Origin of the sequence: Mesorhizobium sp. BH1-1-4, from assembly GCF_020165665.1 — a bacterium.
In the GTDB taxonomy this organism is placed as follows: domain Bacteria; phylum Pseudomonadota; class Alphaproteobacteria; order Rhizobiales; family Rhizobiaceae; genus Mesorhizobium.
The window spans coordinates 57672-115342 of the sequence record NZ_JAIUIN010000004.1; the positions used below are offsets into that span (position 1 = coordinate 57672).

Sequence of the window (57671 nt, forward strand, 5' to 3'; positions counted from 1 at the left end):
CGAGTCTGTTTTCCTGGACCCGGAATTTGCGGCCAGCTTCGGCTATTCGCTGTTAATCGCAGTTTTAACGATTATCTTTGGCACGATCCTCGTTGTCCCGATGGCCTATTATGTCCGGTTACGCCTCAAATGGCTGCGGCCGGCGGTGGAAATCTTCGTGATGCTGCCTATGATCGTGCCGCCCATCGTACTTGTCTTTGGCTATTTGCGGCTGTTTTCGTCATCGTCGGTGCTGCCGCTGGTCAATAGTAGCGCTGGTGCGAGCATCCTGCTTGTTTGCGGCTGCATCGTATTGTCTCTGCCGTACCTGTACCGCTCCATTGATACCGGCTTGCAGACGATCGACGTTCAGACGCTGACGGAAGCCGCTCACATCCTCGGAGCGCGGCCTTTCGCGACCATCAGACTGGTGATCTTCCCGAACATCTTAGCCTCCGTCATGTCAGGCGCGTTCCTGACCTTTGCTGTCGTGATGACGGAATTCGTGATTGCTAGCCTTTTGACGCGCCCGGCTTTCGGCACCTACATTCAGAAGATCGGCGTGAGCAAAGCCTATGAGCCTGCGGCCCTGACCATCCTGTCTTTTTCCATCACTTGGGGCGCACTGGCTATGATGAACGTCATGACGCGGTTTTCGCGGCGGGCGGAGTACGGCACTTCCTCCATTCTTCTGGTATGAACGGCATCGTGTTGCAGGCATCGCCGCCGCTCCGTTCGCTTGGCCGCCTGGCATCTCGCACCTGCCGGGTGCCAGCCTTGGAGCTGAGGCTGGGAGCTTCAACCCTGTTCGGACTTGCGAGCAGCGGCTGCCAGCATCGCCTGACCGACGCCCAGGTTGCCATGGGCGACAAGAACTTCGCCGACGTTGCGAATATCGCGCGGCTCTTTGGTCTGGCTCAACTTGGCCTTGCCGATCAGGCGCGTAATCTCGATCTCCAGTCCCACGATGTCCTTGACCAGCGTGTCAATGAATTCTCTCGGCGCATCCCCCATCTTCCATGGGACGGGCTGGGATGACTCATGCCGATGGGTCAGTTTGGCCACGTTGCGACGAACAAAGCGCTCATCGTCATGAACGGTGAGGCGTCCGTGTGCATGTGCGACCAGGTAGTTCCAGGTCGGCACCTGCTTGTGGAACTCGTGCTTGCTCGGATACCACTGCGGAGAAATGTAGGCGTCGGCGGCCCGGAACACGACGAGCACCTCATCGCCGCTCGACACGCCCTGCCAGACCGGGTTGCTGCGCGCGACGTGACATCGAAGCGTGCCCAGTGCTCCTGCCAGGCTGTCGAGTTCGAAGGGGATGTGATTGGCGTCGAGCCCGCTTGAGCCATGGGTGATGAGCACCCCAAGGACGTTGTTCTGGATCAGATCGAAAAGAACCTCGCGGCTGGGCTCTTCATTGTGCCGAGGCACATACATGGGTTTGTTCCTTTCAAGGATTTGGAAGTTGGCTGCTCACCAACCGGTATCTGTTCGCAGACATGCCAGTGCGTCAGCGACTTGTTGCTTCGCCGCGATGGTAAGCGGCATGATTGGAAGCGGGGGTGCGGCCCGGCAGATGTCGAGGGCTTCAGCGAGTGCATAGACCACGCGAAGGCTCGAATACGCCTTGAAGAGTTCCCAAAACGGGACCAGCGTGGCATCGATGCGACGTGCTTGCACATGGTCGCCCTGTTGAGCGGCCCTGACGATTCCCATGCAAGGCTCGGGCAAGATGCCACCCAGCACACTGTACCAGGTATCGGCGCCGGCAATCATGGCCGGGGTGGCATTCCAGTCGCCGCTGTAGCCGATCGAGAATTCTTTCGGCACGATTTGTCTCTGATCGGCCAGATGGCCTTGGATCGCATCGCCCCGGTCGGTCGGGTTCTTGACGGCCACGATCCCAGGCACCCGCGCCAGACGTGCGACGAGCGCGGGCGTAAAGCGAAAATGCGTCGTCCCAGGATTGTCGTAGATGACGATCGGCAGTCCGCTTCTGCGCGCGACCGAGGAGAAATGCTCGAACACCTCGTCATCGGTGAGCGGAGCATAAGAGACGGCTGCGAGCAAGCCTGCGGCCGCGCCGAGGGCCTTTGCGTCTCTCGCGTGTTTTATCGCCTCCTCGGTGCGCAATGCGCCGACGCCCACGATGACGGGGATACCTCCGCCGGTCTCGTCCAGCGTCTCGGAAATGGCCCGGCGTCGTTGCTGTCGCGACAGATACATGTACGTGCCGGTGCTGCCAAGAAGTCCGATGGAATCCACCTTCGCCGTGCAAAGCCGTGCAATCAGCTGGCGCAGCGCCAAGGTATCGACCCGTCCGTCACTGTCGGCAGGCGTGATTGGGAAGGCGCAAAGGCCGCTCAAGAAGGCCATGTTCAAGCTGCCATCGTCTGATTGGTTGCGGCGCCCGACATCAGACCGCGTCCAGCCCCTGGCGCAGATCCGCAATCAGGTCGGCGGCGTCTTCGAGCCCCACCGATAGGCGCATCAGGTCTTCACCGACACCATCGGCCAGATGCGCATCCTGGCGGATCGCCTTGCGCGCGCCAGTCAGGCTCGCAGGATGATAGATGAGGCTCTCGGCGTCGCCCAGGCTGACAGCACGAGTGATCAGCTTGAGCCGGTTCATCATCTGGCGAGCGCCATCGAAGCCAGAGTGGAGGCCGAAGGCCAGCATGCCTGAACCCTGCGACATCTGTCTGCGCGCGATCTCCCGATCGGGATGAGAGTCGAGAAACGGATAGCTTACCCAGGCCACGGCCGGATGCACTTCGAGTGAATGTGCAACCGCAAGGGCGGAGGCGCTGTGACGATCCATACGCACGGTGAGCGTTTTCAGCCCGCGCAAGATCAGGAACGCTGACATCGGCGAGAGCGCTGCGCCGGTAATATAGCGCAGGCCGGTTTCGTGAAGGGTGTGAAGTGTTTTCGCGTCGCCAAGAATTGCCCCGCCCAGAGCATCTCCGTGGCCGTTGATGTACTTGGTCAGCGAGTGGATCACGATGTCGGCTCCGTGTTCCAAAGGACGCTGTAGCGCAGGCGAGGCAAACGTGCTGTCGACCGCGACCTTCACGCCGCGCGCATGGGCGTGCCGGGCAATGAGCGCGATGTCGAGGATGCGGCTCAGCGGGTTGACCGGCGTCTCGAAGAAGACGAGCCGCGTGCTGTCAGTGATGGCGCCATCGAGATTGCTGGGGACGGACAGATCGACCGCGACGACCTTGATGCCAAACCGCGGCACCGCCTGTTCGACCATGGCGAGCGTGTTGGCATAAAGCGTCTTGTGGACGATGAGTTCGTCGCCCTGCGACAGCAGCGACAGGATCATCGTGCCGAAAGCCGCCATCCCAGAGGAAACGACCAGCCCGGCTTCGGCTCCTTCGAGATTGGCGAGCCGCCTTTCGAGAATCTCGGTCGTCGGGTTGTATTCGCGTGCGTAAAGCCTTCCGCCAAGCGCTGCAGCGGCCTCGTTTGCTTCCACACTTTCGAACCCGTAGGTCGAAGTCAGAAAAACCGGCGGCTGAACGGCATTGGAAAAGCCCGCCGGATCATAGCCATGACGGATGGCCCGGGTGGCGAATGCGAGATTGGCATCGTGAAGGGACGAGGCCGGCGCGCCGGTTCCAAATTGGTCTGTGGTGCGGGGCATCTGTGTTTTGAAATCCTTTTGGTTCTTAAAAGATTGCCAGCAAACTGGCCTATATGTAACGTCCAGTTGGTGATGAAACAGATGGTCCAGTCTATTCGTGCCGTGTCTGCAGGTCATTCGCAGGGGCTTGGCGCACGCCAGATCTACGAAGCGCTGCGCGAGCAGATCCTGAGCGGTGTCTATGAAACCGGCAGTCAGCTGCCGTCGTCTCGCGGCCTCGCAAATGACCTCGGCGTTTCGCGAACGACGGTCACCGTCGCCTACGAGCAGCTGGTCGCAGAAGGCTTCATTGAGGTCAACCAAGGCGCGCGGCCTCGCGTTGCTGCTTGCCTGGTCGGTCGCCAGGCCAGCAGCGCGGCCCAAAAACGGACTGGCCCGGCCCATCTTTCCAGCTACGGCGAGCGACTGCGTGGCAGCCCGCCATGGCCCGATTATCTGCCCAACCGGTTGAAGGTCGATTTCCGGTATGGCGACCTTGCGCCATCTGATTTTCCGGCGCTGACCTGGAAGCGGGCAATGAACGCGGCGATGTCACAGCGACCAGGAAGGCTGGCCTATGACGATCCACGCGGGTCGCTTCGCTTGCGCAAGGCTCTTCAGGGATATCTGTGGCGCGCTCGAACGCTAAGCTGCGAGGTGGAGCAGATCCTCGTGGTAAGCGGCTCGCAGCAGGGCCTCGATATGTGCGCGCGTTTGCTGCTTGACCATTCAGACAGCTTCGTTATCGAAGACCCGTGCTACAGAATGGCGCGCCAGGTGTTTGCCAGTACAGGAGCGAGGCCTGTCTCTGTCGCCGTCGATAGCGACGGCATGAAGACTGAACTGCTTGAGGGGATCACGGCGCGGCTTGCCTATGTGACGCCGTCGCATCAATTCCCGCTCGGCGGCGTCCTGCCGATCTCGCGGCGGTATCAGCTGCTCGAATGGTCCCGGCGCAATGACGCCTATGTGATCGAAGACGACTACGATGGCGAGTACCGCTACGACATTCGTCCGGTTCCCCCTCTGCACAAGCTGGAAGACCGAAGTTCCGTCATCTATCTGGGCACGATCTCCAAGACGCTGTCGCCGATGCTTCGCATCGGCTACCTGGTGGTTCCGCCGGAATTGCAAAACGTCTTCGCGACGGCCAAGCAGCTTTTGGACAGGCATTGCCCGGTTGCGGAGCAGGAGGCGCTGGCCTCGCTCATCGAGAGCGGCGGCTACGAAAGCCATGTGCGTCGCGTTCGCCGTCTGAACGGCGAGCGACGAGGAGCCTTGCTCGCCGCCCTTCGACGCGCGTTCGCCGACCGCATCGTCATCGAGGGCGCCGACGCCGGGCTGCATGTCGTCGTCTGGTTCAAGGATCTGTCTAGCTCATTGGAAGACGTCTTGGTTGAAGAGGCGCGGCGGGCCGGCGTGGGCGTCCATCCGATATCGCCGCTCTATGCTCACGAAGCCGACGAACGCCGTTGCGACCGCATCGGATTGGTGATGGGTTATTGCGCCTTGACCATGCGGCAGATCGAGAACGGCGTCCGCCTCCTGGCCGGCGTTGTCCAACGGGTAAGCAAGGGCTTGCCCCGTCAGTTGAGCAACAAGCTCGGCACGGACAGCGACAGCGCCTGACCGGCGCTGCCGCCGAGCCAACAGGATATTCGTCGACTGGATTAGCAAGACTCGGCAAAACTGGCTCTGTCTGTCGGCCCAGCGTCCGGGCACAGCGTGATGCCGGCAACGCTGTCCCTGGAGCGTGGAAGCAAACATGGCAAACGCACATCTCGATGAGACCCTCGCATCCTGCTGGAAGCTGAGCGCTGCGATGGCGGTCTTGGAGGGCGCAGCATGACGTGGACTGGGACGCTGCTCCACATCCACGTCGCGTCGGCGGCCTCCTACGAGATGGAGGAGTTGACCCAGGCACAGCTTGTCCCAAGTCGCGGCATCGTGGGAGATCGATATTTTCTGGGAACGGGAACTTACTCCCCGAAACTCGACGTTCGCGAGGTGACGCTGATCGAGGTCGAAGTCCTGGAAGCGATCGCCGCAGGTGAGCCAAAGATCCCGGGCTTCAAAGCCAGGCTCGAGCCGGAAGACCATCGACGCAACTTGACCACCCGGGGCGTGCCGCTCGGCCACCTCGTCGGCAAGCGTTTCCGCGTTGGCGAGACCGTGCTGCGGGCCGCGCGGATGAACTTCCCCTGCAAGTACATCGAAGAGCTGCTTGGCATTCCCGGCCTCTACGAGGGTCTGCTAAACCGTTCCGGTCTGAATTGTGCAATCGAGATCGGCGGCGTGATCCGCCCGGGCGATCCGATCCTTCCAATGGATGAGTGAACCTGCATGGCCGCGCCTCGTATCATCATGAAGTTGACCGTAACCGGCATCCGCAAGGAGCCCGGCGACGTTCTCGTCATCGATTTGAAGCACCCTCGCAAACCGTTGCTGCCGCCGTTCGAACCTGGTTCTCATGTGGATGTCCATTTGGCTGACGGGAAGGTGCGCCAGTATTCGCTTTGCGGCGACCCGAGCGATTTGAGCCGCTACACGATTGCGGTGAAGTTCGAGCAGGAAGGGCGCGGCGGATCAAGCCGGATCCACAAGACGGTTTGCCAGGGATTCACACTGCCGGTCTCCGCTCCGCGCAATCATTTCCCCCTCGGCGAAAGCCGCGCGCCGGTCCTGCTTCTGGCCGGAGGTATCGGGATCACGCCGATCCTGGCAATGGCGCGGGTGCTGGAGCGGCGGGGCAGACCTTACGAACTGCACTACTTCACGCGCGCCAGTGCGCTTACGGCGCTCTTGTCGGAAATTCAGAGCGCCCTCGACCCAGCCAATGTGCGGCTGCATTTCGACGATGAGCCCGAAACACGGCTGGATCTTCAAGCCTTGCTGTCGACGCTTTCCTCAGACCCACAGCTCTACTTTTGCGGGCCACCTGGTTTCATGGCTGCCGTCGACCAGGCAAGCGCCCACTGGCCGGCAGGCACGGTGCATTTCGAGGCTTTTCAGCCGCTCGAGCACGACGATGCCCCACCTGAACCGTTCACGATCATATTGCGCGACGGCGCATTGGTCCCTGTCGCGGCCGACACGACCGCGCTCGCGGCACTGCGGCGGGCGGGCGTACTGCTCATGGCTTCATGCGAGAACGGCGTTTGCGGGGCCTGCGAATGCGGAATGCTGGAAGGTCAGCCGATCCACCGCGATGCTTTCCTGTCAAGGCAGGCTCGCGACAGCCGGTTTATCCCATGCGTGTCTCGCGCCAGAGGTGTGCTTAAGCTCGATCGTTGAAGGTTGCGGTCGCGCCAAGCGAAAACCGGGTGGGGTCGATCCTCCAGCGCCAAATTCGAGAGGCCAACTGTTCAAGGTCGAACTTTCTGCAAGGCAGCTCGTGCTGCTTTCTCCGTCTCACCAGACTTGTGACGCCACCCGGAGCATGTTGCCGCCCATGATGGCGCTGAATTCCAACGAGGAGTAGCCACGCTCGGCTAGGCCTTCAGCAAATTCTCTCAGTTGTTCTGGCAAAACGAAGGTCATAGCCGCCATGTCACTATCACTGTAATTGGGCCAAGCTGCGGGGTATTTGGCTGCAAGCCGCGGCATCTCGGTCGGGTCCACGACGGTATCGAGCCCAATGCCGACATGATCGGCGCCGACAAGACCAACAATGTAATCGACGTGGTCGATCATTGCCGAAATAGCAGAAGAGGCGCCATTCCTGAAGGTGCTCACCCCGTTGATGCACACCACACCTCCCGTCATCGCACATGCCACAATTTGATCGTCCCGGATATTGCGAGGGTGTGCGTAAATTCCCAAAGCGTTCGAATGCGAAAAAATAACCGGTTTGGTGGACAACGCCATGATGTCCATCGACGTCTTGTATCCGGTGTGGGTGCAGTCGACCATAATCCCGACGCGGTTCATCTCAGCGATCGTGCGTCTGCCGAGATCCGTAAGCGCGATATCTTCATCGTGACATCCACCACCGAAAGCGTTGTTCGTATTATAGGCGAGGTTCATTTGACGGACACCAAGCTGATGGTAAACGCCGATCATATCAACGCCTTCGTTAAGCGCATTGGCGCCTTCTAGGTCGAATGTGACAGCGAGCTTCCCTTCGTTTTTTGCCAGTCGAAGGTCTTCGAAGCGCTCGACAAGATAGAAGTCACTTGAATGCTCGGAAAGCCACCGGCGATAATGCGCGACACAGGCTAGGGTCTCGTCCCATCGCATCACGTCGTAGCCCACGTTGATTGAAACGTGGCCGACGCCTGCATCCTTCCAACGTTTGAGGAAATGCAAATCCAAATCGACAAACGGGGAAAATCCGGCATGGGCGTCCCAGATGTACGAATTTTGGTACGCACTCTCGACGGTAAACGAGGAACTCATGGCATCTCCAATCGAGTTCGTCTGGCCTGGTGTCGTCTAGGGGCCTTGGGTCAAGGCAAATGAATAATTAGATGGGCTCGATCCAAGGTGCAGTGGATGAAACGCCTGCGAGTTGTGTGGTCTCGCCGGCGATTTTTTGCGCAAGCAACTCGCCGCATCCCAACGCCATGGTCCAGCCAAGCTGGCCGTGTCCGGCAGTGAGCCAAAGATTCTCACATGATCGTGCTTTTCCCAGGAACGGCGGGCCGGAGGGGGTCGTCGGTCGAAGCCCAGACCAAAACACTGCACTGTCAAGATCGACAGCTTTTCCGAACGCTCGTCTCACATAATTGCTCAATCGGTCAGCTTGCTGAACAGATACAGCGCGATCGTAGCCGGCGAACTCGGCAACCGCCGTGACCCTTAACTTGTCACCATAACTTGCAACAGCTAACAGTTCGGTTTCATCGACATATGGGAGCTTCGGCACCAGTGCCCGATCGAGGATTCGCCAAGTCCCAGAGTACCCCTTGACAGGATAAATATTTGGCACGAATCCGAGCGCCCGGGTAATGCGACCAGTCTCGACGCCGGTGGCCAGGATAACTGATGAACATGGTAGATCGCCTCGATTGGTCTTAAGCGCAACCACGTTGTTCGCGGCAATTTTCAACCCGTCAATCCTGGTGTTGAAATGAATGCGCACGTTCTCCTGCCGCTGGAGATATGAAGTCGTTCGCTCACAAAACAGCTTGCAATCACCAACCGCGTCGGTTGGACTGAAAACCCCTCCGGCGAGCAAATGGGACATTGCCTTGAGCCCTGGCTCACGATTGACCAATTCATCGCATTCCAAAATTTCTACGACGTCGCCGCCATGATTCGAAATCGAGGTGGTGTACCGTGTGAATTGTCCCTTGTCCTGGAAAAGGTATAATCCACCGTCGCGCCGAATGTCACGCGGAAGCGCCATCTCGTTTTCCGCAGCACGGATGAGTTCACAGCTATAACGGCTGAGTCGCTGCAGCGCAGCGGTGTTCGTCGAATGAGCCTCTTGCGTACAATTCCGAAGAAATTCTGCTCCCCAGCGCCAGAGTGCAGGGTCGAGATACTTGCCGACAACAATTGAGCGGTCCAAGCCCAGAAATGCCTTCACGATGGAATTAATGGCACCAGGTCCAGCCCATGCCTTAGCGTGCCCGACAGCCAAGATCCCCGCGTTTGCGTGGCTGCACATTTGCGCTGGGCCAGATAGAGCGTCGATAAGTGACACTTCGAACCCACGCGTCGCAAATGCATAAGCAGTCATTACGCCGGCAACTCCGGCGCCGACGACGGCAACGCTACGTCCCTGGCCTGCGGAGCCGCGCAATGAATTGCTCTTATTTTCTAAAGGCACTTCTCGCTCGCGTTGAATAGTTCGATTGGCTCAAATCGGCTGCTGCTCAGGCCGCGACAGGACACCATGGACGCGCGTCGCGACCCAAAGTATCGTCGCGTCTTCCTCACCGACCGAGATCAATGCATGCCCCATGTTTGAATCGAAATACCCGCTATCGCCGGGCGACAAGAGGATCGGTTCGTAATGCTCGGTGTGGAGCGCGACCTGGCCAGACAGAACGAAGAAAAACTCTTCGCCCATGTGCCCCTGTAACTCAGGAAATTCCTGGATCGAGCGGGCACGGATCTTCGTAAGGAGCGGTGTGAACTCCTTCTTGGAAAGTCCAGCTCCAAGCATCTCGTACTCATAATGCGGCGTCTTTAGAGCAATGCCAGTCCCCTTTCGAGTAATGGCGATTCGTCCGGCTGAAGATGGCCGCGTAGGGCTGCCACCGAAAAGCTCGGTGACGTCTACGTTCAAGCCGACAGCAAGCCTCATGATTGTCTCATACGTCGGGGAAACCTGGCCGTTCTCAATCTTGGAAACCGCAGATATCGATAATCCGGACTTCTGCGCCAGATCGTTAAGAGTCATCTTTTGCCGTTTCCGCAATCGTTGGACTGTTACGCCTATCGGCGGGTAATTTTCATCGTTCACAGCATCCACGTTCGTCATCTTTCGCATTACCTATCGCTTTTTCTTCTCATTCTTGGGCGCGTCAATGCAGGGTTATGAAACGCATTTAGCAGAGCCACCGTCATTGCTGTAGGCCCGGAGCTTAACCCCGCTACTGGATCACATGCACAAATAGGAGGGGTGTTCACGCATTGCTTCGCGCGCCGCTGTATCTGTTCTTAGGTCAGGTATCCCGGCACCAGGAGCAACGGACAGCGTCGACTTCAGTAAAAGTTGGGTATAGGGATGACGAGGACGCGCGAATAAATCCTCCGAGAGATTCAACTCGACTATTTTACCGAGGTACATCACTGCGACGTTTGTACTCATATGCTGGATAACGCTCATGTTGTGGCTGATTATAACCATGGTCAGGTCAAAATCTTCTCTTAGTTTCAATAAAAGGTTTAGCACCTGCGATTGAACGGAGACATCCAGGGCGGATGTCGGTTCATCGCATATCAATAGCTTTGGATTCGAGATCAACGCGCGTGCAATCGCTGCTCGCTGGCGCTGCCCCCCTGACATCTGGTTTGGGTAAGCGTCAAGAAATCGAGAAGGCAATCCCACAACCTCCAGGATTTCTCTAGCGCGCTCCTTTCGCTCCCTCGATGAACCTTCCCCTCTAAGATAGAGGGGATATGAGACTGTATAACCTACGGTGTGACGCGGATTGAGGGATGAGTATGGATCTTGGAAGATAAAGCTAACCTGCTTTGATACTTGCTTCCGGGTCATTTCGCCGCGCCGCAGGCCGCTTAAAGAGACGTCGCCTATGTCCGGTTTTAGAAGTCCGAGCATGATTTTCGCAAGCGTGCTCTTTCCCGAGCCAGACTCGCCGACCAGGCCGAGAACGTCGCCTTTCTTCACGACGAGCGACACCTGGTCGACAGCGCGTACGCTTTGGCGGGTAGCAAACAGCCCTCTTCTTCCGGGAAACTCGTAGGATACATTGCGAAGTTCAAGAACGGGATCGCCACTCATTTTATCACCATCAATGGCGCGGAGATCTCATCGACCGCAATGCAACGAGACTGGTGCTGTTCGGAAACGCTCCTCAGGTGGATCCGTTGCCGGCACTCTTTGAAGGCGAAGGAACAGCGATCGTAAAAGTGACAACCTTCCATGGGCGTGAGCAAAGAAGGAACATTGCCGGGAATTGAGGGCAACGGCTGCAGCCTGGGATGTGAGGCGTCTGGGACCGAACCAAGCAATGCCTTCGTGTAAGGGTGAGCAGGGTTGTTGAAGAGCTCCTGCGCTGTGGCTGACTCGACAACCTGGCCAGCATACATGACCAGCACACGGTCGGCGATACGCGAGACAAGCCCGAGATCGTGGGTGATCATGATAATGCCCATTCCGAACCGTTTCTGCAGATCTTTAAGGAGCCGCAACAACTCGGCTTGAATGGTGACGTCCAGGGCCGTGGTAGGTTCATCAGCAATCACCAAATCCGGCTCACACATCAAAGCCATTGCAATCACGATGCGCTGACGCAATCCTCCGGAGAGTTCGTGCGGATATTGCCGCAGTCGCTGAGCCGCGTTGGAGATTCCTACTTCTTGCAACAAATGGACGGCTCGAGCTTCCGCTTCCTTAGGCGTCGCTCGGCGATGAGCGCGGTAGACATCCGAAAGCTGCCGTCCGACTGTATGAAGTGGATTGAGCGACGTCATAGGCTCTTGGAAGATCATCGATATGCGATTGCCTCGCAAGGCGCGCAGGTTTCCCGGAGTAATCTTTTGGAGGTCGATGCCATCGAAGGACAACTCGTCGGCGGATGATTTGGCCGCTTTCGGCAGCAAGCCCATAAGAGACAAGGCGGTTATAGACTTGCCACACCCTGACTCGCCGACGATACAAAGAGTCTCGCCTTTGGAAATGTCAAAACTAACCTCTTCGACCGCCCTGTGTTTGCCTGCGGACGTCACGATATCGACGCTAAGATTATTGACATTCATCAGCATTTCGAGACCTCAGTTCCTACCGTCTGGCGACAGAATATCACGGAGGCCATCACCCAAAAGGTTTGTTCCCAGAACCAGGCCGAAGAGAAAAATCCCAGGTATCGTGATGAGCCACGGCTCGAAGAGGATCGATGACTTACCTTCAGAGATCATCAAACCCCATGAAGGCAAGGGGGCAGGCACCCCAAGGCCAAGGAAGGAGAGCGCTGCTTCCAGAACGATGGCCTGTGCAATCTCAAGAGTTGCCACTACGATCAGGTTGTTGACAAGGTTCGGCAAAATTTCATGGACGATAATTTGAGCAACCGACGCACCTTGAAGTTCCGCAGCCGTTACGAAGTCGGAATTTCGGATTTGCATGGCGGTAGCCCGCCCGACCAAGGCGAAACGGTCCCAGAGCAAAAGCCCAAGAGTCAACGTGACGATGGTCAAGGATGCACCCGCCAGTGCGACAACGGCAAGCGCCACCAGTATGACCGGCATCGCCAGTCGTGCAGTGATGATAAACATGATGACACTATCGATCTTACCGCCAAAGTAGCCGGCAGTGACACCAAGGGAGGTGCCGATCATGCCTGAGATGATCGCGGTGCCGATGCCAATCATCAGCGATATCTGCGCGCCGTAAAGGATTCTTGAAAGGTAATCGCGCCCCAGTTGATCAGTCCCGAGCGGGTGTGACCACCCACCACCAGTCATCCAAAGAGGCGGAGTAAATCGACCCGCTAGGGACTGGGCGTAAGGGCTGTAGGGTGCGAGTATAGGCGCGAGTACCGCCATTGCAACGACAATAAGAACGAGAACGCCTCCTAGTGTAAAACTACCATGAGACAAATAGCGTCTTAAGCTAGTTCCTTTCGGCGCCAGTGAATGTGCCCGACCTGTTCCAATCTCTACATCTGTCATCTGTTTCTCATCCTTGGGTCCAGCATGGCGTTGAGGAAGTCTGCCAACAAAGTCAGAAGGACGTAGAACAAAGACAAGAAAAGAATAAGCGCTTGAATTGTAGGCAAGTCTGAGCGGGCAATACTTTGCCAGGCAAGCGCCCCAGCACCGTTGATTGCGAAGACGTTCTCAACCACAACCGAACCGGCAAGCATGAAGCCAAACTGCGCAGACGCCAGGCTGACAACAGGAAGTGCAGCATTACGAAGGGCGTAGTCGAATAGGATTCTTGTTTCGGACAGACCCATTGCACGGGCAGTGCGGATGTAATCTGCCTGAAGGGCTTCGATCATCCCTGACCGCGTCAAGCGCATGATTGCAGGCATTGAGAAGTACCCCAGCACGATCGTCGGCAGTATATAGCCTTGCCAAGTCGAAACGCCTGATGCCGGCAGGACTGGCCATTGGATCGCAAACGCTATGATAAGAAGCAATGCGAACCAGAAGCTTGGCATTGCCTGCCCAACAACAGCGATCAGTGTGGCGACGCGATCGATAATGCTGTTTGGCCACCGACCTGCCACTACACCGAGCGGAACCGCAGTAATCAGGGCAAACATCAGTCCCAGGAAGCCTATCCGGGCGGTCATGGCGAACCGATCAAACAACAATATCGAAACCGGCTGTCCGAAGTACAGGCTTGTGCCGAGATCACCCCGCAGAACCTTCGTCAGCCAATCTATGTATTGAACAATAATTGGTCGATCAAACCCGTACAGGTGGCGAATCCGTTCTGCGTCCGCCGCGGTGGAGGCAGATCCAGCAATCGCAGCAGCAGGATCGCCCGCAGCAAAGATCAGCGAGTATGCCACAAACGAAACGAAAAGCGTGAGGAGGCACGCCATGACCAGCCTGCGGATGAGGTAGTTGAGCATAGAGGTCCTCTCACGAGTGAAACCGTCCAGCCCTAGGGCTGGACGGCGTCAATCACTTCCACTTAGCGGCGTAGAATGGGATAAATTCATCCGGAGTGATGCTGAGCTCCAAGTCGCGGGTCATAGCAGTATTCATGCTCCAGCCCCACATCGGCACCCAATAGGCCTTGTCTGCGATCACCTTAAGAGCCTTTGAATAGAGCTCCTTTCGGCGGGCGGGATCGAGGATCTTCGCGGCCTCCGTGACGGGGCCATAGACATCAGGATCATTGACGACATCGTCGCCCGTGTTCGCAAACAGCGCACCAGTGCTCAGTGCTACATCGCCAATGCCGTACGAACCCCAGTCCGCAAACTGAAGGTCCTGTTTGTGGCCGCGCCACTGCTCGACCGCTGCCGAATATTGCAAGGTGCTCAGGGTCAAATTGATCCCAACAGACGCCAGATTGTCCTTGATCGCCTGTCCCACTGCAACGCCGTCGGGGGAAACGATCATGCTCAGGTTCACGCCCTTTTCGAAGCCAGCGTCCTTGAGCAGCTGCTTGGCCTTCTCCGGATCATAGCCGTAGTCCTTCACATCTGTCTCGCAGCCAAACTGAACGGGATTGCAAGCCGACTTGATAAGAGGTGCTCCCTCACCCTTGAAAGCATCGCGAATGTCTTTACGATTTATCGCATAATTTATTGCTTGCCGGACGCGGATGTCGGCTACCGGTGTGTTGGGAACGTGAATGTCCATCGCAATGTAGTCAAACCGCGTAACGGGCTTGCTTTCAATCTTGATATTTGGCTGTGAAGCGAGACGAGGGGCGTCGTCCTTCAACACTTTCCAGATCCAGTCCACGGTCCCGTTCATAAGCTCAGCATATTGCGTGTTTACCTCGGGAAGAACCTTAAAGGTTAGTTTGCCAATACTCGCAGCCCCTCTTTGCCCGCCCTTGTAATATTCATTAAAACGTTCGAGCTTGACCTCGACGCCTGGATCAAGACTAATCACCTTGTATGGTCCGGTTCCGATCGGCTTCACAGCCATACCCGCGGCGCCGACCTTCTCGTAATAGGCTTTAGGGTAGATTGGAAGGTTTCCGGCCAACATCTCCAGTGCCAAGGGATATGGCGCCTTCATCGTGAGCCGGACAGTGTCGTCATCCACTTTTTCGGCCTTGTCGATCCAATTGACTGCAATTGCATATTTTGCAGGGTAATCGGGGCGGGAGACCATGTTTAGTGTAAAGACCACGTCGTCTGCGGTGAGGGGATCGCCATTGTGGAATTTTACGCCCTTGCGAATCTTGAATTCGATCTGGGTGTCAGAAAGAATTTTGTAGGACTCGGCCAACTCCGGCACAAACTTGCCCGTTTTGAAGTCTTTTGAAACGAGGCCGTCATAGACCATTCGGCCGATCGAGAGAGCTTCGCGCGCGGTCGAACTATAATAGTCAAGCGTGTCAATCTCGTTGGTGAACGCGACATTCAGCGTGTCGTCCGCTTTGCCGGCAAATGCCGGCTGAGCAAGCGCAGTGAACGAAAGTAGAGCGACAGCAGCGCCGATGCGAAGGCATTTTTTCATTTTATTTCCCCTGTTCTTGATGGATTTATGAGCTTGTTTGTTAGTGCCGGAAGGGTTTGTAGATGCCCTATTCTCCCCAAACATTTCTGTAGATACGAAGCAGATTTTCTCCGTAAACCTTACGGATATCGTTCGGCTGGAAGCCCCGACGGAGCATGGCCCTAGTAAGTTCGAGCATTGTCCTGGGCGTTTCGATTCCAGCCGGATAATGGTGTGGGGGTGCTGGGTAGGCAGCAGGGCTCCACATGCCGCACGCCACCAAGCTTTCATACATCTCCTGTGCGTCAGCTTCAGTCGCATAAGGAGATTGGCCATCGTAATAATCGATGCCCAACGTAACATGTTCGACACCCACCAAATCAGCGATGTGTACGATATGGTCTATGAATTGATCGATTGTTGGACGTTTGTCAGCTGACACAAATGCCGGGAAGCCGACGACACCGATAGTGCCCCCGTTGGCCGCGATCGCCTTGATCAGCTCGTCGGGCACATTCCGCGGAGAGGGATGTACAGCTTTGGCGTTAGCATGAGAGATGATTACAGGAGCTGTCGAATACTCTATCGCATCCATCGTCGTTTGAACGCCGGTATGCGAGCAATCTACGATCATCCCGACCGTATTCATGCGCTCGACAATCTGCAAGCCAAACCGGCTCAAGCCGGCATCGGTGCGCTCCTCACACCCATCGCCCAACCTGTTTTTCAAATTATAAGCAAGCTGCATTATGTTGATGCCCAGCGCTTTATAGGCATCCACAAGATCAACACTGTCTTCAACAGGGCCGGGCCCTTGGAAATGAAAGATGATCCCAGTTTTGCCCTGCTGCTTCGCACGTCGAATGTCAGACGCGGTTCTCACAAGGATGAGGTCATCCCGTTCTCTGAGCAGCCTATGCCAATGGCCGATCTTTCTTAGTGTAACGGCGGCTCCTTCTAAGGTGGCCAGCGTCGGCGCAACGATATCGACTCCCCCGGCTACATATTCGGCAACGCGGCTTGGATCGTCCAGCAAAGGACAGACCGCGTCGATAAGGATCGCCTCTCTGTGCAGATCTTCGGCAACGACAAACGCTTCAGTCACAGGACCACTTCCTCCCTTTCAGGGCGAGCAGCAAGTTCACTCCAGCCCTAAAATTATCTTATAAGAAAATTTTAGTCGTGCAATCAAATTCTAGCGCAAAAGAAGGATTTGACGGTGACGGGTCGCTATATGACGACCCCGTTCAGCACCCAATTTACTTTGCGCGTTTCGTTGGTGTTGCCCGAAGGTAGGATCGGCAAAGTGTTCTACCTCATACCCCATGCGTACGATCAAACCCATTGGTCGGCGGCGCCTTCCACCCATGCGGCGGCTTCGCCGCTTTGTACACCTCCACGACCAAAGGATGGCAGGTTGCAGCGTCGGAGGAGTGCTCCGACGAGCAATCACCACCTGGGCAGGCCGACATGCATCCGAGAAGATCGATCTCGGCGAAGAACTCAAGGTAATCGCCGGGACGAACAGGGCTCGCTTTCATGAAGTATTGGCCGGTGTCGCGGGTGAATCCCGTGCACATGAAAACATTGAGGACATCATGAACGTGCTGCTCTGCTTCGTGCAGGGAGAGCCCCGTTTTCTTGGCCAAAGCCCGCGTCAGGTTAGAATGGCAGCAGTAATGGTACTGTGCGCCATGACTTAAGAGGTTGTGCGTGTAGGGATCGCAGCGTGTGCCGATCACGTCATGGACCGAGCCGCCGAACTCGTCGAACCCGTACCAATCGAGCGTATCGTGGGTGATGGTGGCGATAGGGCGCAGGTATGGGAAATTTGAGAACAGTTGATCGCCCGACCCGACGTGAGTGCCGTTTAGGGCCCGGGTCTTGCCGCTGTAGAACCGCTCGCTAAGATTGTGAAGGTGGAAGAGGTTCAAGTCGCCGACTTGCGAGCCCTCGGAGCAGACCAGGCGGCAGAAGTGGCCGGCCGGAACTTCCCAGGTCGCGGCATCTCGTGGCGGAATAACCAGCGTCTCGACCAGTTCCAGGCTATCTCGAAGTGCTCTATAGGTCTCGAGATCAGGACGAGGCAAGGTATCGGTCGGATAACAGATAACCGGTTTGACCGCTTTCCGTGCGGCAGCGTCCGGCGGCTCTAGGGTAAACGGGCTTCGCTTCATTGAGTTCTCCGTCTCGTCGTGCCCGCCATGGGCGGCGATTGCCATTGTTTGTCAGGCGATTGTTGCCAACTCGGCGCCGAGCGCGATCGTTGTTCCGGGCTCGCAGGTAATGTTAATGCGACCGGCCTTCGAAGCGATCACTTGTGTCTCCATCTTCATGGCTTCGATCAGGGCGACAGCTTGTCCCGTGGTAACCTCAACACCATCCCCGACCAGCCACTTCTGCAACGTTCCTGGCATCGGTGCGGTGACCGCATTGGGATTTGCTGGGCTGGCGGATGCTGCTGTGATCTGCGGGGCCGCAATCCCCGAGAAGAGAGCCGCTGGCAGTCCGATCGCGTGTCGCTTCCCGTCGATCTCGATGAAGCTGCGAATGAAGCCACTTTCAACCGGATCGACACGTGGCGCAGGCTCGATGCCGCGGAAGGCGGTCTCGATCCAGTTGGTATAGACCTTGAAGCCGTTTTCGCCGGTAAAATCCTGTTCTTCGAGTACTGCCCGATGGAAAGGGAGAACCGAGGCGACGCCTTCAATCTGGAATTCCGCAAGCGCGCGGCGAGCGCGAACCAGTGCCTCCCGGCGCGTCGCGCCAGTAACAATCAGCTTAGCCATCATAGAGTCGTAGAGGCCGGGGATCTCTGAACCCGTCTGTACGCCGGCATCGAGACGAATGCCGGGACCAGCCGGCACTCGAAAGCGCGTTATCAGGCCCGGCGTCGGTAGGAACCCGCGACCCGGATCCTCGGCATTGATCCGAAACTCAATGGCATGTCCCCGTGGAACTGGGGTTTCGGTTAGGGAGAGCGGCAAACCGTCTGCAACGCGCAACTGCTCGATGACGATGTCAACGCCAGTCGTCTCCTCGGTGACAGTGTGCTCGACCTGCAGGCGCGTATTGACCTCGAGGAAGGAGATGACGCCGTTGTCAGAGAGCAGGAACTCGACTGTGCCCGCTCCCGAATAGCCGGCCTCGGCACAGATCGCGCGCGCAGCATCATGAATCCTCGCACGCTGATCCTCGGTGATGAACGGAGCAGGCGCTTCTTCGACGAGTTTCTGGTTACGACGCTGAAGCGAGCAGTCGCGCGTGCCAAGAACAACCGTGTTGCCGTGGCTGTCGGCAATCACCTGTGCTTCAATGTGCCGGGGTTTGTCGAGGAACTGCTCCGCATAGCATTTGCCTCGACCGAAGGCTTCAGTAGCCTCACGCACGGCTGAATCGAAGAGTTCGCCGACCTCATCGAGCTTCCACGCTACCTTCATGCCGCGCCCGCCACCGCCGAAGGCGGCCTTGATCGCAAGTGGCATCCCGACCAGTTTTGCAAAGGCGACTGCTTCAGCAGCAGAGTTGAGGGGCCCGTCTGAGCCTCTGACGAGAGGAGCGCCGACCTTGGCTGCAATCCTCCGAGCCTGGACCTTGTCACCAAGCGCTGTGATCACATGCGGCGGTGGTCCGACCCACGTCAGGCCGCCATCAATCACTGCCTGCGCAAAATCCGCACGCTCCGACAGGAAGCCATAACCAGGATGGACTGCATCAGCCCCGGCCCTGCGAGCGACATCGAGGATCTTCTCGATGTTTAGATAGGTGTCGGCGGGGCGACCCGAGCCGAGGCCGAAGGCTTCATCGGCCAGCTCGACATGCAGCGAGTTGGCATCTGCGTCGGAATAAATAGCAACCGAGGCAATGCCATAATCACGGGCGGCGCGGGCGATGCGAATTGCGATCTCACCGCGATTGGCGATCAGGAGTTTTTTCATCGCTGGGGTTCTCTGAGGACCGGGTCAAAGGCGGCAAGGGCATTGAAGCGGATCTTTCCGCCAATCGGGATTTGGCCGGCGAGATCGAGGTGATAGCCCGCAATCACACCGATGACCGGATAGCCGCCGGTCAGCGGATGGTCGGCGAGAAAGAGGACGGGCTGGCCGCTATACGGAACCTGGATGGCGCCGACAGGGGTCCCTTCGGAGTCGAGCTCGGCGCTATCGGTCCTCTCCAAAGCCACTGCCCCGGCAAGGCGCACACCGACCCTGCTGGATTCTGCCGTGACGTGCCACTCCTGGGCGAGCAGTGTGGTTAGCCCGTTGTCTGTGAACCACTCAGTGCGGGGGCCGAGGATGACATCCAGCGTGACCGTGTCGCCGGCTCTCGGTAGCTTCCCTGGCACGGGCCGGTCCGGATCAACGGCCGAGACCGGTTCAATCGCTGGCACGAGAACATCGCCAGCCACTACCGGATTGGGGCCAACCTTCGCCAAGGTGTCGGTTGCGGCGGACCCCAGAACCATTTCGACAGCAAAGCCACCGCGGATCGACAAGTAGCTGCGCGTGCCCTCCGTCGGAAATTCGAGCGTAAGCTCGTCGCCTGCGTCAAGGGCAAATGGCTGGCCAGTCCGTACGCTCAGGCTTCGCCCGTCGGTCGTGCGGATCGTCGGTTTAGTCGTAGCCCCCGTGACGGCCAACGTCACTGGCCGGTCCGCCTTGATTGCGAAGCCGCCATAGGCGATCTCAAGGGCCGCCGAGCCGCGTGGATTGCCCACACAGAGATTGGCCTCGATCAGGCTTCGCCGATCGAGTGCTCCGGACCCGGATAGGCCTTGGCCCGCATGACCCGGTCGACCAAGATCCTGGAAGAGGGCAGAGCGGTCCACGCGGGTGACTAGGAGCCCTTCGACATTGCTTGATGCCGGATTGCACGCGCGTGAAGCAGCGGGCACCGCAGAGACGGGCACGCTCGCCCCCTTTGCCATATCGCGGAAGCGAACGCGGTCTCCAGGCGCAAGGAAGGCTGCCCGTGAACGGTTCGTGTCCCACATCTTGAGTGGTGTTCGACCCAGAAGCTGCCAACCACCGGGGCTGTCGGTCGGATAGACACCGCCAAACCTGCCGCCGAGCGCCACCGAGCCTTCGGGAATGCGGACGCGCGGGCTCTTGCGCCGCGGGACATCGAAGGCCGCATCATCAGCAGTCATGTAGGCAAAGCCGGGCGCAAATCCTGTGAAGGCCACGGTATAGGTCGCTTCGGTGTGTCGTCGGACCAGCTCCTCCACATGCCAGCCAAGGAGTTCTGCGACATCGCTCAGATCCTCCCCCTCATAGGTGACGGGGATCTCGAAAGTCTCTCCCTGCCTTTTGCTGCGATGAGAGAGATCAATGCGTGAGATGGCATCAGCCAGAGCAATCCGGGTGGTGATGCGTGCATCGAAACGCACCAGCAGTGTGCGAGCCGCCGGCACGAGTTCCAAAACACCGCCCGGTCGATCAGCCTGCAAGGCATCGAGCAGCGTCATTGTCGTCTCGAGGCCGTCGAGTTCGACGAGCAGCCCGTCGGTGCCGGCGGGAAAAAACCGAAGGCGCTCAACCATTGACGAAGCTCTGGAGCTCAACGCCCTCGTTGATAAATGCATCGCGGACCGATCGAGCGATCAAGACAGCTGCCGGCGTATCACCGTGGACGCAAATGGATTGCGCTTCCAACTGGATCTCCGTCCCGTCTATCGCAGTTACGCATCCCTCTCTGACAAGGCGCAGCATTCGGGTCGCGACCCGTTCCGGATCGTGAATGACGGAACCAGGCTGTCGGCGGCTGACGAGGCGACCGTCGGCATGGTAGGCCCGGTCCGCAAAGGCTTCGCAAACCACCGTCAATCCAGCCAAGCGCGCCTGTTCGACGATCGGCGCGCCTGAGAGAGCCATCAACACTAGCGAGTGATCGACAGCCATGATCGCGGCGATGACGTCGGCCGCCTGGCGCGCGTCTTGCGCGATTGTGTTGTAAAGCGCCCCATGAGGCTTCACATAATGCACTTCCGTTCCAGCCGCTGTCGCAAGCCCCTGCAAGGCCCCGATCTGGTAGATCGTGTCACCGATCAGTTCCTCGCTCGATGGATCCATGTTGCGCCGGCCAAAGCCGACGAGATCGCGATAACCAACGTGGGCGCCAACCGACACACCAAGCCGCGCGGCCTCCTTCAAGACAGAGAGGATCCCTGCCGGATCACCGGCGTGGAAGCCGCAGGCGATGTTGGCGCTGGTGACGATCGAAAGCATCGACACATCGTCACCCATTGGCCAAGGCCCGAAACTTTCGCCAAGATCGCTATTGAGATCGATGCCAGTCATATCGTAGTTTGCCCATCTGAAGAACCACATTTGTTGAGTATCACGGTAGCGATTGTTCAACAATATGATTCTTTATGTATCGCGGTTTTGGCGGGCGAGGTGATTGAAAGAACATGGAAAAAAACGTCGACAAAGATGATGGATCCCTTGCGGAGTCTGTCGCCACTCGCGTCAGAAACCTGCTAATTGCCGGAGAGTTTGAGCCAAGTCAGAAGCTGTCAGAACATCAAGTCGCCGCGCAATTCGGCATTTCGCGCAACACGCTCCGAGAGGTGTTTCGGCTGCTAACAAGTCAGCGATTGTTGGAATACATTCCAAACCGCGGCGTATTTGTTGCCGCTCCGGATGAAGCCGCTGTCATTGATATCTATCGTGTACGGCTGGTGATCCAGCGAAGCGCGGTTCAAGGCGCAGTGAAGGGCCATCCTGCACTGGCCAAAATGCGCGACGAAGCAGAGAAGGGACAGGAACTGAGTTTTGAGCAAGATTGGCGTCAGGTGGGAACAACGAACATGGAATTCCATCGTGCGATGGTGGAACTCCATGACAGCGCCCGGCTTAGCGCAAGCTTCGATCTCGTTCTCGCCGAGCTCAGGCTTGTATTTGGACAACTCGAAGACAGTGCGCACTTGCACGAGCCTTACATCGAACGAAACTCTGCCCTGGTTCAGTTTTTGGAGAGCGGCGATATTGCCAGCGCAACATCCGGAATTGAGTCGTACCTGCTACAGTCGGAGCGAGCGGTGCTCGCCGCTCTTCAAAGAAAAAGAGCCGCATTCAAGAAATTGGCTGTCTAACCGGTTGTATCCATGAGGCAAACAACGGCCGCCAACCGCTATGTCGGCAGCATCCTATTTATTCACCCCAGACCTGCCTGAGGACACGCATCAGGTTTCTTCCGTAGAAGTCCAAGATTTCATTGGCACTCACCCCGCGCGCCAGCATTCGCTCCGTCAGCGCTGGCAGGCGATCAGGTGTTTCCACGCCCAGTGGGTAGACGTGAGGAGGTGGTGGGTGGGTTTCAGCGGTGAAGGGTCCCTCAGACATCATCCTTTGCCAAAATTTCATTGCCAGTTGGTCAGTCGCGTAGGGGCTCTGTCCAATGAAGTAGTCCATGGCGAGTGATACGTGCTCGTGACCGGCGATCGATGCAATGTGTATGACATGATCGATAAATTGGTCGAGCGTGGGCGGACGGCTGGATGCGACAAAGGGCGGATAGGCGGTTGTGCCAATCGTTCCTCCAGTTGCGGCAATAGCGCGTATGATATCGTCCGGAATGTTCCTGGGATGCCCATGGACACTCCGCGCGTTCCCATGGGAGATAATAACGGGTTTGCGAGATGCGTCGATCGCATCCAGCGTACATGTGTGGCCGGTGTGGGCGCAGTCGACCACTATTCGAACTTGATTCATGCGGTCGATTAGACGAAGACCGAAACGGCTCAACCCTGAATTGCCGCGTTCCTCGACCCCTTGGCCCACACAGGTGCGCGACGAATAGGAAAGTTGAATGATACCGACGCCAAGCGATTTGTAGGTATCTACGAGATCAAGGCTATTCTCTAAGGGATCAGCGCCCTGGAAATGTAGAAGGACACCTACTTTGTTCTCAGCCTTCGCGTTCAAAATGTCAGCAACGCTGCGTATCAACAATAGGTCCGGGCTTTTCGATATCAAATTGTGCCACCGCCCAATCGCTATCGTAGCTTCTCTTGCCCCTGCGGTGACGCCAATAGTCGGCGCAACGATTGTCGCGCCACCTTTTCTGTATTTCTCAATATAACTGGGTTCCTCTAACAGAGAACATACCGCATCGATAATTACCGCGCTCAAATGAAGCAGAGCACCATCTGTCATAACCCCCCTTAAGTCCTGGGGGCCGAGTAGGGATTTCTCATTTGGACGGCCATTTGATCTGACTAACATCAAGGTCGCTGGCGATCAGCCGCAAGAATATTTTTGTAGACCATTTTGGCTGCGGCGAGGTCGGCAAGCCCGGATCCGACCGCCTTGAAATATGTTATTTCCCCAGCGCTGCCACGCCCTTGGACGAGCCCTTTTGCCAGATCCGCGAGCGTTCCTTGGATATGATTTTCCGATATGACGCCGGTCTCGATAGGTTGGACAAGGTCACCGGCTTCATGAAGTGCTTCGCGGGTATCGACGTACGCTCTCGAAAGCGCGAGTGCAGCGTCATCGGCCTCACGCATCTTGCGGGTGAACCCACCGATCAAGTCAATGTGTGTCCCGCTCTTAATCCAATCGCCCTTTATGATAGGCTTAGTGGAGAGGGTTGCCGCACTGATTACATCGGCACGGCCAACAGCTTGCTCTAGGTCACTGACAATTTCCGCGCAGATCCCTCTATCGCTTAGCGCTTTCGCAAGCACGCGGGCATTGTCGATGTTGATGTCCCAAATTGCCACCTTCTCTATTGGGCGAACCGCCAGATATGCATCGGGAATAAGGCTCGCAACGCGGCCGGCGCCTATGACCAAAAGTGATCGAGCGTCTTCACGAGCGAGAAAACGCGCCGCCAGTGCGGATGTCGCAACGGTGCGCCTTGATGTGATGACGTTTCCATCCATCAGCGCCAATTGACGGCCGTCTACCGCGTTATACAGCATGTACGTGGAGGTTAAGCCCGGCATGCCGCGCACGCTGTTTCCTGGAACAACGGTGACAAGCTTTACCCCGAGATATTGGTCACCATCATCTGGGTTTGACCATGCGGGCATCAAGAGCAGGGTTGCGTCAGGCTCGCCGGTCTTCTCCATGTTGTGATGGTGGCGTACTGGCGCTACGCAGCCCTGACTGAAGGCGGATTGAAGCTCATCAACGAGGGGCCGGAACGGAAGACCCGCAATGGTCATTTCCGCATCTATGATTACGATTGGGGTGTCACTCATCGGTTCGTTCCTTATGGGGCTGATGTCTTTCTCTGCGCAGCCCTTTTCGAGTATCGCACTCCGCGCACGGATCGGCCGACGGCCGAACTAGTCAGCTGGCCGACGTTGTCATCACAGTCTGGAGGCGGCTCGCCCGCTGCCGGAGTTGTTGGAGCGGGGCTAGCGTCTTCCTAAGAATGGCGAGTTCGTCTTGCGATGTGAAGTACCAAAATTATCCTATAGGAAACTTTTTTGCTTTCAATCTCAGTTTCCCGGGTAGTGGCTTTTAGCGGTTGCCTCCTGCAGGTAGCGCGACGTCGACACCTAATTGCCTTGGAAGATCAAACAGCTGGTTACATTCTCAAGCCCACGTTGAGTTGTCCAAAGGGGGTTGCCTCGTTGCTTGTCCGATTCTTTAGATCAAATTATGTATTGCAAGACCAAATTTTTCCTTTAGGATAATTTGGCGAAAGGGCTTTTAGATGCTCGATGGCGTCCGGCAAGGGTCAAATCACCTGGACCGGGCGTAAGAACGAGGAACGATTGCGTGCGGCACGGCTAGGAGGGTGCCGTACGTCCGGACCATTCGCAGAAAACGTGGACAACTCATAATTCTAAGACGGAAGTGCTCTCTGCCGGGCAGGGAGCCTCTCAAAGTCTAAATAAGGGGATCCCGCCATGAGTGACTTCGAACGAAAGCTGAACCAAGCTGAAATGCTCGCGCAGAAAGGCACACTTTCGCGACGCGACTTCATGCAACTTGCCGCTGCAGTAGGCATCACCATTCCGATGGCCTCGACTGCATTCTCAAAGGCGCAGGCACAAGAGCAAGAGCCAAAGAAGGGAGGCAACTTGAAGCTCGGGATGGAGGGCGGCTCGCCGTCGGACTCTTGGGATCCTCGAACCTATTCCGACTCAATAATGATGATGGCTTCGCTGACAATCATGAACGGGTTGATCGAATTCAACGCCGATGGCAGTGCGACTGGCGAACTCTTGGAAAGCTGGGATGTCCAGCCAGGCGCGCGGGAGTGGGTTTTCAACGTTCGTAAGGACGTTACGTTCTCGAACGGCAAGAAACTCGACGCAGACGATATCATTTATTCGATCCAAATACATCGCGGCGAAACGAAGTCGCCGGCCAGAGGTCTCCTGCAGCAGATCTCGGAGATCAAGGCGCTGTCGCCGCATCAGGTCGGCATCACGCTTTCGTCAGGGAACGTCGACTTCCCAGCCATTCTCGGGGACAACCACATCGTTGTACTACCAAAAGACCATACGGATTGGCAAAACCCAATTGGAACCGGAGCTTACGTCCTTGAGAGTTTCGAGCCGGGTGTGCGCGTTGCTGTAAAGAACCGGGGTGAATATTGGAAGCCGAACCGAGGAAACTTCGATACCGTCGAGATCCTGTATATCCAGGATGCGGCAGCTCGCACGGCTGCGCTTCAATCCGGTGAAGTCCACGGTGTCAATCGCCTCGACCCGCGTACAGTGGACCTTCTGATGAAGGAGCCCAGCATCTCCGTCGTGCGGACCAAAGGAACGGGTAACCGATTCTGTTTTGTGGCGCGTGTCACCGATGATCCGTTTACGAGCAAGGATCTGCGGATGGCTTTGAAGTGGGGGATCGACCGCGAGAAGATTATCAAGCAGGTTCTAAACGGATACGCGATCCTTGGAAACGACCATATCCTTGACCCGCACGATCCCTTTTACAACTCCAGCCTGCCGCAGCGGAGCTACGATCCGGACAAGGCGGCATTTTATTTCAAAAAGGCAGGCGTCTCGTCGAGTGCCAAGGCAATCCTCCAAACGTCCGAGGGAGCATGGGGTTCGGCGGTGGACTGCGCTGAAATCTACCAGCAGTCCCTGAAGTCGGCCGGCATCGATCTTGATGTGAGCAAGGTGTCTGCCGATGGCTACTGGTCCAACGTCTGGCTCAAGGCACCTTTCTGTGCCTCATACTGGGGGCGCCGTCCTACCGCCGATCAGACACTTTCTCTTGTCTACAGCTCCAACTCCGACTGGAACGAAACGAATTGGAAAGTTCCTGAATTCGACAAGCTCCTTACAGAAGCGCGTGTTGAGTTTGACGAAGCCAAGCGCAAAGAAATGTACGGGAAGTGCCAAGAGATGATTTACGAGGATGGCGGGACGATTTGTTTTGCAATCTCCGATTATCTGGATGGCTATTCCACGAGCATTCACGGGGTCAAGCCCCACGCCCGTTATGACATGGATGACAACCGCGTTGCCGAGAAAGCTTGGTTCGCTTAATCAGAAGGGTGAGGCCGTTCGCTTGGCCTCATCATCCGTTCAATGAACGGGAAGTCACATGCTGTTGCGATCTCACGCTCTTGTCGAAAAAGTAAATCTCCAGAGCTAAGGGGGGAAACATGTTGCGTGTCCTATTGTCCCGGCTAGTTCTGGGCATACTGACGCTGTTTGCCGTGAGCGTTTTGATCTTCGTGTCAACCGAGATTCTTCCGGGTGATGTTGCCAGTGCGGTACTGGGCCAAGGCGCGACGCCGGCTACAGTCGCGGAGTTTCGTAAGGAACTTGGTCTCGATCGCCCCGGTTATGCCCGGTATGGCGAATGGCTAAACGGCGTGCTTCACGGCGATTTCGGCCAGGCGCTGACCAACAAGCGCGATGTTATGACCTCGCTGCGTCCACGGTTTCAAAACACGCTGTTCCTCGCCAGCTTCGCAGCCTGCTTTGCGGTACCGCTTGCTGTGGGACTAGGAATCCTTGCCGCAATCAATGAGGGAAGATGGATCGATAAAGCTGCAAACGTCATATCGCTTGCGGCGATTTCGATTCCCGAGTTTTTTATCGCCTATATTTTAATTTTGTTTTTTTCGGTGGAATTACGATGGTTCCCGTCCTTGGCAACCATCTATTCAGGCATGTCACTGAGCGGAAGGCTATACGCTGCAGCTCTCCCCGCAACGGCGCTTACGCTGCTTGTAACGGCCCACATGCTGCGCATGACCCGCTCATCGGTGTTGTCGATCATGTCGCAACCTTACATCGAAATGGCATTTCTGAAAGGTCTCTCGCGCCCCCGCGTGGTGGTAAAACATGCCCTCCCCAATGCTGCATCGCCCATCATCGCAGTGGTCGCGCTTAACTTAGCTTATCTGATCACCGGCGTAGTTGTGATTGAAGTAATATTCGTCTACCCGGGAATCGGCCAATTTATGGTCGATGGTGTTTCAAAGCGTGATCTGCCCGTCGTTCAGGCCTGCGGTCTCGTCTTCGCTGCTGCGTTCATCCTTCTGAATATATCGGCGGATGTCCTCAGCCTGCTCGTCAATCCCCGTCTACGCAAATCAACGATCGGAAACTGAAACGATGTTTCTTTACCGAAAACCAACACCATTAGCTTGGGTTGGTATTGGCATCGTAACGATGTTTATCGTCATCGCGATCTTCGCTCCGGTATTTGCTCCCTTCGGTGAGGCAGAGACCGTTGGCGATACCTGGGCCGCCATGTCTCGCCATCAGTTGTTAGGGACCGACAACATCGGCCGCGACATGCTGAGTCGGCTTATCTACGGCGCGAGAATGACGATTGGAGTGACGCTGGTCACAACGGTCCTTAGCTTCACCATCGGCACGCTGGCGGGCCTGTTCGCCTCAATCGGCGGTCCGGTGGTCGACCAGATCCTGTCGCGCTTCGTCGACGTCATGCTGTCAATCCCGCTCTTGGTCTTCGCATTGGTCGTGCTCTCCATGTTTGGCTCTTCAATTCCGACATTGATCCTGACCATCGCCGTATTGGATTCTACCCGAGTGTTCCGCATTTGCCGTGCTGTCGCTTTGAACATTGCCGTACTGGAATATGTCGAGGCTGCGCGGCTGCGCGGCGAGGGAACCTGGTGGATAATGCGCCGTGAGATACTACCTAACGCGCTGCCGCCGATGATTGCGGAATTTGGGATGCGCTTCTGCTTCAACCTTCTGTTCGTCGCCGGCCTGTCATTCCTCGGCCTCGGCATCCAGCCACCCTACGCCGACTGGGGCGGCATGGTTCGAGACAACAGCAAGGCGATTTCCTTTGGCCTGCCCGCACCACTTTGGCCCGCCGCCGCGATTGCGCTCATGACCATTGGCGTCAATCTCGTAGTCGATTGGTTCTTGTCCATCAATGCACGCCCATCTGGCGCGTCGGCGGAGATGTAATCGATGGCTCAACCTGTCTTGAAGATTACGGGCCTGCGGGTGGACGCAACGAATGGAGTTGCCCTCGTCGACAACGTCTCGCTTGAGTTGCGGCGCGGCGAAGTGATGGGCCTGATCGGCGAATCGGGCGCAGGAAAATCAACGATAGGCCTTGCCTCAATGGCATACGCTCGCGCTGGCTGCCACATCACCTCCGGCAGTATTGAGATCGAAGGCGTCTCAATCAGAGATTTATCGCCGGAGGCGCGACGCGATTTAAGAGGACAGCGCATTGCCTATATCGCTCAGTCGGCCGCAGCCTCTTTCAATCCGGCGCATACCATTTTGGATCAAGTCACGGAAATGCCTGTCCAGCATGGCCTGATGAAGAAGAATGAAGCGGAGGCGGCTGCCGTTGAGCTCTTCCGCTCACTTGGCTTGCCCAATCCCGAAGTGTTCGGCCATCGCTATCCGCACGAAGTTTCCGGGGGTCAGTTGCAACGCGCAATGATTGCGATGGCTGTTTCCTGCCGACCAGAGATCCTCGTGTTTGACGAACCAACCACAGCGCTGGATGTCACCACCCAGATCGAAGTATTGGCGCTCGTCACCATATTAATCAAAGAGCTCAACACCGCTGCTCTTTACATCAGCCATGACCTTGCCGTCGTTGCTCAGGTGGCCGACCGGATAATGGTGCTGCGCCACGGCAAGGTGATTGAGGTCGGCGACACGGAGCAGATACTGTTGCGACCGAACAATCCCTACACGGCCGCTCTAGTGTCCGAGCGAAAGGCTGCGGATCGCCTCTCTGACGACATTGGCGAGCCAGAGCGCGGCCCGACCGTTCTTGAGGTCGCCGATGTCGTGGGCCGCTACGGTGACTTTACAGCTCTAAACAAGGTCTCGTTGACTGTGTCACAGGGAGAAACCATGGCGGTTGTCGGGGAGTCCGGCTCCGGAAAAAGCTCGCTCGCCCGACTGATTGTCGGCCTTTTGGAGCGCACTTCGGGAGGGGTGACTTTTCGCGGAGGCACCTTGAGTTCTTCCTACACCGCTCGGAGCAAGGAAGACCTGCGCAAAATACAGCTAATCTACCAAACGCCGGACGTGGCGCTTAATCCGCGCCAGACGATCGGCGAGATCATAGGCCGTCCCTATAGCTTCTATTTCGACAAATCTGATCATGAGGTGAAGATGCGCGTCGCAGAACTCTTGCGACAGGTCGGACTCCCAGCCGACTACGCCAATCGCTTCCCAACAGCGCTCTCCGGCGGGCAAAAACAAAGAGTCTGCATCGCACGCGCGCTTGCCGCGAACCCTGAACTTATCATCTGCGACGAGCCGACCTCTGCCTTGGACCAACTCGTCGCCGAAGACATTTTAAAGCTTTTGAGAAAGCTCCAGGACGACCTAGGGCTCTCTTACCTTTTTATCACCCACGACCTGGGCATAGTGCGTCGGGTCGCTCATCGCACGGCGGTCATGCTGCGTGGTGAGATCGTGCAGGAAGGCCCCACGGCGAGAATCTTTTCGCCTCCCTTCCATCCGTACACCGCGAAGCTGATTTCGTCGGTTCCCGAGATGCGAACGGACTGGCTAACCCAGACCCTCTCCCATCGCGATACCGGTCGTGTCGTCAACAAGAGTGTCGGACGTTGAACTTCTGCACGCGACCAGATGGAGCCAGCATGATGCGTCCAAGAAACACGGACCAAGAAAAGATCTACTTGTCTGACAACTACCGCCCAATAGGTATCGCTGCGGTGAAGGCTGCCGTCCTCTCAAAAAACAATGTTCAGATTTCTATTAACAGTGCGATGAGGTTGGAACGGTTCCTGATCCCGGAATTTCAGCCAGAAACGTGATCTCTCGCGTTCCTTCCCTCACGCGCGGCAAGAGCACGACAGATCATCAGGGAGCAGCGACCGAGGAGCTTTCGTGTGAGCAGTACGCCTATTGTCTAAGCTTAAGCGATCATTAGCCGTTCACGATCTCCTGCGCGACAATGTCCTTAGCCTTATTGGACGGAGGACCATTGCTATGGAGGACTTCGCCAGATGAGGAGTGTTACGTCGAAGAATATCGGGCGGCGTGCGTTTCAGAACAAAGCTGCCGAACTGCTCGAAGGTGTTGCTCAGCGCCGAAATCGGACATCGCTGCTTGCGCTGATCTGCGCGCTTTCCCCAATCGCCTCTCGCTAAGCTTGTTAAATGAGGTATTACACGTGAACATCAACGCCCCACAGAGCACTCAGAACAACCAGGAACCTTCAGCTAGCTTTCTTGGAAGCGTCGATCAGAACTTCCGCCATGCGCTGTCTTTCCTCGATCTGCAGGATGGACTGGCGGAGCGCATCATCCAGTGCAACTCGACGTATACGGTTCGGTTTGGTGTCCGGCTGCGCGGTCGGATGTACAGCTTCATTGGCTGGCGGTCGGTGCATAGTGAGCACTGCGAGCCGGTAAAGGGCGGTATCCGATATGCGGCAAATTCTGATGCCGAGGAAGTCGAAGCGCTAGCCGCACTGATGACGCTGAAGTGCTCGCTCGTTGACGTGCCGTTCGGAGGCTCCAAGGGAGCGCTAAAAATCGATCCCCGGGAATGGTCGCCGCAGGAACTCGAGCGTATCACCCGTCGCTTCACCCAGGAGCTCAACAAGCGCGGTCTGATCGGCCCGGGCGTTAATGTTCCCGCCCCTGATATCGGAACCGGCGAGCGCGAGATGGCGTGGATGGTCGACGAGTTCCGCCGCGCAAATCCAACCGACGTCGTCAATGCCCGCGCCTGCGTCACCGGCAAGCCCCTGTCGAAGGGAGGGATTGCTGGGCGCACGGAAGCCACGGGCAGGGGCGTGCAGTTCGCGATACAGAGCTACTTGCGTGATCTACGCACGCCCGGCTTGAATGGGCGTCGCGACCTGACTGGCGCCACGTTGATCGTCCAAGGCTTTGGCAATGTCGGGTATCATGCTGCGAAGTTTCTATCGGAAGAGGATGGAGCCAAGGTCTATGTGGTAGCCGAACGCGATGGCTATATTGCCGATCTCGAGGGACTGCCGATCGAAGAACTCAAGCAGCACCAGCTCAAGACCGGCAGCATCCTCGGCTTCCCTGGTGCCACATCGTTTGCCGGTGACATGACAGGTATCGAGCGTGACTGTGACGTGCTCGTCCCGGCCGCAATGGAAAATGCCATCCATGCCGAAAACGCATCGAAGATCACGGCACAGCTGATCGTCGAGGCTGCAAATGGTCCTGTCACGTTCGAGGCGGACAAAATCCTGCGCTCGCGTGGTGTCACTATTCTCCCCGATCTCTACGTCAATGCCGGCGGTGTGGTTGTAAGCTACTTCGAGTGGGTCAAGAATCTTACCCACATTCCGTTCGGTCTGATGGAGCGGCGCCGCCGTGAGCGGCGCAACCACACGATAGCCGCAGCCCTTGAGCAGATGACAGGCAAGGAGTTCCCAGCCGACATTCGTGACGAGTTCCTTGAAGGGGGCGCTGAAATCGATCTCGTGCGCTCAGGGCTCGAGGACGTCATGCGCAGCACCTGGTCTCGCATCGGAGACCTTCTGGAGAGACAGCCCGAACTCGGTGACTACCGAACTGCAGCCTATGTCGCCTCCATCCGCCAGATCGCCGAGGCCTACGAGGCGATTGGGATTTAGGTGGAGGTATCCGGTATGCTGGCAAGAGAGATGGACGGTGCGACGAGAGCAGATTTCAACGCCGAGCTTCACGCACGGCCTTCGATCTATTTCTCCGGGCCTGCTCTTGTCGAGCATGTCTCACTCATGCCGTCGCAGTCGGCCGTCAGGCAGCCGGACGGCCCAATATCCTTCGGACCGCATGAATCGGATCGCATAAAGACTAGGGTGGAATTTCATACGGAGTTTGTCACCGTCACACGCGTGACGATGCTGGCCGAGGAAGCATGCCAATGGCCGGAACCGACACTTGCGGTTTGTGATATCATCGACATGCTGGGCCTGTCGTCAGCAAGCATCATTTGTCAAGTCAGCATACTGGTTATGGGGCCAGCACCTGATGATTTGGGAAGCACCCTGTCAAAGTTCGGACTCGCTGACACTGTTGCGTCGTCGATCGGGGCAGGCGCTGGCCAGGTTTGTTCTGACTTCAGGGTTGGTCCAAGCGGGTGGGGTCACACTCTGCTGTTCAACAAGAATCTGAACGCGTACCGGCTTGGCCGCATGGTCCGCAGAATTTATGAGATCGAAACCTATCGTTCGATGGCGCTGCTCGGCTTGCCGCTCGCGCGGCATCTCGCGCCACGGCTGGGTGAATTCGAGACGAGCCTTGGCGAATTGGCGGCCCGCAACCAATCGACACCGGCAGACCAGCACAAGAGACTTCTCAAAGAAATTTCGGAACTCTCCGCCGCCATTATCTCTGTTTCTGCTCAAACCCGTAGCCGCTTTGGCGCGACCGCGGCCTACGCAAAGATTGTCGAAGAGCGCATTGGCGAGTTGCGTGAAGCGCATGTGCCAGGCTTCCAGAGATTTGGCGTATTTGTCACCAGGCGCTTCAAACCGGCGATCCGCACCTGCGAGGCGGCATCCCTTCGGCTTGAGCAACTGTCCCACGCCACCATGCACCTCCTGAACCTGCTCCAGACCCGCATTCAGGTCGAGATCGAGTTCCAGAATGCAATGCAAATTCAGGCGATGGCGGAACGGGCAGCGACCCAGGTGAAGATCCAACGCGCGGTCGAAGGATTCTCGATCATCGCGATCAGCTATTACCTCATTGGCCTCATCAAGACGGCATTGGAGGCAACTCAACATGTCGGCTGGAACATCAGCCCGATGCTCATGCTCATCTCAATCCCCCTGGTTGTAGCCTCAGTGACAACCGCGGTACTTCGGACCAAACACGCGCTTTCGACTCGCGCCTAGAACACTGTCCACGATGAAAATCACACCCCGGAGTGTGCAACCCCAATGTTCAGGAGCCGCGAGCATCAGGGCTTCGGCGACGGAACTATGCCGAGTGACGCGACCTTCATGGGTGACGCTTCAGCTTGCCGTTCTCCCCTTCAGGGTCTTCAGCCGCTTTGCCTCCGATACGGCTATCGAGTTCGAAGGGATCTGATTGGCCTCGAGTCTGCTCGGTCTGTGGGTGACGAGCACCCCAAGTGCGGTGTTCTGGACCGGATCAATAAGAACCTATGGGCTGGGCTCTTCGTTTGGGCGGCGGGGGTGTTCAATGATCTCGAAGTTCGCGGCTGCCGCACCGGCATCTGATAGCAGACGTGCCAATGCGTCGGGTACCTGTTGGTTAGGCCGCGGTGGCGGCACGTTGGTCCTGTCGCGGCCGCTACGACCGCGCGCGCGGCACTGCGGCGGGCGGGCGTACTGCTCATGGCTTCATGCGAGAACGGCGTTTGCGGGCCTGCGAATGCGGAATGCTGGAAGGTCAGCCGATCCACCGCGATGCTTTCCTGTCCAGGCAGGCTCGCGACAGCCGGTTTATCCCATGCGTGTCTCGCGCCAGAGGTGTGCTCAAGCTCGATCTTTGAAGCCGACGAGGTTTCAGGCCAGCTTCAGTACAGAAAAGAGCGAATAGCGTAGAGCCAGCCGAGCCCTTCTGCCCTCAACGATCAGGTCAGGGGGCTGTCCTGCGTTAGAAATGCACAGCGCCCACCATCGACGCTCAAGCGGCGTAACCGGGCGGCCTTCACCGAAGAAGCACTGCCAGCCGACAGCGGCTTTCAACGCGTCATCAAAGGGAGGCGCGTGTCTCATTGCGTGCTTTGGTTCCAGAGATTATCAAAATTCGGAATAATTTTTATTGTTTTGTAAGAACGTATTAGACAGGTGAATAGCTTCATGCGCTAATTCCCACGCCAACGGCCATTCACTGCGTAAAAGAAAAGATCACTCACAAAAAACGATGAGGCTCAGCGGCGGCGAGCTATCTGCGCAATCTGAATCGAATGTCTCAATTTAATTCGTGTGAGACAAGCGTTGCATACACCGAAAAAGAGATTTATGAATGCAGTCAGGTCGTGGAGCCCGGTGAAGCAGAAGCGCACGAAGCGGCCAGATTTTTGAAGGAAAGGTGCCCGTTAGAGCTGCGTCTTCGATGTCTTCCCGAAGATGCAGTCAAAGTTGCGTATAGGACTTCCAACTAGAAAAGGGGAATGAACAATGACTGTATCTCGACGCAGTGCGCTGAAATTGGCCATGGCAGCCGGAGCATCGCTCTCTATGCCATCCATCCTCCGCGCGCAGACAACTTCAGCCGACCCGAAAACTGTCCGTATGGTCATGGGCGACGCCCTTACCGCTTTCGATCCAATCTTCACCTCCAGTGACGTCACAGCCAGCCACGCTATGGCCATCTACGACACGTTGTTCGCTTTGGACTCGCAGCTTAAGTCGCAGCCTCAAATGGTCGAGAAATGGACCCTGTCTGAGGACAAAAAGACCTATACGTTTCAACTGAGAGAGGGCCTCGAATGGCATGATGGCACACCAGTGACGGCTGGAGACTGCGTGGCCTCGGTTCGACGATGGGCCCAAGTCGACGCCGGCGGACAACTCATCATGTCACGGGCACAAGACGTTTTGAAGAAGGATGACAAAACGTTTGCGATCGTTCTGAAGGAGCCACTGCCAATATTGATAGACATCCTGGGCGCATCCAGCGGCTACTACTTGGCTGTAATGCGTGAGAAAGATGCAAAGTTGGCTGCCACTGAGCAAGTGACCGCAAACATCGGTTCAGGACCATTCAAATTCAACCAGGAACTCGCTCGTCCAGGCGCTAGTTTCGCCTATGATCGCAACGAGGCTTACGTGCCGCGGAAACAACCGCAGGACGGATATGCGGGCGGCAAAACTGCGAAGGTGGATCGAGTCGTTTGGGATCAAATCTCAGATCCGCAGACCGCCGTGGGAGCACTGCAGACGGGTGAAATTGATCTCATTGAAAGGCCAAGCGCAGATCTGTTCCCGGTTATTACGACTGATCCCAGCCTCGAACTTCAAGTGTTGAATGAATCCGGTCAGGACTGGTGCCTGCGAATGAATTTCCTTCAACCGCCGTTCGACAACGTGAAAGCGCGCCAGGCTGTTCTGCACTTGCTCGACCAGGAAGCGTTCTTGCGGGTAATCGCTCCGGATGCGCGCTACGGCCATACAGTCACTTCGATCTTCGGGAACAGTACTCATTACTCGAACGATGAAAATACCGGTTGGTTCAAGAAGGGTGGAGATGCGGAAAAAGCCACGCAACTTCTAAAGGAAGCGGGATATACGGGCCAAAAAGTCCTGATTCTTCAAGACTCCACCCAGCCGGCACACAGAGATGCCTCGCAGCTTCTCGCAGACTCCCTGCGAAGAATCGGGATGGATGTTGAACTCGCGGCCAGCGATTGGGGTGGGCTTTCTAAGCGCCGAACGAACAAGGGACCTGTTGAAAGCGGCGGTTGGAGCATGTTTATGACCACCGATACCGACTTTCTCATGAGCGATCCGACATCGCAGATCTTCATGAATGCAGGTGGCGAAAAGGCTTGGTATGGCTGGCCGAAGAACGAGGAGTACGAGGCACTCCGAGCCAAGTGGCCAGACGTCGAGACTCTAGACGAACGCAAGGTGTTAGCCCGACAAATGCAGAAAATCTGGTGGGATTTCGTCGGCGATATCAGGCTTGGCCAGGAACTGAGGCCCGTCGCCCGGCGCAAGGAACTCACCGGCATTGTCGGTATGCCTATCAACCGTGTCGCGTTGTGGAACATGGAAAAGGCGTGAGTCCATGACGTTCTACATCATCCGCAGGATGATCTCGGCCATCGCCGTCATGGCGATGGTCGGAGCGTTTATTTTCCTTCTTGTGAGATTTGCGCCAGGCGACCCTGCCGTCATTATCGCCGGTCCAACAGCCACGGAAGCGGTCGTCGCCGGTATCCGCGATCAGATGGGCTTGAATGATCCTTTGGCGGCTCAGTTCATCCGTTGGGTTCAAGAGATTGTTAGTGGCAATCTCGGGACCTCAATATTTTCTGGCCGTCCCGTCAGTGAGTTGATCGCTCAACGCTTGCAGCCTACCATCTCGCTATCACTGCTGACGGTATTCCTCTCGGTGATTGTCGGGATATCCTTCGGCGTCCTTGCCGCATGGCGGGCGGGGGGGCTGGCAGATCGCTTTCTAATCGGTTTCTCTGCTATCGGATTCTCTGTCCCTGTATTTGTGATCGGCTATTTCCTGGTCTACCTGTTTGCGATCCAGACACATTGGCTGCCTGTTCAGGGATACAAGCCGATAGGGCAGGGTATGACACCTTGGCTCGTGCACTTGATCCTTCCAACACTGACTTTAAGTCTGGCGTACATTGCTTTTATTGCCCGGATAACCAGGGCGAGCATGCTCGAGGTTCTATCGGAAGATTATATGCGCACGGCCGCAGCCAAAGGTGCGTCGTCCTATGCCATGCTGTTCCATCATGCTTTGAAAAATGCTGGCGTCCCGATCCTTACTGCGGTTGGACTAAGTTTCGCCGGCCTTGTCGGCGGCGTCGTCCTTACGGAGACCGTGTTCAACATACCGGGCATCGGTCGCCTGGTTGTCGATGCCATTAACGGGCGGGACTATCCCATAATTCAAAGCGTTCTGATTATCGTCTCGGGCCTTTATGTCCTGATCAATCTCATGGTCGATCTTGCTTACACGCTGATCGATCCGCGTATTCGGTACTGATATGGTCATCTCAACATCACGGACACAATCTGGCTCGCAGGATCGTTTTCGGATCTCAGCTCTTGCCCGTCGCCACCGTCTGGTCCTAACCGGCGGCGGTCTCCTCGTACTCCTGATTTTTCTTTCACTTCTTGCTCCATTCTATGCCGGTGATCCGGGAAGAATGGATCCATTCGCTCGCCTGCAGCCTCCCTCTGGTGATCATTGGCTTGGTGCCGACAATCTGGGCCGTGATGTTTTGGTCCGGACCATTTACGGCGCGCGTATATCGCTCCTGGTCGGGCTGGCGTCAGCTCTGGTGGCAGCCCTGGCAGGGCTCATGATCGGCATCGTGGCTGGATACATCCGCCCATTCGACAACATAGTCATGCGATTCATGGACGCCTTGATGTCCATTCCGACGATACTCTTGGCCATCGCGCTAATTTCCTTGACTGGATCTGGCATCGGAATTCTGGTCCTGGCTATCGCTATTCCCGAAATACCGGGTGTGACCCGGCTTGTTCGCTCGATTGTCCTAAGCGTGCGAGAGCGACCATACGTCGAGGCAGCTGTTTGCGGTGGCGCTCGTCTTCCGAAGATCTTGTGGCGCCACGTTCTTCCGAGCACTCTTCCCCCACTCATGGTTCAAAGTGCGATTGTCTGCGGAAATGCGATTTTGACCGAAGCCGGCTTGAGCTTTCTGGGCATTGGCGTGCCGCCAGAGATTCCAAGTTGGGGAAATATGATTTCCAGCTCGCGCCTTTATCTTTCCATCGCTCCGCTGACGCTCTTTGCCCCTGGCATTTGCCTTGCTGTTACAGTGCTGGCTGTCAATCTATTCGGGGACGGCTTACGCGATCTTTTCGATCCGCGCGCGAAGCGGAGGCGTTGATATGAAGATGCTGAATAGTGTCGACAACGATGTTCTTCTCGACGTTCGTAATCTTGAAACCCACTTCTTTGGTGAAGATAGCATCACCCGCGCCGTCGGCGGGGTGAGCTTTCAGGTCAGAAAAGGCGAAACGCTCGGTGTGGTTGGCGAATCGGGATGCGGTAAAAGCGTCACTTCTCTGTCCATTCTGCGCCTCCTGCCAAAGCTAACTGCCCGGACGGTTGGCGGAGAGGTTCGGTTCCACGGACAGGACCTGCTCAAGCTTTCAGACCAGGAAATGCGAAAAATCCGCGGCAATAAGATTGCCATGATATTCCAGGACCCGATGACCAGCCTAAGCCCGGTTCACACTATCGGCCGACAGATCGCTGAAGCTGTGGAAATTCACACCCGGGCCTCGCGTTCCGCAGCAATGGCAAAGGCAGAGGAGATGCTGCGTCTGGTGCGTATCGCCGACCCCGACCGCCGGCTGAAGAACTATCCGCATGAAATGTCGGGCGGCATGCGCCAACGCGCGATGATTGCCATGGCGCTTGCCTGTTCACCGGAGCTGTTGATTGCTGATGAGCCGACTACAGCTCTGGACGTGACTATTCAGGCGCAAATCCTCAGATTGATTGTCGACCTCAAAGAGCGAACAGGTACCTCGGTGATGTTTATCACTCACGATCTCGGCGTGGTCGCCGAGACGTGTCAGCGCGTCATCGTGATGTACGCCGGGAAGATTGTTGAGCAGGCGACTGTCGTCGGCCTCTTTGCGCGGCCCATGCATCCGTACACCAAGGCACTAATGCGCTCTGTTCCCGACAGGCGCCGCGGAAGGGAACGTCGTCTGCCGGAGATTCCAGGGATCGTGCCGAGCTTGCGCGCGCCTATTATCGGATGCAGCTTTGCCCCGCGCTGTTCGTATGCGACCGACATCTGCAGGGAGAAAACGCCTGTCCTAGAAGACCACGGGCCGGGGCACGCAGCAGCCTGCTGGCATGTAGAGAAGGTGCTGAGCGTATGAACGGTCCACTGCTTCAAGTCGAGAACTTGATTAAGCACTATCCGCTGGGTGGCGGGTTTTCGAAGAGAGACGTCCCGGTAATCAGGGCGGTCCAGGACGTGTCATTTTCCGTCGAGGCAGGCGAGACCCTCTGCATCGTAGGGGAATCGGGCTGCGGCAAGTCGACCATTGCACGGCTCCTGATGCGCCTTGTCGACCCAACCGAGGGCCGCGTGCTCCTTGAAGGCGTTGATATCGCAAGCCTGAAGAAACACGAGCTCCGACATCAACGCCGTCGAATGCAGATGGTGTTCCAGGATCCCTACTCTTCGCTAAACCCACGGCTCTCGGCGGGCCAGATCATCACTGAGCCAGTTGAGAATTTTGAGCGCTTGAACCGAAAGCAGCGGGAGGCGCTGGCAGCACAGCTTCTGCAACAGGTGGGTCTTGCTCCGGAGATCATGCACCGGCTTCCCTCGGAACTATCGGGAGGGCAACGCCAACGTCTCGGCATTGCGAGGGCGTTGTCGCTGAAACCGGCAATTATTATCGCTGACGAGGCGGTTTCGGCTCTCGATGTCTCCGTCCAAGCGCAGATCCTGAACCTGCTTATGGATCTCCAGCAAGAGCTGGGCATCGCTTTCGTCTTTATCTCTCATGACCTTGGCGTCGTCGAGCATATCGGCCACAAGGTGGCGGTCATGTATCTGGGACGCATGGTGGAACTCGCCAGGTGCGAAGATCTGTTTGCCAATCCCGTGCATCCTTATACCGAAGCCCTGATCGCGGCCGCTCCGGTGCCCGACCCAACTCACCGCAGTTTGGAAGCACGCCTGGAAGGAGAAGTTCCAAGCCCCGTGAATCCACCGACGGGATGTGCATTTCACCCTCGGTGTCCACTCGCGGTTGATCGGTGCAGACAGGAGGTTCCTGCGTTGATTTCGATGCAAGATGGCCGCTCGGTCGCGTGTCACGTGCGCACTTCGGTTCTTCGAAACGCTTCCAGTAGCTCTCCTAGCCAGCCCCTTCTCGCCAGTTACTGAACGGCGATGCTGGCGAAGCTTGGGACTACCCGAGTATCTTCATTTCAAAGCGACTGTCTGGAGAACAGATGAACGGCGATCATAAAATCGACGATACCCAACAGCATGAACATTCGCACAGCTACGATGAGACCGGTTCTTTGGCGACCAATGTCGACAACGGCTTTACGCTTGTTGCAGTTGGAGACCTGATCGTATCGCGACGCTTAACGAACGGCTCCCATCCCGGTTTCGCGCAAATTGTTGACGTCTTGAAAGCGGCGGATGTCACCTTCGGCAACCTGGAAACCAACATTTTCGACATCCGCACTTTCCAAGGAAGCCCGCAAGCAGAGTACGGGGGAGCGTATCACGTCAGCTTGCCTGAGACGGGGCCAGATCTGAGGAACATTGGGTTCAATCTGGTTAGTTACGCAAACAATCACGCTTTCGACTGGGGCGTGGAGGGCATGCGCCTCACATGCCGCGTGCTCGACGAAAACGGTATCGTCTATGCTGGTGTTGGCGAAACTCTGTCACAGGCGGGTGCTGCACGTTTTGTGGAAACACCCAAAGGACGCGTGGGATTGGTTTCGTCCGCGTCCACGTTTACGCCTATGTCACGTGCCTGCGATGCAGCGGGTGAAGCTCCGGCTAGACCTGGGATCAACACTCTGCGGTTGGAGAGGAGCATCGTTGTGGAGCCCAAAATGCTCGACAGCCTGCGGATGGTACGAGACTCGCTGCCGAACTTTGGGCGATCCGGTTCCCAATCAGAGAAAGTAAAGGTTGCGACTGTCACCTTCAGAGCCGGCGAGCGGCCAGGGTATTCCTATGAGCCAAACCCCAAGGACGTCGCGAACATCCTCCGAAACATTCGCCGCGGCAAGCAGTTTTCTGACTTCTGCATCTTTACAAATCATGGGCATGAGCCGGGCAATTGGAGTGAAGAACCAGCCGACTATGAACGAGAATTTGCACATCGGACTATCGATGCAGGGGCTGATGCTTACATCGTACACGGACCGCACCGACTGCGGGGTATCGAAATCTACAAGGGCCGGCCAATTTTCTACAGCCTGGGCAACTTCATGATGGACGATCTTCGGACACCTGTGGGCGCCGATATGTACGACGTCTATGGCAAGGAGTTGGTAGACGCCACAGACGCTGACGTGACCGTGTCCGAAATGGCATCGGGGTACGAAACTTCCCCCGGTTTCAGCGCCCCTGTATTCTATGAGAGCATCATGGCGGTAAGCCGCTTCGAGGAAAACACACTCGCCGAGTTGCGTCTGTACCCCATTGAGCTGGGTCACTCCAAAAGGTTCGCGAACCGAGGAATTCCTACTCTTGCATCTGCGGCGAAGGCCAAGGCGATCTTAGAGCGCTTGCAGAAGCTCTCCGAACCTTATGGGACGCAGATTGCTTTCGAAAACGGCATTGGCGTCATCTGCCTGAAGCGCGGGAAAGAATGCAGCTAGCGTCGTGCTCAGCTGCGCGAGGATGCTTAAGCCTCGGTCCACTCGACCCAGCCCAAAGAGGATTTGACCTGAACCAGCCTGTCTCGTTCGACCGTGAGAACGACCGGAGATCAATGATGAGTACGACACCGCTCTTAGCGCACTCAGAAGGCTCCTATAAGATAAAAACACCTGGCACGAAATCGCAGCAGCCAGCCTTCGCAAGAGAACGAGGACTGCCAGTGTCGGAAGATATTGTGGTGACGAAAGAGCAAACAATGCTCAATCATGAGCTTGCAAGGCCATTGGTAATCGAGTCCGCCGAACTGCGGCTGATCGAACTTCCATTGCTAAAGCCATTTACCATCTCGTCTGGAACAATGACGACGAGCGTGGCGCCCATTGTTGTACTTCGGGGCAATGGATGTGAGGGTTACGCAGAGGGCGTAGCAGACGTTCTGCCTGATTACCTGCCCGAAACAATCGTCTCATCGACGATGATGATGCGCGACGTATTATTGCCGGCTGTCGTGGGTAAGCACATTGCGAACCCGCAAGAGATAGAACGACTGTTTCGCCCTTGGCGCGATCACCAGATGGCAAAGGCTACGGTCGAGATGGCATTTTGGGATCTATGGGCCAAAGTGCTTGGTCTGCCGCTATGGCAGGTTCTCGGAGGTACTCGCTCCCAAATAGAGGTTGGTGCATCCCTAGGGATCAGGGAAATCTCTGAAACCATGGAGGAAGTGGCTCTCCACGTGCAACAGGGCTACCGTCGGATCAAACTGAAGATAAATACCGGCCATGACTTGGAGCTTTTAGATGCAGTGCGCACCAGGTTCCCTCATATCCATCTGACTGTAGATGCGAATTGCTGCTACACACTCTCTGATTTACCTCTGCTACGAAAGCTGGACAGTTATGGTCTCGACTATATCGAGCAACCGTTGGCATGGAACGATTTGCACGATCATGTGCGCTTGCAATCTTTCCTGCCGAGAGCAAAACCACGCAGCGCCCGTTCGGCGGCGTTGTTCGTCAGGCAAATCCGGCCGTCGCCGAGGAAGGCCGTGAAGCTGTCCCAGCGCTTCAGCATGTAGTCGATCGGCTCGGCAACCGGGGAGCTGCGCGACAGCTTTGCTCGCTCGGTCCGCATCCATTCCTCAAACGCATCGACGAGAAGGCGGCTTTCCTGCCGGCGGCGTTCCATACGTTCGCCGGCGGAAATCCCGTTGATCTCGCGCTCGATATCGAACAGGGCGTCGATGCGTTTGACCGCCTCGAACGCGATCGGGGAGATCGGCGCGGCATCCCTGCCACGCTTGGCATTGGTGGCGATGTCGGCAAGCACGAAGAACTTGCGGCGCGCATGCGCCCAGCACAGCGCCTGGGTCAGCGGACTGGGATCGCGGTCCACCTTGAACAGCGGATTGTAGCCGCCATAGGCATCGGCCTGCAGAATGCCGCCAAAGGTCTTCAGATGGCGCTCGGGATGCTCCTGCCGCCGGTCGCGCGAGGCATAGCAGAGTGCCGCCGGCGGCGATGTTCCGCCGAACGGCCGGTCATCCCTGACGTAGGTCCAGATGCGACCGGTATCGGTCTTGCCGCGGGCCAGGATCGGCACGGTGGTGTCATCGCCATGGAGGCGCTCGGCAGCGAGCACATGCGCCTCGATCAGCGCATGCACCGGCTTCAGCGCTGCGGCACACGCGCCAACCTGGTCGGCGAGCGTCGACACACTCAGATCGATGCCTTCACGGGTGTAGCGCTCGCTTTGCCGGTTCAGCGGCTGGTGCTGGGCGAACTTCTCGAACAGGATCATCGCCAGCAGGTTCGGACCGGCAAAGCCGCGCGGCGTCACGTGGAAGGGTGCTGGCGGCTGCGCGATCTTCTCGCAGTCGCGGCAGGTGAACTTCTCGCGCACGGTCTGGATCACCTTCCACTGGCGCGGAATCACCTCCAGCGTCTCGGTGATGTCCTCGCCAAGCTTGGCCAGCTTCCCCGAACCGCAGCACGGGCAGTTTGACGGTGCGGCGATGACGACACGCTCGCGCGGCAAGTGCTCGGGAAACGGCTTCCTTGACGGGCGCCTGCGTTCAAAGGCCCGGACCGTCGATGACCGCGCAGCCAGATCCGCTGCCAGTTCGTCTTCGCTGGCATCAGCCTCCAGCTCCTCGAGCTGCAGCTCCATCTGTTCGAGAAGCCGGGCTTTCCGCTCCGAGCGGCTGCCATGGATCTCGCGCTTCAGCTTCTCGATCTCCAGCCTGAGCCGCGCAATCAGCGCATCCGAGTGCGAGTTCACGGCCTGCGCGCGGGCGGCGAGCGCTTGCGCCTCGAGGCGGGCCGCGCGCTCGGCGAGGATCATCGCGTGCGCACTGGCAAGGTCACCGGGAAGCTGATCGGCCGCATCGGTCATGGCGCGAGGGAATCATATTCGCCCTCGCCATGCCAGCGGTTTTGCTCATCCAGCCGAGCTTGGACGCCAGGTTTTTTGCGGCATTCGCCAGTCGATGCCTTCGAGCAAATAGCCGAGCTGTGCAGGCGTGATCACCACAGTGCCGTCGGCCGCCGAGGGCCAGATGAAGCGGCCGCGCTCAAGCTTCTTGGTGAACAGGCAAGCACCCTGGCCGTCATGCCAGATCACCTTGATCAGGCCACCCTGCCGCCCGCGGAAACAGAACAAGTGGCCGCTGTGCGGATCCCGCTTCAAGGTCTCCTGCACCATCAATGCGAGGCCGGGGAAGCCCTTGCGCATGTCCGTATAACCAGCGGCCAGCCACACCTTCACATCGCGCGGAACCGGGATCATCGCCGCTCCAGCACATCCAGGATCCGGCCGAGCGCCTCACTGTCGATATCACTCTCGACCCGCAGGCGGCGGGCGCCGCCAAGCTCGATCGTCACCATGCTACTCTTCTTGCGCGCTCGGGCGATCGGCGGTGGCTGCGCAGGTGGTTGCGGCGCTGGCAGCGCCTCGACGACTTGCACGGGAACGAGTTGCGGCACGGGCGGCGCGGAGATCTGGCAGAGCTCCTTGCGCCACCGGAAAAGCTGGCTCACATGAATGCCGGCCGATCGCGCAAGCTCCGAAACACTGGCGCCCGGCTCAAATGTCGCCCCGACCAGCCGCTCCTTCTCCTCCCGGGACCAGCGCCGACGCCGCTCGACCGAGGTGATCACTTCAATCTGATGCTTCGTCATAGGGCTACTCCTAGTGCTTGCACTAGGACTTGCAGCCCTTCAGCCTACCTCAGCAAGGCGGTCCTCACCGGATGGGTACGATGCATTCCTTGCTCAACAATCAAATTTTCCGTCGCGGAATTGCCGATGCGTATGTGTTCATTGCAGATAAATGGCTGTCGGCGCGTCTGAGTTCATCAAGGCCGGCCGTGCGGTCTTTGCTTGCCAGCAAACCACAAAGAACTTCCGAAATGGCCAGAGCTGGTGTGAGCGTATGGAAAAATGTGTGACTCTCCGTCGGGAAGAAGACCACGTGGTCGGCGATTGCTGCCAAAGGTGAGACCTCACTGTCTGTAATCGCAATTATTCCCATTCCTTTTTCGTGGGCCACTTCGGCAAGCTCAAGGGTCTGCAGTGAATAGGGGCTTATCGAAACGGCCAGCAGAACATCTTCCGAGGTGGCGCGCATGAGTGCATCTCCGCTCGTGCCGGCGGGAGCATCGAGGTGAATTGTTTTCTCACCCAGCAAAGTCATGACGTAATGGAAATGCCAGGCGACCGAATGGCAAGAGCGCAAACCGAGTACAAAAATCTTTCGAGCTCTGCTGAGGTAATCGGCCATCTTGCTGAGCCGAGAAAGGGTTCCGGATTCGCTTAGACGCGCTATTTGAGCCGACAGACTCTGAAGCATCCGTTGCGCCAGTTCTTCCCCATCGGTGAAGCCGCCGTCCCGCTGCACGGCCTGAGCCGCAAAGCCGTCTGTGCCTGCCCGAATTATATCCGCATGTTGACCGCGAAAATCGTCATAGCCGGAAAACCCTAGAAACTTAGCCAGGCGCGTCATCGTGGAAGGTTGCACGTCTGCATTGCGGGCGAGCTCACGCATCGACACCAATGCCACTTCCTGAGGATGTTCAAGAATGTGCCGGGCAGCCTGCTGCAACTGTATCGACATCTCGTCAAATCGCTCGACAATCAAATTGTGGAGTGGTCCCTTTTGCGACATTTGCTTCGTTCTCGATGAAAATAAGTCATCCGAACCATCCCGTTGATGTGTGCGAAAGTCAAACAATTGCCGAATGGGCGAGGGGGTTTGCTCACCCTGTACCCTGTGTCCGACGAGGACAAATGTTTCACGACAGGCAATCGTAACACAAATGTTGCATGTTGCTTTTGAATCTGCGATTTAGTGGGGGCGAACTGGAACGTTCGCCGAACCCAATCCCGAGAGACAACGATGACGAAACTCCTCCATCGAGCAATAAGTTCGACAATTCCAAGAGCCGTAGCAGGAGAAGGCATCTACATCACCGATAGCGAAGGCCGCGCCTATCTAGATGGCTCGGGCGGTGCCGCTGTGAGTTGCCTGGGCCACAATCATCCCGAGGTGTTGGACGCCATGAAGGCGCAGATGGCGGGGATAAGTTACGCTCATACATCGTTTTTCACGACTGATGTGGCCGAAGAGCTTGCTGAACAGCTTGTTGAGTTGGCGCCGAACGGTCTTGACTATGCGTATCTGGTGTCGGGCGGTTCAGAAGCTGTCGAAGCAGCACTTAAGATGGCTCGCCAGTATTTTGTTGAAATTGGCCAGCCCCAGCGTCGTCACATTATTGCGCGGCGACAAAGCTACCACGGCAACACAATCGGCGCCCTCGCTACTGGTGGCAATGCGTGGCGCCGCGCGCAGTTTAGGCCCATCTTGCCGGAAACCCATCATGTTTCGCCGTGCTATGCATATCGCGACATGCAGACGGGCGAAACCCCCGAGTCTTATGCCGAGCGTCTTGCTGCAGAGTTGGAGTCGAAAATCATTGAACTCGGAGCGGACACAGTCATGGCTTTCGTGGCCGAGCCAGTGGTGGGCGCAACCCTCGGTGCCGTTGCGCCCGTGGCTGGCTATTTCAGGTTGGTCCGGCAAATGTGCAGCAAATATGGCATCTTGCTCATACTCGACGAAGTCATGTGCGGTATGGGTCGCACTGGCACGATGTTTGCTGTGGAGCAGGAAGGCATTGTTCCCGACCTGATGACGATGGCAAAGGGTCTAGGCGGCGGCTACCAACCAATTGGCGCAGTGATGTTATCTGAGACGATCTATCGCGCGTTCGCGGATGGGTCGGGGTTGTTTCAGCACGGGCATACATACATCGGTCATCCGATCGCTGCAGCGGCTGCCAATAAGGTTGTCGAAATCGTGAGACGTCCAGAAATGATGGGAAACGTCGTCAGAATGGGAGAGCGCTTGCAGGCTGGCCTCGACGCGGCGCTAGGGGAATGTCCTTACGTCGGCGACATTCGGGGTAGAGGCCTCTTTCGCGGGATAGAAATTGTCACAGACAAGGACACGAAGCAGCCTTTTGATCCCACTCGCAAAATCAATTCCAGGATAAAGCAGGAGGCGATGCGGCGAGGGCTGATGTGCTACCCGATGGGCGGCACAGTCGATGGGGTCCATGGCGACCATGTCCTGCTCGCGCCTCCGTATATCATTCAGCCTGAGCAGATCGACATGATCATCGATCGGCTGGCTGCAGCTATACATGCCGCGGTTGCGGAGTGAGCGTTCGGCCATGAAAGAGTTTCCCATGACATGTCGCTGTGCGCCGATAAGCGACCAACACTGGCCCGCCGAAATAGCAGATATGAAGGCCGGATTTGCAGGCGCGCTGAACGTCTATCGAACCATGGCCCACCATCCAGCACTGCTGAAAGCGTGGGCTCCACTGCGCCAACATATCGTCAAAGAAAGCGCCCTGGGGCCGGTTCGATCCGAACTCGTTATCTTACGCGCCGCACATCGGATGGGCTCAGCCTATGAATGGGCCCACCATGTGAGCCGCGCTCGAAAGCTTGGAATTTCCGACGCACGAATACGGTCGATGCAAAGCTCGCCCGACGGTGAGGACGGGATGATTGCCCTGGCTGTCGATGCACTCTTTGACGGTGCGCGGCTACCTCCGAATATTGAAAGCGCACTTTGCGAATCCTTGGGAATCCAGGCTGTCTTCGACCTCATGGCGACGGTCGGCTTCTATATGGTGCTTGGATTCATATTGAACACCTATGGTACCCCCTTAGACGAGGCAGTTGCCGCCGAAATGGCAGAGAGAACACTTTAATAAGACCGCAAAAAGCGTGACCGCCCACCTAAGCAGCAACGAGGTTACCATGAACGTTCTCACCAACGGCGTCCTTGCGGAACTGGAACGCGAAGCGGTCCGTGAGATGCGCCATGCGATGCATCGCGAGCCAGAACTCTCGAACCAGGAATGGAAAACGCAAAAAAGGATTGTGCAGACCCTGGAGAAATTCGGCCTCACCGGCTCGAAGACGTTTCATGGGACCGGCGTCTACGTTGATATTGTTGGGCTCTCCCCCGGGCCAAACCGTGCAATTGCGCTGCGAGGAGACATCGACGCCTTGCCAATTCAAGAAGATCGAAATGATTTGACGTACAGATCGCAGGTACCGGGGGTTATGCATGCGTGCGGCCATGACCTGCACGCTTCGATCGCTTTGGGCGCCGCACTTGCTTTCCATCGCCTGCGGCAAGCGTTTTCGGGCAAAGTGCGCGTGTTTTTTCAACCAGCAGAAGAAGCCGAACCGCTTGGTGGCCGTACGGTCGTGGAGGAAAAACTGCTTGAAGGATTTGATGCCGCAGTCGGGCTTCATGTCAATACGGAGATTCCGGTCGGATCCTACGGCGCACGTGCGGGGGCTGTTACAAAATCGGCCGATCAGTTTGCAGTCGAACTGATTGGAACTATGGCGCATGGCGCAAAGCCGCATCTCGGCGTCGATGCCATATCCATGGCCGGCGCCTTTATCAACGAAGTCCAGAAGGTTGTCTCCCGCGAAATGCCGGTTGACGACGGCGCAGTCGTTACCATCGGCACAATTAGAGGAGGGGAGGCATCCAATATAATCTGCCCGTCCGTAGTCATGACGGGAACAATCCGGACAAGTAGTCTAGAACGCCGTGAGCTGCTGGTGCGACGGGTTTGCGAGGTGGCAGAGGGTGTCGCCGCCATGCATCGAGGCAAGGCGAGTTTCACCTCTCAATCTGGTGACCCTCTCGTATTCAACGATCCAGGGATGGTTGAACGGTTCCGTAAGCTTGTCATTCAACTTGAGGGCGCAGACAAGTATGTTCAAAGGCCCCCGACCTCGGGCAGCGATGATTTCGGCTACTACTCAGCTTGTGTGCCGTCGATCTATTTCTGGTTTGGCAGCCGAGAGCCGGGCAATGAGGCTGGGGTGCACACCCCCACCTTCGGAGTTTCTGATAAGGTTCTCATTCCAACCACGGAGCTTGCTGTTCAATATTGTTTGCAGCTCTTGCTCGATTAACTTGCGCTGCCTCTTCACGCATTTTCCGCTAACGCCGGGTGCTTATGCGCTCTCGCAGCACGCGGTATCCTGTGATGAGCAGCTGAAGCTGAAGGAAGTGGAGAAGCTGAAGCCGCAGCCTACTTCGCAAGGCAAGTGAAATGAACCTCGCTTTCCTCGCGACACAGCATCTGGCCGGTGGCAGGGCGGCGGGCTAGATGTGTCCCCGGTCAGCTGCCCATTGCCTGCCTCAACACGCCCGACCGCGCGCATCGCCGCAACGAGGACTTAATCCTATGTGCTGAGCCGCATGACAAGCCGGCGTTATCCGTTTTCGCAGCCTACGCCATCGCCGTCGCGGTCGAGATCATAGATATCCGTGCCTACGACAGTGACCGGCCCGCGTACGTAGGCGGGCCCATTGCCCTTTCCAGAGGAGCAATCGACGTCGCTGGCTATGGGAACACAGGCCCCCGTGTAGTTTGGGTCGCATGCATCTTCAGCATGAGCGCAGCCGATGAAAGATGCCACACCAAAAGCGACAGCGCCTACACGACGGTGAACCATACTATAGACCCACCCGCATATTCTGTTACCCTCGGCTAGGTCGGACAATTAAAGATGGCTTCAGAAATAGTCGGCTACGCAATGAGAGGGTTGCCTGATCAGCGCCCGCTGAGGTTCGGATCAGCGCTTCCATCTCAGTCGTCGATCTCTTCGCCTTCGTCGTCTTCGTTTGACCCGCGAGAAGGATCTTCGACGAACGTCTGGCAACCTTCATTAAATGAATTGCTGTTGGAGCTACAAGCACTCTCGTCCGAAATTTGGTTTTGTTCGGCCCATTCGTAGCCAGCCTTGTGGCCGGAGCAATCTTCGGTGCACTCATTTCCGCCGAAGGTTTGCTGCGCAAGGGCTGGAGTAGCCAACGCCACGGAAAACGCCACGGCTATCTTGGCGATCGTTAGAAATTTCATCTGCGTAATCCTACAAAACCGGAGCCAATGCCGGTAGGCTGCCCAGAAACTAATGGCAGTGATACTCGCCGGTCTTATGGTTGGTGTGACACCCATTTGAATCGGTGCCGCCGCCATGCGCATGGGCGCTCGCCGCGAAAGCCCAAATAGTTAGAGCCGAAATTGTCGAAATAAGCGCTGATTTCATTTTACCCCTCCCAAGTTAATTCTAAGTAGAGCACCATCATGGATACAAAGCAAATGGAGCACTGACGGGACGGAACGCTGGCCTTTCTGTCAGCACTTGCCTGATGTAGGGTGTTGCAATGTCTAAAGCTCACTCGCACCTCTGGCCCGGCGTCCCGCTCGCGCTCGGGTCTGCTGCGCTCTTCGGGGCAGTGTCGCCACTGTCTAAGGTCATCCTGGAAGCAGTGAGCCCGCTGATGCTGGCGGGTCTGCTATACCTCGGTGCGGGCCTCGGCCTCGGCCTATTTTGGATTTGTCGCCGATCGATTGGGCGTGATCAAAACGAAGCGGCGTTGCAGCCAACCGATTTCCCTTGGCTGTGTGCAGCCATTGCCATGGGTGGCGTGGTTGGACCTGTGTTGCTCATGTCCGGATTGGCCCTGACTACGGCGTCAAGCGCGGCATTGCTTCTTAATGTGGAGGGATTGGCCACGATGGCTGTTGCGTGGCTGGTCTTTCGTGAAAACGTTGATCAGCGGCTTTTAATGGGTGCCGGCGCCATCCTGTGCGGCGCCGTTGTACTGGCCTGGACGGGTCAAGGCGTCACGCTCGATAGCGGTGCACTGCTTGTCGTCGGAGCCTGCGTAGCTTGGGGTATCGACAATAACCTGACTCGCAAAATTTCAGCTTCGGACCCGGTAACGATTGCCATGCTGAAGGGCTTGGTGGCTGGAACGGTAAACATCGGCTTGGCGCTGATCTCTGGCGCCACATTCCCCCATGCTTCCTCGTTAAGAGCGGCGGCGGCAGTTGGGTTCCTGGGCGTTGGAGTGAGCCTCGTAATGTTCATCCTGGCCTTGCGTCACCTAGGCACAGCGCGTACGGGCGCGTATTACTCTTTGGCGCCGTTCATCGGAGCGCTATTGGCAATTTTGCTACTCGGAGAGCCTCTTACCGTCCGACTCCTTGTGGCGGGTGCGCTCATGGCTGTCGGCCTCTACCTCCATTTGGCAGAGCGTCACGTACATGAGCATGAGCATGAGGCACTAGAGCACGAACATAGTCATGTTCACGATGAACATCACCAGCATCCCCACGACGGGCCCGTGACCGAGCCTCACTCTCATTGGCACAAGCACGTCCCCATGAGACACAAGCATCCTCACTACCCTGACCTTCACCATCGGCACGAACACCAATAACCCCGCGAGAACCGGAAGAGGTCGTCGCGACAGTGGCGGCCCTGACTTTTCTCCGCGTGGGCTCAACTTCTTCGCGCACCTGTCGCAACGAGCCATCTCCGGGCAGTGACATCCTCCCCTGGCGTCAGATAGCGCACCCGGATTGTCTTCAGAACCTTTCGAAGCACCTGTCTAAGCTAGCTCGAAATTCCAACCTATTCTGAGGCTGGGCGCTGCTCCGCACCCTGCTGGTTGAGGAGCGTTGCCAGCCCGGCAATAATCTGTGGCATGACAAATGGCTTGGTGATCATCAGGCTGTCAGGCACTCCAAGCGATGGCCAGTCGTCGGCGCTATCTCCGCTCATGTAAATAACAGGCATATTGGGCCGGGCCACGTCCCACCCGGTCGGCCGCTTGCCCTCAGCGAAATCAGAGGATACGACGGAACTTATATCAAATGTTATAGTTGGGATGGATAACAGGGCCGCTTATGAACTCTGAATACGAACGCCGCCTTGCCCACAGGCTTTCGGAAGAAATCGCCATCACCGAGGCGCAAGCCTTGGAGTTGATCTCGCTCCGGGGAGCGAATTGGTCGTCCCTGAAACGGGAAGCGAACAGCATGAGGAACGGTTCTAGGTCGTCTACCCTGGCGCCGTCGTAGATGAAGTGCAGGCCACTGGTGCCGCCTGCTCTCGGAGCCGCAGCGGAACATTAGCGCCCCCTGTAAGTTGGGCGCCAACCCCAACAGGTTCTTGATGGCACAGAATCCTTCCTCGAACATTTTGATCCGTAAGCTCCAGACGATCTCTGACCTCGGGCCATCGGACATTGCGATCTTGGGAAACGTCGCAATTCAGGAAAAGCAATATCAGGCCAATGAAGACATTCTGAACGAGGGCGACCGCCCGACCCTTTCCTTCGTCGTTCTGGATGGCCTGGTAGGCTCGACCAAAATGACAGGTGACGGCAAACGTCAGATATCCTCCTTTTTTGTTCCGGGCGACATTCCCGACCTCCATGGTTTGCATCTATCGGTGATGGATTGCACCTTTACAGCTCTCACCCCCGCCCGGGTCGGTTTCATGCGCCATGACGCTCTTCGTGCCATGTGTGACCGGCAGCCTTCGATCACGACCGTGTTTTGGCGCTCGACGGTAATCGATGCCGCGATTTATCGAGAGTGGGTCACCAACGTTGGAAGGCGCGACGCTTATGCTCGGATGGCTCACATTTTTTGCGAACTCATTGTCCGCCTCCGCGCCGTAGGTCGCATTGACGATCATGTGGCCCATCTTCCCATAACGCAGGCCGCACTTGGCGATGCGCTTGGCCTTTCCACCGTGCATGTCAACCGAGTGCTCCAGGAACTTAGACGCGACGGTCTGATCTCCACCGCCGGTTCCCGTTTTCATGCAACCGACTGGGCAGGGCTCATTCGCGCTGGAGATTTTGACGCTACCTATCTGCACCAAAAGGCCCGCTGAAGCGTTGTGGCAATAGAGGTGTCCCATGGCGAGATATTTCTTTGACAGCGGTGACCGTGACGAGCTCGTGAAAGACGAGGTGGGAATCGAATGCGATGGCATCGAGGGAGCATGTCGTGAGGGCATAGAAGGGCTAAGAGACTTAGCGAGAGAATTCCAAGAGGGAGTCCAAAGCCAGCAACTATCCATCCATGTTCGGGACGAGGCTGGTGAAAGGCTGTTGAGCTTGAGCCTTACCCTTCAGCTGAAGCTGGGCAGGCAGACGGGTTAGCCGCCAGTGCAGCGGCTGGCTGCTACTATAGCGGCGGTTGCTCGGGGCAGTCGTCAGGTTTTTACCCGCTCTCCACCGGCGGGTCCGTTGCGTGACAGCTCAAATGTCACCTTTACCACAAACAGCGGGTTGCTGGCATCGTCATGCACATGGAAGGCGACTTCCCGGAGAGCTCCGTCCGGCATCTGGTCTTTTGCTATTTCGAGCAGCGCCCGTGATGCCTCATCTTCAGCGGCTTCCACGCTGGCAAGCTCGGTTCCTTCGCGGTCGGGAGACAATTCGCCGTTGTCGATGAGATCGAAGAAGAAGCGGGCCATGCTCTCCTAACTGCGCTGTCCAGGAAAAGTTCACTGTTCTGCTTTTTAGGGCGCGGCGCGAGTTGGCAGTTGGAGGTCCGCACAGATCCCGAACTCGGGTTTCTGGTTCATCGCGCGAGCAGTTCCCATTTCATGGGCCTGACACTCAACTCTTAAGCCCATCGAAATGGAGATTGATCCCGCGCAAAATAGCGTAGTCGCACACCATCGCCTCGATCTCCATGTCCGTTAATTGGCACGGGCCGACCGCAGTCTTGACCTCAGATACCAGACGGCTGACCGGGATTGGAGATTGGTTCACGCGGCAGTCCCTGAGGCTGCGATTGACGGCGTTGTGAAAACGCGAAAAGAAGGGCGAGACGTTCAAAGCGGTACTCATAAATCGCTCCCTATTTCTTCTGTTTTCGCTGATGAGCTGCCGTTCTTAGAGTGAGTGGCTCGGCTTGGCCAAGGTTCGGAGTCCAGCTCACAGGGGTGGTCCAAAGGCGCTGAGTCTGCTTTCCCCGTAAACGATGCTCGACGGCAAGCTATGGACAACGAATGACTCGCTTCGGAAACGAAATCATTAACCTAAGCAAGTCTGGCAAAGATGGTAAAATCTGTACAATCAGCGCGCCAGCTGTCTTCCGCTTGCTCACTCAGAAGGCTGCGATAGTGATGATGATCCGGCGACTCGGCAAACACTAGGCTCAAGCAACCCAAGGACGACTTGCGGCACGTCACAGCGCGATTGATGCGTTGGATGAGACGGCGTCTGCTAGCAGGCGGGACTCCTACAAGCTGCTTTATTCGGCCGTCGGAGCCGCGCCACCCTGTGATGCCATCCGAGAGGGCCTCAACGCTCAACATTTATGATCGGACAGCAGCATCTCCTCCTCATCGGCCGCAGCCTCGAACAGCAGCCGGAAGTCGTCGGTTGGCATCTTGCCATCCATAGCAGTGAGACATGCCTCGGCTGCGACCCGCCACTTGGGGCCCCATTGGGCCACCTCAGGAGCTCCTCGGCGGCGGCATCTACCCGCTCTATACCGACGCTAATCCCGGGACGGTCAGTCTTGACATACACCGGAGGGTTGAACCAACGCTGGGGCATCAGGCCTCTCGAACGTCAAAGGCGATGAGAAGCTGCCAAATGGGAGCTGCATCAACGATCAGTCGACCAACTGGCAGTCAGTCTCACGAAGATAGCGGCCGCGCTCGCGCACCGCTGCGGCGCTCGTCCATGGCGTGGTAGCCTTCGGCGACCTCGGCCAGCAGCTACTTGAGGTCGAAGACTTTGCCGGGTTTGATGCTGCCCTTGAGCACACGTCCATCAGATCTGGCAGAAAGCGGCGCACCGGCGCGGGGCCACCCAGCTGCGCTTCTGGCCGAAGAACAGTTTCTGGCCGTCGAAGCTCACCCCGTGCGGCACTCCGACATAGCCGATCGTGCCTCCGGGCCGCGAGCAGGCCAAGTGCCTGGTCGAAGGATTCTCCCGTGAGGGTGGCAGGCAGGGTAACTATGGAAAACTTGATAAACGAAATCGGTCCGCTTTGCCGGTCATCGGCCGGCAATCTTGACAGGCAGATCATCCGGCCGGTTCCGGGTTTGTCTTCGACCGACACCGTCATTGTCCCGGTTTGCGACGAGGCCGGTTTTACCGGGCCAAAGCTGCTCGACGACAATCAGGCGTTGCGCACGGCAACCTTGCGCGCCGTCGACGGCCGGCCCGAGCTGGCGGTCTGGCCGGCACCGCAAACGGCCTGATCCTGCCAGGTCAGTCGTGTGACATCATCGGAGGTCAAAGTGGCCGTTGCTGCCTGGCAGAGATCGGTGGGGGGGCGTTTTGACTCTGGAACTGCGCGCCGCAGCAAGCAGAACTCTCCTGTACGTTGACTGGATTGCTCAAGGCCAATCATAGCTGTGAGAAACGTGGTTGGGGCGTCAGGATTGGTGTCCACGAGGACGCTTACGTTCATGCGCCCTACTTGTTTCCGGAATAAACGATCGCACTTAGTGGGCCAAGCACCGCTACGTTGGCCATTCCGACGAGTGTAGTCGCTTCACTGTAACGCTGAATCAGTGTATCGCCCTCAAGTACAGGATAGAAGTAAGGTGAAAGCACATAGTACGTAAAAAGCAGGTTGGAAAGCAATGTTAAGAAAAAGGTAAACCAAACTATCTTCCTAGATGAATGCAAACCTTCAATTTTGGTGTTTAAGACATAAAAAACAACTATCGAAATAAGTGGAGAAAGAAAGCAATTTAATACATGGAAGCAGGCGATTGGAAGCTGATAGGGCAGAAGGATATATTTTCCATCGACCGTATTGAATCTGTACAGAACGACGATGCCGATATGAAGGCAGAAAAATAATATCCAAAAGCCGGAGATATAGTCTTCCAGCGTTAATTGGCGGAGGGGGAAATTCTTAGGAGCAGCCATAATTTTGTATCTCCTCGAGAATTTTTTTTTGCAAGATCGTATGGAAGTACCGTGGGTCAAAGTCCCCGGTGAATGGCTGGCTCTCTTGAGAGTTGCTCCCGGTAAACAGCGCGGTGACTGTTTGGAGTACGAGCGAGCGACCTTTCAGCCCAAGCCTGCCTTGGTAGCTGACGTAATATCTGTAAGCCTTATTCAGCTGGAACTGCGATGCCTCATTGTAGCCGTCTACGACATCGCCGCTCAGCGTAGAGGGACTGGTCCTCCATTCCGCGCCGATCGTTAGTGTCGAGAGCGGATCGGTAGTCGGCGGATCAAGCGACAAGCCAAGGTCGTCCAGCGCCTTTGCCGTTGCGACAACGATTGCGTCATCGGTAATCTTCTGGGCGTCACAGACATTCAACAGCCCAAAGCCCTGTTGCGGGCCGCCTCCGACGCCGCGCGAGACTCCGGACGTGAGCAGAGTTGTGGAGGTCACGGCCTGTGGCGTGCCGGCCTGTAGGTCTTCACACAGCGCTAGCGAAAAAAGGGCCGCCGCCGCAAGATTTGCTTTCAATCGGGTCTTAGCTTCCACACCCTCTCCTTTGGGTCGCAGGTCATTGCCACGGGATTTGGCGTGTCAATCTGAGGTGCGTACATGGTCAAATCAAAAAGCTGGTTCAACGCAGTTTGATAGCTGTCTCGCACTTTATCGAGCCGCTCCTCCGGTGGGGGGTAGGCACATCCGTCGGTGTCGACGCCGGTGAAGCCCAGCGTGGCAAAGGATTTGAAGAAAGGGGCAAACTCAATCTCAGGGACGGAACTAGCATCGACTGGCTTTAGCCAAAAATTATAATTGGCCAGAGCCTTGGCTGCATAATCGTCGGCCGCGAGCTCCTTTTCCTTGGCAACTTCGCACCCCCGCCTTTGGTCTTCATAATGACCAAGCCTGATATGGCCTGCTTCGTGCGCACCAATAAAAAAAAGCTTGTTCAGAACTTCCCTGGCGAACGGCAGGACATGCTTATAGGGATTATAGGCGGTCGCATTCTCCCCGTTAACGTAAACTTGTCCGATGGGAAATCGCCTCGGTTCATTGTCGTCAGGCGTATAGAGCGCGTATGCCGCTACATTAGTCGGCACATTGGAGGCCAGCAGCCCGCTCTCATCCGTGAAAGACAAAATCTCCTTCAAATGCCGCTCATACTCTGGCATGCCACCGAAATTGTGTTTGATTGCATCCGACACTACCTGCCTGACTAAGCCCGTTGTAAAAACAATCGTCCCAGATGCGTCAGAGAGTGCGTATTTATCGTCCGATTCTTGTACTTCGATCTTGATGTATGAGTTCTCGCGCTCAACGTTGGTTGGCTCGGCGAACATGGTGCCCGGGCCTCCAAAGCCCAGGGCATCCTCCAATGACTTTTCGATGGGTATTGTCTTCAGCGATTTGAGGAATGGCCTCTCATCCGCAAACAGCGCAATCGGGAGCTGTTCGATGAAATTGTCCACAGAGGCATATTTTACGGCAACCGCCTTAAA

At 56.9% G+C, this 57671-nt stretch carries 53 protein-coding genes and 2 pseudogenes (2 of these 55 cut by a window edge); 25 read left to right on the forward strand and 30 right to left on the reverse strand.

Going from position 1 to position 57671, the window contains the following annotated elements; translation table 11 throughout:
• Positions 1–679, forward strand: the 3' portion of a protein-coding gene (locus LB569_RS09285) for an ABC transporter permease (RefSeq protein WP_224691956.1). Its footprint begins 131 nt before the window's first position; only the last 679 of its 810 coding nucleotides appear in the window; the start codon falls outside the window, past its left edge; its stop codon occupies positions 677–679.
• Between the two features lie 98 nt (positions 680–777).
• On the opposite strand, the gene LB569_RS09290 is transcribed toward LB569_RS09285, so the two are convergent.
• The 3 genes from LB569_RS09290 to LB569_RS09300 are packed head-to-tail and all read right to left on the reverse strand — an operon-like array spanning position 778 to position 3637.
• Positions 778–1422: an FMN-binding negative transcriptional regulator gene (locus LB569_RS09290; RefSeq protein ID WP_224691957.1), complete on the reverse strand. Its 645-nt coding sequence runs from the start codon at positions 1420–1422 to the stop codon at positions 778–780.
• Between the two features lie 36 nt (positions 1423–1458).
• Positions 1459–2361, reverse strand: coding sequence for a dihydrodipicolinate synthase family protein (locus LB569_RS09295; protein WP_224692286.1), 903 nt, complete (start codon positions 2359–2361; stop codon positions 1459–1461).
• 40 nt (positions 2362–2401) lie between these two features.
• On the reverse strand, positions 2402–3637 hold the full coding sequence (locus tag LB569_RS09300; protein ID WP_224691958.1) for a trans-sulfuration enzyme family protein: 1236 nt from the start codon (positions 3635–3637) through the stop codon (positions 2402–2404).
• Between the two features lie 72 nt (positions 3638–3709).
• Here LB569_RS09300 and LB569_RS09305 point away from each other — a divergent pair, with 72 nt between their 5' ends.
• From LB569_RS09305 to LB569_RS09315, 3 genes are all read left to right on the forward strand, one after another.
• Positions 3710–5245, forward strand: coding sequence for a PLP-dependent aminotransferase family protein (locus LB569_RS09305; protein ID WP_411970198.1), 1536 nt, complete (start codon positions 3710–3712; stop codon positions 5243–5245).
• Positions 5246–5461: 216 nt separating this feature from the next.
• On the forward strand, positions 5462–5953 hold the full coding sequence (locus tag LB569_RS09310) for an MOSC domain-containing protein (protein WP_224691959.1): 492 nt from the start codon (positions 5462–5464) through the stop codon (positions 5951–5953).
• A 6-nt stretch (positions 5954–5959) separates the two neighbouring features.
• A complete protein-coding gene (locus LB569_RS09315) occupies positions 5960–6910 on the forward strand; it encodes a PDR/VanB family oxidoreductase (protein ID WP_224691960.1) in 951 nt (316 codons plus the stop codon).
• A 117-nt stretch (positions 6911–7027) separates the two neighbouring features.
• Here LB569_RS09315 and LB569_RS09320 read toward each other — a convergent pair whose 3' ends face one another.
• The 13 genes from LB569_RS09320 to LB569_RS09380 form a co-directional block, all read right to left on the reverse strand.
• Positions 7028–8014, reverse strand: a complete 987-nt coding sequence (locus tag LB569_RS09320; protein ID WP_224691961.1) for a dipeptidase — start codon at positions 8012–8014, stop codon at positions 7028–7030.
• Positions 8015–8081: 67 nt separating this feature from the next.
• Entirely contained in the window at positions 8082–9392 is a 1311-nt protein-coding gene (locus LB569_RS09325; protein WP_224691962.1) for an FAD-dependent oxidoreductase, read from the reverse strand.
• A gap of 30 nt (positions 9393–9422) precedes the next feature.
• Positions 9423–10049 (reverse strand): helix-turn-helix domain-containing protein, encoded by a 627-nt coding sequence (locus LB569_RS09330; protein ID WP_224691963.1) that lies wholly within the window; start codon positions 10047–10049, stop codon positions 9423–9425.
• A gap of 120 nt (positions 10050–10169) precedes the next feature.
• Complete coding sequence (locus LB569_RS09335) at positions 10170–11033, reverse strand: ATP-binding cassette domain-containing protein (RefSeq protein WP_224691964.1); 864 nt, start codon at positions 11031–11033, stop codon at positions 10170–10172.
• Positions 11030–12016 (reverse strand): ABC transporter ATP-binding protein, encoded by a 987-nt coding sequence (locus tag LB569_RS09340; RefSeq protein ID WP_224691965.1) that lies wholly within the window; start codon positions 12014–12016, stop codon positions 11030–11032. The genes LB569_RS09335 and LB569_RS09340 overlap by 4 nt, the downstream gene beginning before the upstream one ends.
• 9 nt (positions 12017–12025) lie before the next feature.
• Positions 12026–12922 carry an ABC transporter permease gene (locus tag LB569_RS09345; protein WP_224691966.1) on the reverse strand — a complete coding sequence of 299 codons (897 nt, stop codon included), beginning with the start codon at positions 12920–12922 and terminating at the stop codon, positions 12026–12028.
• The gene (locus tag LB569_RS09350) at positions 12919–13836 is read right to left on the reverse strand and encodes an ABC transporter permease (protein ID WP_224691967.1); all 918 of its coding nucleotides are present in this window, start codon (positions 13834–13836) and stop codon (positions 12919–12921) included. Before LB569_RS09350 ends, LB569_RS09345 begins: the two co-directional genes overlap by 4 nt.
• A 52-nt stretch (positions 13837–13888) precedes the next feature.
• Positions 13889–15406, reverse strand: a complete 1518-nt coding sequence (locus LB569_RS09355; protein ID WP_224691968.1) for an ABC transporter substrate-binding protein — start codon at positions 15404–15406, stop codon at positions 13889–13891.
• Between the two features lie 67 nt (positions 15407–15473).
• A complete protein-coding gene (locus LB569_RS09360) occupies positions 15474–16490 on the reverse strand; it encodes a dipeptidase (protein WP_224691969.1) in 1017 nt (338 codons plus the stop codon).
• A 211-nt stretch (positions 16491–16701) separates the two neighbouring features.
• A complete protein-coding gene (locus tag LB569_RS09365) occupies positions 16702–17562 on the reverse strand; it encodes an urea carboxylase-associated family protein (RefSeq protein ID WP_224692288.1) in 861 nt (286 codons plus the stop codon).
• Between the two features lie 51 nt (positions 17563–17613).
• Positions 17614–19323, reverse strand: coding sequence for an acetyl/propionyl/methylcrotonyl-CoA carboxylase subunit alpha (locus LB569_RS09370; RefSeq protein ID WP_224691970.1), 1710 nt, complete (start codon positions 19321–19323; stop codon positions 17614–17616).
• Entirely contained in the window at positions 19320–20927 is a 1608-nt protein-coding gene (locus LB569_RS09375; protein ID WP_224691971.1) for an urea amidolyase family protein, read from the reverse strand. The genes LB569_RS09370 and LB569_RS09375 overlap by 4 nt, the downstream gene beginning before the upstream one ends.
• Positions 20920–21684 (reverse strand): LamB/YcsF family protein, encoded by a 765-nt coding sequence (locus LB569_RS09380; protein WP_224692289.1) that lies wholly within the window; start codon positions 21682–21684, stop codon positions 20920–20922. The genes LB569_RS09375 and LB569_RS09380 overlap by 8 nt, the downstream gene beginning before the upstream one ends.
• Positions 21685–21797: 113 nt before the next feature.
• Between LB569_RS09380 and LB569_RS09385 the strand changes: the two genes are divergently transcribed.
• Positions 21798–22481, forward strand: a complete 684-nt coding sequence (locus tag LB569_RS09385) for a GntR family transcriptional regulator (protein ID WP_224691972.1) — start codon at positions 21798–21800, stop codon at positions 22479–22481.
• Positions 22482–22539: 58 nt separating this feature from the next.
• Here LB569_RS09385 and LB569_RS09390 read toward each other — a convergent pair whose 3' ends face one another.
• Together LB569_RS09390 and LB569_RS09395 are read right to left on the reverse strand one after the other, a co-directional pair.
• A complete protein-coding gene (locus tag LB569_RS09390) occupies positions 22540–23544 on the reverse strand; it encodes a dipeptidase (protein ID WP_224691973.1) in 1005 nt (334 codons plus the stop codon).
• A gap of 68 nt (positions 23545–23612) precedes the next feature.
• On the reverse strand, positions 23613–24596 hold the full coding sequence (locus LB569_RS09395) for an ornithine cyclodeaminase family protein (protein WP_224691974.1): 984 nt from the start codon (positions 24594–24596) through the stop codon (positions 23613–23615).
• Positions 24597–25253: 657 nt separating this feature from the next.
• On the opposite strand from LB569_RS09395, the gene LB569_RS09400 reads away from it, so the two are divergent.
• From LB569_RS09400 to LB569_RS09460, 13 genes are all read left to right on the forward strand, one after another.
• Positions 25254–26855 (forward strand): ABC transporter substrate-binding protein, encoded by a 1602-nt coding sequence (locus tag LB569_RS09400; RefSeq protein WP_224691975.1) that lies wholly within the window; start codon positions 25254–25256, stop codon positions 26853–26855.
• 119 nt (positions 26856–26974) lie between these two features.
• On the forward strand, positions 26975–27931 hold the full coding sequence (locus LB569_RS09405; RefSeq protein ID WP_224691976.1) for an ABC transporter permease: 957 nt from the start codon (positions 26975–26977) through the stop codon (positions 27929–27931).
• Positions 27932–27935: 4 nt separating this feature from the next.
• On the forward strand, positions 27936–28766 hold the full coding sequence (locus LB569_RS09410; RefSeq protein ID WP_224691977.1) for an ABC transporter permease: 831 nt from the start codon (positions 27936–27938) through the stop codon (positions 28764–28766).
• A 3-nt stretch (positions 28767–28769) separates the two neighbouring features.
• Complete coding sequence (locus LB569_RS09415) at positions 28770–30407, forward strand: ABC transporter ATP-binding protein (protein ID WP_224691978.1); 1638 nt, start codon at positions 28770–28772, stop codon at positions 30405–30407.
• A 655-nt stretch (positions 30408–31062) separates the two neighbouring features.
• Positions 31063–32418 (forward strand): Glu/Leu/Phe/Val family dehydrogenase, encoded by a 1356-nt coding sequence (locus LB569_RS09420; protein WP_224692290.1) that lies wholly within the window; start codon positions 31063–31065, stop codon positions 32416–32418.
• Between the two features lie 15 nt (positions 32419–32433).
• Complete coding sequence (locus LB569_RS09425) at positions 32434–33666, forward strand: DUF3422 domain-containing protein (RefSeq protein ID WP_224691979.1); 1233 nt, start codon at positions 32434–32436, stop codon at positions 33664–33666.
• A gap of 1254 nt (positions 33667–34920) precedes the next feature.
• Positions 34921–36528 (forward strand): ABC transporter substrate-binding protein, encoded by a 1608-nt coding sequence (locus LB569_RS09430; protein WP_224691980.1) that lies wholly within the window; start codon positions 34921–34923, stop codon positions 36526–36528.
• Positions 36529–36532: 4 nt separating this feature from the next.
• On the forward strand, positions 36533–37474 hold the full coding sequence (locus tag LB569_RS09435) for an ABC transporter permease (RefSeq protein WP_224691981.1): 942 nt from the start codon (positions 36533–36535) through the stop codon (positions 37472–37474).
• A gap of 1 nt (position 37475) precedes the next feature.
• Positions 37476–38348, forward strand: a complete 873-nt coding sequence (locus LB569_RS09440; protein WP_224691982.1) for an ABC transporter permease — start codon at positions 37476–37478, stop codon at positions 38346–38348.
• 1 nt (position 38349) lies between these two features.
• The gene (locus tag LB569_RS09445; RefSeq protein WP_224691983.1) at positions 38350–39357 is read left to right on the forward strand and encodes an ABC transporter ATP-binding protein; all 1008 of its coding nucleotides are present in this window, start codon (positions 38350–38352) and stop codon (positions 39355–39357) included.
• Positions 39354–40379, forward strand: a complete 1026-nt coding sequence (locus tag LB569_RS09450) for an ABC transporter ATP-binding protein (RefSeq protein ID WP_224691984.1) — start codon at positions 39354–39356, stop codon at positions 40377–40379. The genes LB569_RS09445 and LB569_RS09450 overlap by 4 nt, the downstream gene beginning before the upstream one ends.
• Before the next feature lie 68 nt (positions 40380–40447).
• Positions 40448–41842 (forward strand): CapA family protein, encoded by a 1395-nt coding sequence (locus tag LB569_RS09455; RefSeq protein WP_224691985.1) that lies wholly within the window; start codon positions 40448–40450, stop codon positions 41840–41842.
• Between the two features lie 257 nt (positions 41843–42099).
• Positions 42100–42921, forward strand: a complete 822-nt coding sequence (locus LB569_RS09460) for an enolase C-terminal domain-like protein (protein ID WP_224692291.1) — start codon at positions 42100–42102, stop codon at positions 42919–42921.
• On the opposite strand, the pseudogene tnpC reads toward LB569_RS09460, so the two are convergent.
• The 4 genes and pseudogenes from tnpC to LB569_RS09480 form a co-directional block, all read right to left on the reverse strand.
• A pseudogene (gene tnpC, locus LB569_RS09465) lies at positions 42810–44237 on the reverse strand (IS66 family transposase); the annotation flags it as partial. The gene LB569_RS09460 and the pseudogene tnpC overlap by 112 nt on opposite strands.
• Before the next feature lie 45 nt (positions 44238–44282).
• A complete protein-coding gene (gene tnpB / locus LB569_RS09470) occupies positions 44283–44630 on the reverse strand; it encodes an IS66 family insertion sequence element accessory protein TnpB (RefSeq protein WP_224691986.1) in 348 nt (115 codons plus the stop codon).
• Complete coding sequence (gene tnpA / locus LB569_RS09475) at positions 44627–45022, reverse strand: IS66-like element accessory protein TnpA (protein WP_224691987.1); 396 nt, start codon at positions 45020–45022, stop codon at positions 44627–44629. Before tnpA ends, tnpB begins: the two co-directional genes overlap by 4 nt.
• 100 nt (positions 45023–45122) lie before the next feature.
• A complete protein-coding gene (locus LB569_RS09480) occupies positions 45123–46007 on the reverse strand; it encodes a MurR/RpiR family transcriptional regulator (protein ID WP_224691988.1) in 885 nt (294 codons plus the stop codon).
• A gap of 231 nt (positions 46008–46238) precedes the next feature.
• Here LB569_RS09480 and LB569_RS09485 point away from each other — a divergent pair, with 231 nt between their 5' ends.
• The 3 genes from LB569_RS09485 to LB569_RS09495 are packed head-to-tail and all read left to right on the forward strand — an operon-like array spanning position 46239 to position 49354.
• The gene (locus tag LB569_RS09485) at positions 46239–47564 is read left to right on the forward strand and encodes an aspartate aminotransferase family protein (RefSeq protein WP_224691989.1); all 1326 of its coding nucleotides are present in this window, start codon (positions 46239–46241) and stop codon (positions 47562–47564) included.
• 10 nt (positions 47565–47574) lie between these two features.
• On the forward strand, positions 47575–48123 hold the full coding sequence (locus tag LB569_RS09490) for a carboxymuconolactone decarboxylase family protein (RefSeq protein WP_224691990.1): 549 nt from the start codon (positions 47575–47577) through the stop codon (positions 48121–48123).
• Between the two features lie 49 nt (positions 48124–48172).
• Positions 48173–49354 (forward strand): M20 family metallopeptidase, encoded by a 1182-nt coding sequence (locus LB569_RS09495; RefSeq protein WP_224691991.1) that lies wholly within the window; start codon positions 48173–48175, stop codon positions 49352–49354.
• A gap of 680 nt (positions 49355–50034) precedes the next feature.
• Here LB569_RS09495 and LB569_RS09500 read toward each other — a convergent pair.
• Both LB569_RS09500 and LB569_RS32005 read right to left on the reverse strand, forming a co-directional pair.
• Positions 50035–50307: a hypothetical protein gene (locus tag LB569_RS09500; protein WP_224691992.1), complete on the reverse strand. Its 273-nt coding sequence runs from the start codon at positions 50305–50307 to the stop codon at positions 50035–50037.
• A gap of 49 nt (positions 50308–50356) precedes the next feature.
• Positions 50357–50494 carry a YHYH domain-containing protein gene (locus LB569_RS32005; protein WP_224691993.1) on the reverse strand — a complete coding sequence of 46 codons (138 nt, stop codon included), beginning with the start codon at positions 50492–50494 and terminating at the stop codon, positions 50357–50359.
• A 118-nt stretch (positions 50495–50612) separates the two neighbouring features.
• Here LB569_RS32005 and LB569_RS09510 point away from each other — a divergent pair, with 118 nt between their 5' ends.
• From LB569_RS09510 to LB569_RS32010, 3 genes are all read left to right on the forward strand, one after another.
• The gene (locus LB569_RS09510) at positions 50613–51674 is read left to right on the forward strand and encodes a DMT family transporter (RefSeq protein WP_224691994.1); all 1062 of its coding nucleotides are present in this window, start codon (positions 50613–50615) and stop codon (positions 51672–51674) included.
• A 737-nt stretch (positions 51675–52411) separates the two neighbouring features.
• Positions 52412–53140 (forward strand): Crp/Fnr family transcriptional regulator, encoded by a 729-nt coding sequence (locus LB569_RS09520; protein ID WP_224691995.1) that lies wholly within the window; start codon positions 52412–52414, stop codon positions 53138–53140.
• 25 nt (positions 53141–53165) lie between these two features.
• On the forward strand, positions 53166–53411 hold the full coding sequence (locus LB569_RS32010) for a DUF6894 family protein (protein ID WP_411970199.1): 246 nt from the start codon (positions 53166–53168) through the stop codon (positions 53409–53411).
• Positions 53412–53464: 53 nt separating this feature from the next.
• On the opposite strand, the gene LB569_RS09525 is transcribed toward LB569_RS32010, so the two are convergent.
• The 3 genes and pseudogenes from LB569_RS09525 to LB569_RS09540 all read right to left on the reverse strand — a co-directional run.
• Positions 53465–53728 carry a DUF6894 family protein gene (locus LB569_RS09525; RefSeq protein WP_224691996.1) on the reverse strand — a complete coding sequence of 88 codons (264 nt, stop codon included), beginning with the start codon at positions 53726–53728 and terminating at the stop codon, positions 53465–53467.
• 145 nt (positions 53729–53873) lie between these two features.
• Positions 53874–54107 carry a hypothetical protein gene (locus tag LB569_RS09530; protein ID WP_224691997.1) on the reverse strand — a complete coding sequence of 78 codons (234 nt, stop codon included), beginning with the start codon at positions 54105–54107 and terminating at the stop codon, positions 53874–53876.
• Between the two features lie 881 nt (positions 54108–54988).
• Positions 54989–55169, reverse strand: a pseudogene (locus LB569_RS09540) (IMP dehydrogenase); the annotation flags it as partial.
• 59 nt (positions 55170–55228) lie between these two features.
• Between LB569_RS09540 and LB569_RS09545 the strand changes: the two are divergent.
• Positions 55229–55474: a hypothetical protein gene (locus tag LB569_RS09545; RefSeq protein WP_224691999.1), complete on the forward strand. Its 246-nt coding sequence runs from the start codon at positions 55229–55231 to the stop codon at positions 55472–55474.
• Positions 55475–55691: 217 nt separating this feature from the next.
• Here LB569_RS09545 and LB569_RS09550 read toward each other — a convergent pair whose 3' ends face one another.
• The 3 genes in view from LB569_RS09550 to LB569_RS09560 are tightly spaced (each overlapping or abutting the next) and all read right to left on the reverse strand, a layout consistent with a single transcriptional unit that may run on beyond the window.
• Positions 55692–56153, reverse strand: coding sequence for a hypothetical protein (locus LB569_RS09550; protein WP_224692000.1), 462 nt, complete (start codon positions 56151–56153; stop codon positions 55692–55694).
• Positions 56140–56724 (reverse strand): hypothetical protein, encoded by a 585-nt coding sequence (locus tag LB569_RS09555; RefSeq protein WP_224692001.1) that lies wholly within the window; start codon positions 56722–56724, stop codon positions 56140–56142. Before LB569_RS09555 ends, LB569_RS09550 begins: the two co-directional genes overlap by 14 nt.
• Positions 56703–57671, reverse strand: the 3' portion of a protein-coding gene (locus LB569_RS09560) for a hypothetical protein (protein WP_224692002.1). 267 nt of this gene lie beyond the right edge of the window; the window shows 969 of its 1236 coding nt (coding positions 268–1236); the start codon falls outside the window, past its right edge; the stop codon is at positions 56703–56705. The genes LB569_RS09555 and LB569_RS09560 overlap by 22 nt, the downstream gene beginning before the upstream one ends.

Coding starts and splice junctions, on each gene's coding strand:
- LB569_RS09290 (WP_224691957.1), bottom strand. CDS start 1,422: ATGTATGTGCCTCGGCACAATGAAGAGCCCAGCCGCGAGGTTCTTTTC.
- LB569_RS09295 (WP_224692286.1), bottom strand. CDS start 2,361: ATGGCCTTCTTGAGCGGCCTTTGCGCCTTCCCAATCACGCCTGCCGAC.
- LB569_RS09300 (WP_224691958.1), bottom strand. CDS start 3,637: ATGCCCCGCACCACAGACCAATTTGGAACCGGCGCGCCGGCCTCGTCC.
- LB569_RS09305 (WP_411970198.1), top strand. CDS start 3,710: ATGAAACAGATGGTCCAGTCTATTCGTGCCGTGTCTGCAGGTCATTCG.
- LB569_RS09310 (WP_224691959.1), top strand. CDS start 5,462: ATGACGTGGACTGGGACGCTGCTCCACATCCACGTCGCGTCGGCGGCC.
- LB569_RS09315 (WP_224691960.1), top strand. CDS start 5,960: ATGGCCGCGCCTCGTATCATCATGAAGTTGACCGTAACCGGCATCCGC.
- LB569_RS09320 (WP_224691961.1), bottom strand. CDS start 8,014: ATGAGTTCCTCGTTTACCGTCGAGAGTGCGTACCAAAATTCGTACATC.
- LB569_RS09330 (WP_224691963.1), bottom strand. CDS start 10,049: ATGACGAACGTGGATGCTGTGAACGATGAAAATTACCCGCCGATAGGC.
- LB569_RS09335 (WP_224691964.1), bottom strand. CDS start 11,033: ATGAGTGGCGATCCCGTTCTTGAACTTCGCAATGTATCCTACGAGTTT.
- LB569_RS09340 (WP_224691965.1), bottom strand. CDS start 12,016: ATGCTGATGAATGTCAATAATCTTAGCGTCGATATCGTGACGTCCGCA.
- LB569_RS09345 (WP_224691966.1), bottom strand. CDS start 12,922: ATGACAGATGTAGAGATTGGAACAGGTCGGGCACATTCACTGGCGCCG.
- LB569_RS09350 (WP_224691967.1), bottom strand. CDS start 13,836: ATGCTCAACTACCTCATCCGCAGGCTGGTCATGGCGTGCCTCCTCACG.
- LB569_RS09355 (WP_224691968.1), bottom strand. CDS start 15,406: ATGAAAAAATGCCTTCGCATCGGCGCTGCTGTCGCTCTACTTTCGTTC.
- LB569_RS09365 (WP_224692288.1), bottom strand. CDS start 17,562: ATGAAGCGAAGCCCGTTTACCCTAGAGCCGCCGGACGCTGCCGCACGG.
- LB569_RS09370 (WP_224691970.1), bottom strand. CDS start 19,323: ATGAAAAAACTCCTGATCGCCAATCGCGGTGAGATCGCAATTCGCATC.
- LB569_RS09375 (WP_224691971.1), bottom strand. CDS start 20,927: ATGGTTGAGCGCCTTCGGTTTTTTCCCGCCGGCACCGACGGGCTGCTC.
- LB569_RS09380 (WP_224692289.1), bottom strand. CDS start 21,684: ATGACTGGCATCGATCTCAATAGCGATCTTGGCGAAAGTTTCGGGCCT.
- LB569_RS09385 (WP_224691972.1), top strand. CDS start 21,798: ATGGAAAAAAACGTCGACAAAGATGATGGATCCCTTGCGGAGTCTGTC.
- LB569_RS09390 (WP_224691973.1), bottom strand. CDS start 23,544: ATGACAGATGGTGCTCTGCTTCATTTGAGCGCGGTAATTATCGATGCG.
- LB569_RS09395 (WP_224691974.1), bottom strand. CDS start 24,596: ATGAGTGACACCCCAATCGTAATCATAGATGCGGAAATGACCATTGCG.
- LB569_RS09400 (WP_224691975.1), top strand. CDS start 25,254: ATGAGTGACTTCGAACGAAAGCTGAACCAAGCTGAAATGCTCGCGCAG.
- LB569_RS09405 (WP_224691976.1), top strand. CDS start 26,975: ATGTTGCGTGTCCTATTGTCCCGGCTAGTTCTGGGCATACTGACGCTG.
- LB569_RS09410 (WP_224691977.1), top strand. CDS start 27,936: ATGTTTCTTTACCGAAAACCAACACCATTAGCTTGGGTTGGTATTGGC.
- LB569_RS09415 (WP_224691978.1), top strand. CDS start 28,770: ATGGCTCAACCTGTCTTGAAGATTACGGGCCTGCGGGTGGACGCAACG.
- LB569_RS09425 (WP_224691979.1), top strand. CDS start 32,434: ATGCTGGCAAGAGAGATGGACGGTGCGACGAGAGCAGATTTCAACGCC.
- LB569_RS09430 (WP_224691980.1), top strand. CDS start 34,921: ATGACTGTATCTCGACGCAGTGCGCTGAAATTGGCCATGGCAGCCGGA.
- LB569_RS09435 (WP_224691981.1), top strand. CDS start 36,533: ATGACGTTCTACATCATCCGCAGGATGATCTCGGCCATCGCCGTCATG.
- LB569_RS09440 (WP_224691982.1), top strand. CDS start 37,476: ATGGTCATCTCAACATCACGGACACAATCTGGCTCGCAGGATCGTTTT.
- LB569_RS09445 (WP_224691983.1), top strand. CDS start 38,350: ATGAAGATGCTGAATAGTGTCGACAACGATGTTCTTCTCGACGTTCGT.
- LB569_RS09450 (WP_224691984.1), top strand. CDS start 39,354: ATGAACGGTCCACTGCTTCAAGTCGAGAACTTGATTAAGCACTATCCG.
- LB569_RS09455 (WP_224691985.1), top strand. CDS start 40,448: ATGAACGGCGATCATAAAATCGACGATACCCAACAGCATGAACATTCG.
- LB569_RS09460 (WP_224692291.1), top strand. CDS start 42,100: ATGCTCAATCATGAGCTTGCAAGGCCATTGGTAATCGAGTCCGCCGAA.
- tnpB (WP_224691986.1), bottom strand. CDS start 44,630: ATGATCCCGGTTCCGCGCGATGTGAAGGTGTGGCTGGCCGCTGGTTAT.
- tnpA (WP_224691987.1), bottom strand. CDS start 45,022: ATGACGAAGCATCAGATTGAAGTGATCACCTCGGTCGAGCGGCGTCGG.
- LB569_RS09480 (WP_224691988.1), bottom strand. CDS start 46,007: ATGTCGCAAAAGGGACCACTCCACAATTTGATTGTCGAGCGATTTGAC.
- LB569_RS09485 (WP_224691989.1), top strand. CDS start 46,239: ATGACGAAACTCCTCCATCGAGCAATAAGTTCGACAATTCCAAGAGCC.
- LB569_RS09490 (WP_224691990.1), top strand. CDS start 47,575: ATGAAAGAGTTTCCCATGACATGTCGCTGTGCGCCGATAAGCGACCAA.
- LB569_RS09495 (WP_224691991.1), top strand. CDS start 48,173: ATGAACGTTCTCACCAACGGCGTCCTTGCGGAACTGGAACGCGAAGCG.
- LB569_RS09500 (WP_224691992.1), bottom strand. CDS start 50,307: ATGAAATTTCTAACGATCGCCAAGATAGCCGTGGCGTTTTCCGTGGCG.
- LB569_RS32005 (WP_224691993.1), bottom strand. CDS start 50,494: ATGAAATCAGCGCTTATTTCGACAATTTCGGCTCTAACTATTTGGGCT.
- LB569_RS09510 (WP_224691994.1), top strand. CDS start 50,613: ATGTCTAAAGCTCACTCGCACCTCTGGCCCGGCGTCCCGCTCGCGCTC.
- LB569_RS09520 (WP_224691995.1), top strand. CDS start 52,412: ATGGCACAGAATCCTTCCTCGAACATTTTGATCCGTAAGCTCCAGACG.
- LB569_RS32010 (WP_411970199.1), top strand. CDS start 53,166: ATGGCGAGATATTTCTTTGACAGCGGTGACCGTGACGAGCTCGTGAAA.
- LB569_RS09525 (WP_224691996.1), bottom strand. CDS start 53,728: ATGGCCCGCTTCTTCTTCGATCTCATCGACAACGGCGAATTGTCTCCC.
- LB569_RS09530 (WP_224691997.1), bottom strand. CDS start 54,107: ATGAGTACCGCTTTGAACGTCTCGCCCTTCTTTTCGCGTTTTCACAAC.
- LB569_RS09545 (WP_224691999.1), top strand. CDS start 55,229: ATGGAAAACTTGATAAACGAAATCGGTCCGCTTTGCCGGTCATCGGCC.
- LB569_RS09550 (WP_224692000.1), bottom strand. CDS start 56,153: ATGGCTGCTCCTAAGAATTTCCCCCTCCGCCAATTAACGCTGGAAGAC.